General features: G+C 45.9%; 48 protein-coding genes, 1 tRNA gene and 1 riboswitch (1 of these 50 running past the window's edge). Of the genes, 4 read left to right on the forward strand and 45 right to left on the reverse strand.

Going from position 1 to position 57,671, the window contains the following annotated elements:
* Nucleotides 1–190 precede the first annotated feature (190 nt).
* A complete protein-coding gene (locus ACHAL6_RS09000) occupies nt 191–844 on the reverse strand; it encodes a DUF6977 family protein (protein ID WP_395270204.1) in 654 nt (217 codons plus the stop codon).
* 158 nt (nt 845–1,002) lie between these two features.
* Between ACHAL6_RS09000 and ACHAL6_RS09005 the strand changes: the two genes are divergently transcribed.
* Complete coding sequence (locus ACHAL6_RS09005; protein WP_395270206.1) at nt 1,003–1,950, forward strand: NADP-dependent oxidoreductase; 948 nt, start codon at nt 1,003–1,005, stop codon at nt 1,948–1,950.
* A 193-nt stretch (nt 1,951–2,143) separates the two neighbouring features.
* Here the strand turns inward: ACHAL6_RS09005 and ACHAL6_RS09010 are convergent, their stop codons facing one another.
* From ACHAL6_RS09010 to ACHAL6_RS09080, 15 genes are all read right to left on the reverse strand, one after another.
* A complete protein-coding gene (locus ACHAL6_RS09010; protein ID WP_395270208.1) occupies nt 2,144–3,166 on the reverse strand; it encodes an ATP-grasp domain-containing protein in 1,023 nt (340 codons plus the stop codon).
* A 169-nt stretch (nt 3,167–3,335) separates the two neighbouring features.
* Nucleotides 3,336–4,076 (reverse strand): amino acid ABC transporter ATP-binding protein, encoded by a 741-nt coding sequence (locus ACHAL6_RS09015; protein WP_395270210.1) that lies wholly within the window; start codon nt 4,074–4,076, stop codon nt 3,336–3,338.
* Nucleotides 4,077–4,079: 3 nt separating this feature from the next.
* Complete coding sequence (locus ACHAL6_RS09020) at nt 4,080–4,853, reverse strand: amino acid ABC transporter permease (protein ID WP_395270212.1); 774 nt, start codon at nt 4,851–4,853, stop codon at nt 4,080–4,082.
* A gap of 55 nt (nt 4,854–4,908) precedes the next feature.
* The gene (locus ACHAL6_RS09025) at nt 4,909–5,736 is read right to left on the reverse strand and encodes a transporter substrate-binding domain-containing protein (protein ID WP_395270317.1); all 828 of its coding nucleotides are present in this window, start codon (nt 5,734–5,736) and stop codon (nt 4,909–4,911) included.
* 157 nt (nt 5,737–5,893) lie between these two features.
* Nucleotides 5,894–6,074: riboswitch (Lysine riboswitch) on the reverse strand.
* A gap of 162 nt (nt 6,075–6,236) precedes the next feature.
* Nucleotides 6,237–7,577 carry a metallophosphoesterase gene (locus tag ACHAL6_RS09030; protein WP_395270214.1) on the reverse strand — a complete coding sequence of 447 codons (1,341 nt, stop codon included), beginning with the start codon at nt 7,575–7,577 and terminating at the stop codon, nt 6,237–6,239.
* Between the two features lie 53 nt (nt 7,578–7,630).
* Entirely contained in the window at nt 7,631–8,299 is a 669-nt protein-coding gene (locus ACHAL6_RS09035; RefSeq protein ID WP_395270216.1) for a SatD family protein, read from the reverse strand.
* A 159-nt stretch (nt 8,300–8,458) separates the two neighbouring features.
* Nucleotides 8,459–9,604 carry an AI-2E family transporter gene (locus ACHAL6_RS09040; RefSeq protein WP_395270218.1) on the reverse strand — a complete coding sequence of 382 codons (1,146 nt, stop codon included), beginning with the start codon at nt 9,602–9,604 and terminating at the stop codon, nt 8,459–8,461.
* A gap of 173 nt (nt 9,605–9,777) precedes the next feature.
* Nucleotides 9,778–10,218, reverse strand: a complete 441-nt coding sequence (locus ACHAL6_RS09045; RefSeq protein WP_395270220.1) for a VOC family protein — start codon at nt 10,216–10,218, stop codon at nt 9,778–9,780.
* 178 nt (nt 10,219–10,396) lie between these two features.
* Nucleotides 10,397–10,972, reverse strand: a complete 576-nt coding sequence (gene thpR / locus ACHAL6_RS09050) for an RNA 2',3'-cyclic phosphodiesterase (protein WP_395270222.1) — start codon at nt 10,970–10,972, stop codon at nt 10,397–10,399.
* Nucleotides 10,959–11,537 (reverse strand): indolepyruvate oxidoreductase subunit beta, encoded by a 579-nt coding sequence (locus ACHAL6_RS09055; RefSeq protein ID WP_395270223.1) that lies wholly within the window; start codon nt 11,535–11,537, stop codon nt 10,959–10,961. Before ACHAL6_RS09055 ends, thpR begins: the two co-directional genes overlap by 14 nt.
* Entirely contained in the window at nt 11,528–13,333 is a 1,806-nt protein-coding gene (locus tag ACHAL6_RS09060; protein ID WP_395270224.1) for a thiamine pyrophosphate-dependent enzyme, read from the reverse strand. The genes ACHAL6_RS09055 and ACHAL6_RS09060 overlap by 10 nt, the downstream gene beginning before the upstream one ends.
* A gap of 186 nt (nt 13,334–13,519) precedes the next feature.
* Complete coding sequence (locus ACHAL6_RS09065; protein ID WP_395270226.1) at nt 13,520–14,179, reverse strand: VWA domain-containing protein; 660 nt, start codon at nt 14,177–14,179, stop codon at nt 13,520–13,522.
* A gap of 80 nt (nt 14,180–14,259) precedes the next feature.
* Nucleotides 14,260–15,261 carry a macro domain-containing protein gene (locus ACHAL6_RS09070; RefSeq protein ID WP_395270228.1) on the reverse strand — a complete coding sequence of 334 codons (1,002 nt, stop codon included), beginning with the start codon at nt 15,259–15,261 and terminating at the stop codon, nt 14,260–14,262.
* A gap of 60 nt (nt 15,262–15,321) precedes the next feature.
* Nucleotides 15,322–16,419, reverse strand: a complete 1,098-nt coding sequence (gene mutY, locus ACHAL6_RS09075) for an A/G-specific adenine glycosylase (RefSeq protein ID WP_395270230.1) — start codon at nt 16,417–16,419, stop codon at nt 15,322–15,324.
* A gap of 60 nt (nt 16,420–16,479) precedes the next feature.
* Complete coding sequence (locus ACHAL6_RS09080; protein WP_395270232.1) at nt 16,480–16,959, reverse strand: HD domain-containing protein; 480 nt, start codon at nt 16,957–16,959, stop codon at nt 16,480–16,482.
* A 127-nt stretch (nt 16,960–17,086) separates the two neighbouring features.
* Here ACHAL6_RS09080 and ACHAL6_RS09085 point away from each other — a divergent pair, with 127 nt between their 5' ends.
* Nucleotides 17,087–18,244 carry a cation diffusion facilitator family transporter gene (locus ACHAL6_RS09085; RefSeq protein WP_395270233.1) on the forward strand — a complete coding sequence of 386 codons (1,158 nt, stop codon included), beginning with the start codon at nt 17,087–17,089 and terminating at the stop codon, nt 18,242–18,244.
* Nucleotides 18,245–18,300: 56 nt separating this feature from the next.
* On the opposite strand, the gene ACHAL6_RS09090 is transcribed toward ACHAL6_RS09085, so the two are convergent.
* Nucleotides 18,301–18,783, reverse strand: coding sequence for a hypothetical protein (locus tag ACHAL6_RS09090; protein WP_395270234.1), 483 nt, complete (start codon nt 18,781–18,783; stop codon nt 18,301–18,303).
* Nucleotides 18,784–18,824: 41 nt separating this feature from the next.
* Nucleotides 18,825–19,730, reverse strand: coding sequence for a radical SAM protein (locus tag ACHAL6_RS09095; RefSeq protein WP_395270235.1), 906 nt, complete (start codon nt 19,728–19,730; stop codon nt 18,825–18,827).
* Between the two features lie 171 nt (nt 19,731–19,901).
* Here ACHAL6_RS09095 and ACHAL6_RS09100 point away from each other — a divergent pair, with 171 nt between their 5' ends.
* A complete protein-coding gene (locus ACHAL6_RS09100) occupies nt 19,902–20,270 on the forward strand; it encodes a hypothetical protein (protein WP_395270237.1) in 369 nt (122 codons plus the stop codon).
* A gap of 125 nt (nt 20,271–20,395) precedes the next feature.
* On the opposite strand, the gene ACHAL6_RS09105 is transcribed toward ACHAL6_RS09100, so the two are convergent.
* The 9 genes from ACHAL6_RS09105 to ACHAL6_RS09145 form a co-directional block, all read right to left on the reverse strand.
* A complete protein-coding gene (locus ACHAL6_RS09105) occupies nt 20,396–21,574 on the reverse strand; it encodes a sugar ABC transporter permease (protein WP_395270238.1) in 1,179 nt (392 codons plus the stop codon).
* Nucleotides 21,575–21,597: 23 nt separating this feature from the next.
* On the reverse strand, nt 21,598–23,133 hold the full coding sequence (locus tag ACHAL6_RS09110; protein ID WP_395270240.1) for an ATP-binding cassette domain-containing protein: 1,536 nt from the start codon (nt 23,131–23,133) through the stop codon (nt 21,598–21,600).
* A 154-nt stretch (nt 23,134–23,287) separates the two neighbouring features.
* Nucleotides 23,288–24,409, reverse strand: coding sequence for a sugar ABC transporter substrate-binding protein (locus ACHAL6_RS09115; RefSeq protein ID WP_395270242.1), 1,122 nt, complete (start codon nt 24,407–24,409; stop codon nt 23,288–23,290).
* A 507-nt stretch (nt 24,410–24,916) separates the two neighbouring features.
* Nucleotides 24,917–25,807: a hypothetical protein gene (locus tag ACHAL6_RS09120; RefSeq protein WP_395270243.1), complete on the reverse strand. Its 891-nt coding sequence runs from the start codon at nt 25,805–25,807 to the stop codon at nt 24,917–24,919.
* Nucleotides 25,808–25,838: 31 nt separating this feature from the next.
* Nucleotides 25,839–27,152: a PGN_0703 family putative restriction endonuclease gene (locus tag ACHAL6_RS09125; RefSeq protein WP_395270244.1), complete on the reverse strand. Its 1,314-nt coding sequence runs from the start codon at nt 27,150–27,152 to the stop codon at nt 25,839–25,841.
* Nucleotides 27,153–27,463: 311 nt separating this feature from the next.
* A complete protein-coding gene (locus ACHAL6_RS09130; protein WP_395270246.1) occupies nt 27,464–28,054 on the reverse strand; it encodes a general stress protein in 591 nt (196 codons plus the stop codon).
* 141 nt (nt 28,055–28,195) lie between these two features.
* A complete protein-coding gene (locus tag ACHAL6_RS09135) occupies nt 28,196–28,660 on the reverse strand; it encodes a methylated-DNA--[protein]-cysteine S-methyltransferase (RefSeq protein ID WP_395270248.1) in 465 nt (154 codons plus the stop codon).
* A 122-nt stretch (nt 28,661–28,782) separates the two neighbouring features.
* Nucleotides 28,783–28,858, reverse strand: a tRNA-Val gene (locus ACHAL6_RS09140).
* Nucleotides 28,859–29,010: 152 nt separating this feature from the next.
* Nucleotides 29,011–29,898: an NYN domain-containing protein gene (locus ACHAL6_RS09145; RefSeq protein ID WP_395270249.1), complete on the reverse strand. Its 888-nt coding sequence runs from the start codon at nt 29,896–29,898 to the stop codon at nt 29,011–29,013.
* A gap of 312 nt (nt 29,899–30,210) precedes the next feature.
* On the opposite strand from ACHAL6_RS09145, the gene ACHAL6_RS09150 reads away from it, so the two are divergent.
* Entirely contained in the window at nt 30,211–30,792 is a 582-nt protein-coding gene (locus ACHAL6_RS09150) for a hypothetical protein (protein ID WP_395270250.1), read from the forward strand.
* 140 nt (nt 30,793–30,932) lie between these two features.
* Here the strand turns inward: ACHAL6_RS09150 and ACHAL6_RS09155 are convergent, their stop codons facing one another.
* The 18 genes from ACHAL6_RS09155 to ACHAL6_RS09240 form a co-directional block, all read right to left on the reverse strand.
* Nucleotides 30,933–32,000, reverse strand: coding sequence for a branched-chain amino acid aminotransferase (locus ACHAL6_RS09155; protein ID WP_395270318.1), 1,068 nt, complete (start codon nt 31,998–32,000; stop codon nt 30,933–30,935).
* 403 nt (nt 32,001–32,403) lie between these two features.
* Nucleotides 32,404–33,201, reverse strand: coding sequence for a tryptophan-rich sensory protein (locus ACHAL6_RS09160; protein WP_395270251.1), 798 nt, complete (start codon nt 33,199–33,201; stop codon nt 32,404–32,406).
* 112 nt (nt 33,202–33,313) lie between these two features.
* Complete coding sequence (locus tag ACHAL6_RS09165) at nt 33,314–33,913, reverse strand: PilW family protein (protein WP_395270252.1); 600 nt, start codon at nt 33,911–33,913, stop codon at nt 33,314–33,316.
* Between the two features lie 28 nt (nt 33,914–33,941).
* Complete coding sequence (locus ACHAL6_RS09170; protein WP_395270253.1) at nt 33,942–37,010, reverse strand: PAS domain S-box protein; 3,069 nt, start codon at nt 37,008–37,010, stop codon at nt 33,942–33,944.
* A 300-nt stretch (nt 37,011–37,310) separates the two neighbouring features.
* The gene (locus ACHAL6_RS09175) at nt 37,311–38,063 is read right to left on the reverse strand and encodes a hypothetical protein (protein ID WP_395270254.1); all 753 of its coding nucleotides are present in this window, start codon (nt 38,061–38,063) and stop codon (nt 37,311–37,313) included.
* A 38-nt stretch (nt 38,064–38,101) separates the two neighbouring features.
* The gene (locus ACHAL6_RS09180) at nt 38,102–39,541 is read right to left on the reverse strand and encodes a hypothetical protein (RefSeq protein ID WP_395270256.1); all 1,440 of its coding nucleotides are present in this window, start codon (nt 39,539–39,541) and stop codon (nt 38,102–38,104) included.
* 13 nt (nt 39,542–39,554) lie between these two features.
* A complete protein-coding gene (locus ACHAL6_RS09185; protein WP_395270258.1) occupies nt 39,555–40,751 on the reverse strand; it encodes a type II secretion system F family protein in 1,197 nt (398 codons plus the stop codon).
* Between the two features lie 11 nt (nt 40,752–40,762).
* Complete coding sequence (locus ACHAL6_RS09190; protein WP_395270260.1) at nt 40,763–42,427, reverse strand: GspE/PulE family protein; 1,665 nt, start codon at nt 42,425–42,427, stop codon at nt 40,763–40,765.
* 20 nt (nt 42,428–42,447) lie between these two features.
* The gene (locus ACHAL6_RS09195; protein ID WP_395270262.1) at nt 42,448–42,768 is read right to left on the reverse strand and encodes a type II secretion system protein; all 321 of its coding nucleotides are present in this window, start codon (nt 42,766–42,768) and stop codon (nt 42,448–42,450) included.
* Nucleotides 42,769–42,776: 8 nt separating this feature from the next.
* On the reverse strand, nt 42,777–43,976 hold the full coding sequence (locus ACHAL6_RS09200) for a hypothetical protein (protein ID WP_395270264.1): 1,200 nt from the start codon (nt 43,974–43,976) through the stop codon (nt 42,777–42,779).
* Nucleotides 43,977–44,062: 86 nt separating this feature from the next.
* Entirely contained in the window at nt 44,063–44,512 is a 450-nt protein-coding gene (locus ACHAL6_RS09205) for a type II secretion system protein (RefSeq protein WP_395270266.1), read from the reverse strand.
* Nucleotides 44,513–44,944: 432 nt separating this feature from the next.
* Nucleotides 44,945–45,697: a prepilin peptidase gene (locus ACHAL6_RS09210; protein WP_395270267.1), complete on the reverse strand. Its 753-nt coding sequence runs from the start codon at nt 45,695–45,697 to the stop codon at nt 44,945–44,947.
* Nucleotides 45,698–45,715: 18 nt separating this feature from the next.
* A complete protein-coding gene (locus ACHAL6_RS09215) occupies nt 45,716–46,777 on the reverse strand; it encodes a type IV pilus twitching motility protein PilT (RefSeq protein ID WP_395270268.1) in 1,062 nt (353 codons plus the stop codon).
* Nucleotides 46,778–46,859: 82 nt separating this feature from the next.
* Nucleotides 46,860–49,199 carry an EAL domain-containing protein gene (locus ACHAL6_RS09220; protein ID WP_395270269.1) on the reverse strand — a complete coding sequence of 780 codons (2,340 nt, stop codon included), beginning with the start codon at nt 49,197–49,199 and terminating at the stop codon, nt 46,860–46,862.
* 317 nt (nt 49,200–49,516) lie between these two features.
* A complete protein-coding gene (locus ACHAL6_RS09225; RefSeq protein ID WP_395270270.1) occupies nt 49,517–51,928 on the reverse strand; it encodes a diguanylate cyclase domain-containing protein in 2,412 nt (803 codons plus the stop codon).
* Between the two features lie 62 nt (nt 51,929–51,990).
* Complete coding sequence (locus ACHAL6_RS09230) at nt 51,991–54,267, reverse strand: putative bifunctional diguanylate cyclase/phosphodiesterase (RefSeq protein WP_395270271.1); 2,277 nt, start codon at nt 54,265–54,267, stop codon at nt 51,991–51,993.
* A gap of 21 nt (nt 54,268–54,288) precedes the next feature.
* Entirely contained in the window at nt 54,289–55,488 is a 1,200-nt protein-coding gene (locus ACHAL6_RS09235; RefSeq protein ID WP_395270272.1) for a diguanylate cyclase, read from the reverse strand.
* Between the two features lie 368 nt (nt 55,489–55,856).
* On the reverse strand, nt 55,857–57,671 hold the 3' portion of the coding sequence (locus tag ACHAL6_RS09240) for a putative bifunctional diguanylate cyclase/phosphodiesterase (RefSeq protein WP_395270274.1). Its footprint extends 474 nt past the window's final position; only the last 1,815 of its 2,289 coding nucleotides appear in the window; its start codon lies off the right edge, out of view — the gene reads right to left on this strand; the stop codon is at nt 55,857–55,859.

The raw sequence follows: 57,671 nt of genomic DNA on the forward strand, positions 1-57,671 counted from the left end.
AGCGTGACCGAAATCAGTTCTTCTTTTTCCGGTCTCTCTTCAATCATCCCCATGGATCCGCTTTTCTTCACTGCAGCTTTTTTCAAAAGATCTCCCTCCTTTTCTCTTTCCTGTCCGCTTCTATTTTCAGTATACGCTAAAAAGCCATGGTTTTTAAGAGAACCATAGCTTGGAACTGTAAACCGGTGTTTCAGAATACCATCGTATAGATCTTCCGGAATGAATCCAGGTCTTTCATGACTTCATCCAGAAGCCCTGCATGATAGAGACTGATGAAATAGGCGCAGGCTCTGGCAGAGCTTGCGAACATAGTACTCATATTGTATCCGATGTCCGTGACCATATCATAGCCGGCGAGCTCTTCATGAAGCTCCTTCCGGTCATATAAGGTCTTCAGGTAGATCCAGTCAAAGAACAGATGTCTTGGCGTCAGGCTGTAGGGAACATCTTCAAAATGAAAACCCAGAAGTCTTCCTGAGCTCTTCAGTCTTTGATCCTTCGAGACATCAGCAGGATCCGCTTCCAGAAGATCTCTGTATGGGCCTCCTTTTTCAAATACTTTAGCGCTTTCGAAAATATTCATGACAGGGACCCTGTTCCCGTCCCGGGTTTCCGCCAGAAGAGCATCCCCTGTAAGTTTTCTGCCCAAGGGATCAGGAGAGTCTGAAGATACTTCCAGTATCTTTCCTCCGCTTTCATAGGCTCTGATGGCATGATGCATAGATTCGATGGATTTATGTTTCTGATTCAAGCTTTGACCACGAAAATTCTCAAAATGTATGGTCTTCTCCACGATAAGGCCCTGATAAGAGGGTTTCGCGATGAAATAAAGTCGTTTGGCCATTTGTCCTTCACCTCACTAATACTCTTATTATATCAATCTATAGGAATCATTTATTATGATTTTAGAAACCTTCTGTTAACAATGCGCTCCAGAGCTCAAAGTCCAGGTTTTTTTGTCGTATATTGAGGTAAGAAGCAGAAAAAAGGAGGAATTTTCACATGGATAAAATGCGTGCGATGACCATAGAGAAGTTCGGGGACCCTTCGGTTTTCAAATCATCCCTCTTGGACATTCCGGTTCCGAAAGAAGATGAGCTGCTGGTGAAAGTACATGCGGCTTCCTTCAATCCGGCTGATGCCGCCGCAAGAAGCGGCGAGTTCGGAAAGCTCATCGATGTCAGCAGACCCAGAATTCTCGGAGTGGACCTGGCAGGCGAAGTGGTGGCTTCAGGAGACAAAGCAAGGAAATTCAGACAAGGAGACCGGGTCTACAGCTATCTCAGCATCAAGGAGAACGGCTCCTATGCGGAGTATACGGTTCTGAAGGAAAAGGATGCGGATCTCATACCAGAGCGCCTGTCCTATGCGGAAGCGGCCAGCCTCCCGCTGAGCGCCCTCACGGCCTACCAGGGCCTCTATGACCTGGGTGAGCTCAGAGAAAACCAGCGCATCCTCATCAATGGAGCCACTGGTGGAGTAGGTGTCATGGCCGTTCAGCTGGCGAAACTGAAGAATGCACAGATCATCGGTACCGGCAGCACGGAGACCCTTTCCGTCCTCGAGGAGATGGACATCCTTCAGAGCATAGATTACAGAAAAGAGAACCTCACGGATGTCATCACGGAAAAGCTCGATCTCATCTACAACCTTGCCCCGCTGAAAGAAGACGAAATGAAGAAACTGTTCCCTCTTCTGAAAGACGGCGGACGATTCGTCAGCACCACCGGTATTCCAAAGGACGCCGGAGACAAGGACAGAATCACGCTGCTCAGCGAACAGGCTAAAAGAGGCGGAGAAAGACTTCATGAAATCTCGGAACTGGTCGAGGAAGGAAAACTGAAGCCAAGAGTTTCTTCCACCTGGAAACTGGAAGATGTACCAGAAGTCCATAGACTCCATGAAGCCGGCAAGCTTCACGGGAAAGCGGTGTTTCTCATCAGCAGCTAGAAGATGAGCATGGTTTCGAAGTAGGCGCTGCAGGAAAAGCAGAAAAACATTCCTCATGAATGAAAATGGAAGAAGACGCAGCAAGAGAACAGGTCCGTATAAATGGATCTGTTCTCTTGCTGCGTCGGAAGGTGTCTTATAGAGCGGAAACCCCTTACAGAGGTTTCCGCTTTCTTTTCAGAAAATCTCTCATCTATACTGCGGGACTGGTCTGGATCTTGTAGTCTGCGCCGGACAGATGCTCATATCTTCTTCTTGCCGAATCCATGATATGAAGAATCAGATCCTCATAGCCTATGCCGATGACCTTCGCCATCTTCACCAGATCGCTTATTTCCTGATGAAGCCCCGGCAAGGAGTTCACCTCGATGACATAAGGCTTCCCATCCATGACCCGCATATCGATGCGCGCATAGTCTCTTAAGCCCAGCGCCTTGAAGGCAGCTTCCGCTGTGGCTCTGATCTTCTCCTCCACATGATGCTCCACCTGGGCGGGAATCTGAAAACGCACATAATCATCATAATGATGCTTCACTTCAAAACTGTAGAATTTCCTGAACTTCAGAGGCAGATTCGAAAAATCGATGCCCATGACCGGAAGCGTCAACAGCTCTTGTCCGTTTCCAAGAACCCCAACGGTGAACTCCTTTCCGTCTATATATTCATTGATCAGCGCCGGCGGATCGTAGTGCTCTAGAAGATGCTTCACCTTCTTCGTCAGCTCCTCGAAATTGTGCACCAGGGAGTCATCTCTTATGCCACGGCTGGATCCTTCGTTCTTGGGTTTCACCAGAAGTGGATAAGTCAGGTCCATGGCGGAGAGCTCTTCCACCTTCATGCAGGTAAAGAATCCGGGTGTGGGTATGGAGGCTGCCTGAAGCGCTTTCCCCGAGAAGATCTTGTTGTATGCGATGTTATGGGGAAGGGGTCCCGATCCCGTATAGGGAATCCCGTATTTCTCCAGAAGGGAGGGAAGCTGGGATAATCTGGATTCTCCCTGAATACCGTTGCAGAGATTGAAAACAAAATCCACTTTCTCCTTCCTGATTCTCTCAATGAGATTCTCCTCAAAAGGAATTCGAATCACATCATATCTGCTTTTCAGCGCTTTCACCACTGCTTTTCCTACTGATTCCTTGAAGCTGTCTTCAAGAAGCCCTTCTTCGTTATGAAGAATCTCTGCTCTTGATTTGTCTGTCACTACTGCAATTTTCATTTTTACATTCGCCTCATTCTTTCAACCCGATACCGACAACATGTCAGCCAGTCTACCGTTACCATAACACCAAGTAATGAACTGCCGGTAAAGTATCCATTGAGCCCAATGAAAAAGAAGCGGTCAAGTCCTCTTTCTCCTGTCTCAGAAAGGGCTTGCCGCTTCTATATTAATTCTCTTTCAGTGTTCTCTGAAGGAAGGTTCTCGTACGCTCTTCCTTCGGTGCATTGAAGATGTCCTTCGGGTGTCCTTCTTCCACAATGACGCCATCGTTCATGAAGATGACTCGGTCTGATACATCTCTGGCAAAGGCCATTTCGTGGGTCACCACAATCATGGTAAGGCCCGCTTCCGCCAGATCCTTCATGACCTTCAGCACTTCTCCCACCATTTCAGGGTCCAGTGCAGAGGTGGGTTCATCGAAAAGAAGCACGTCCGGCTCCATGGAAAGAGCTCTTGCAATGGCCACTCTCTGCTTCTGTCCACCGGAAAGCTGCTTGGGCTTCGCATTGACATACTGGTCCATGCCCACCACCTTCAGATATTTCAGCGCAGTCTCTTCCGCTTCCTTTCTGCTTTTCTTCAGGACCTTCATCTGGCCCACCACGCAGTTTGAAAGCACATTGTGGTTCTCGAAGAGATTGAACTGCTGGAACACCATGCCGAGCTTGGTTCTATAGGCATTGATGCTCATTTCTTCCCCTAGAATGTTCTTGCCTTTGTAGAGGATCTCTCCGCCTGAGGGTGTCTCCAGCAGATTGATGCATCGAAGCAGCGTGGATTTTCCGGAACCGGAAGCGCCTATGATACAGACCACTTCACCCGCATCCACTCTGAAGTCGATGTCCTTCAGAATCTCGCGATCGCCGAAGGATTTTCGAAGATGACTGATTTCTATGATATGTTCCATTTTCTAATTCCCCCTCGCTTCGCTTTTGTGTGCCAGATCTTCCGGTTTCAGCACCTGCATCTGGTTTCCTGTGAGATTGTAGTTTTCCGGGCCGTCCATTTTCCTCTCGATGAATCTCAGGATTCTGGTTACACTGAAGGTCATCACGAGGTAGATCATGGCAGCTACAATGAATGTTTCCATATACATGTAGTTTACACCGGCAACGGATTTTGTGGCAAAGAACAGTTCTGTAACGGAAATCACGTTCAGAACGGAAGTATCCTTGATGTTGATGACGAATTCGTTTCCTGTGGCTGGAAGGATATTTCTGACAACCTGCGGCAGGACCACATTCATCATGGTCTGAAAGTGAGTCATTCCGATGGACTGAGCCGCTTCGTACTGTCCCTTGTCGATGGAGAGAATTCCTCCTCTTACGATCTCAGACATGTATGCACCGGTGTTGATGGTTACAATGAGAATCGCGGCGAAGGTTCTGTCCATATCTATGCCGTAGGTATTGGCTACCCCGTAGTAGATGATCATGGCCTGTACAATCATAGGTGTCCCTCTGAACACTTCAATGTAGACAGACATGAGACCATTGACGATCTTAAGGAAGATTTTCTTCATGCCTCTCTCCGGCTGCGGTATGGTTCTTATGATGCCGATGACAAGTCCCAGAATCGTACCCAGAATGGTACTGATGATGGAAATCTGTAAAGTGGACAAAGCCCCTCTCAGAAACATCGGCCAGTTGCTTACGGCTATATCAAAAATAGTCTCCAGTGTCATTTTATCCTCCTCGTGGAAAACCGGCTTCAGCACCGCTGAAGCCAGGTATCACATTTTACTCTGCGGAAGGCTGATTCAGAATCGCCTGATCCATTATGCTCTGCTGCTCTTCTACGGAGAGTTCTCCTAGAATGGCGTTGATTTCTTCAACCAGTGTCTCATTTCCCTTCTTGATTCCGACCGCGATGGCTGTATCGTCAGGGGAAGTCTCAAACCCGTCTGTCAGTTCAATGAAAGTGAACTTGTCGTTGGCTGCGGAAGCACTAACCGCTTCCGGTCTTTCTGTCACGTAGGCATCAATGACACCGGACTCCAGGGCCACTCTGATGGCGGAGAAGTTGTCCATGGCTGTCTGCTTCTGTACGCCTTCGATCTGATCGATGACATCGTAGTGGAAGGTGTTCAGCTGCGCTGTGATCTTCGCTCCGCTGAAATCGGAAAGACTCTGTGCACCTGCATAGGCACCGTCTTTTGCCACAACAATGACAAGATCGGACATGTAGTAGTTGTCTGTGAAATCAATGGATTCTTTTCTCTTTTCCGTAGGAGACATACCGGCGATGATGGCATCGATGGTGCCTGACTTCAGTGCAGGAACCAGTCCGTCCCATTCGACCTTGACGATGACAAGCTCTTCTCCAAGACCTTCTGCAATCCTCTTGGCAACCTCCACATCATATCCAGCCGCATATTCTTCCGTACCTTCAATCTTCACTGCGCCGCTTGCATCATCGCTCTGTGTCCAGTTGAACGGTGCATAGCCGGCTTCCATTCCTACCTTGAATACGCCATCCCCTTCGGCATCGATCTTTGTTCCGCATCCTGTTACTATCACCAACGCACTCATGATTACCATGATCATCATACTGATTCTTCTCATTATGTTTCTCTCCTTTTCGTCTGCATATTATACATATACAGCTTCCTATTATTTATAATTATTCATTCTAACGTTTTAATAGTGTTTTTCCGACAAATAAAAAAATACCCGAGACGAACTCAGGCATTAAAATGCAACCCTTGAACCCCTTTCTTTCCCTTGATAAGATAGCTCAACCTTATAACCTGGGTAAGCCATAAGGACAGTCCTGCAGCTCTTAACTGCAAGCCCAGCATAAAGCGGTGAGGCCACTTTACACTTCGGCGAAATTTCCTGTGCCATGGGATCTTTGCTTCCTCTGCTTCTCCATGGTTCTTAAATACCGCTCCTCTACCTCACCTTACAAAGATGAGGTCACTATTAAATTGTTGCCTCTATACTATCTCAATACGAAAAAAGTGTCAACCTGAATTCTGAATAAATATGAGATTGACACAAATCGTGGAACATTATCTGCGCTGTAAATCTTTACACGTACTTTGAAATTCAAAGATTCTCAAAGTTCATTCACCGATTCTGAGCATATTGTCATCCGGACCAGATTCATTCAGGATCCGCTGCATATAATACGCCGTCTTCTCGTCCCCCACTTCCCCCATAAGGCGGAAACCCTCATGAAGTCTCATTTCTTCCGTGAGCTGATCTTCATCACCCCCGAAATAGAGCACATTCAGCATGCCGATGGCTTCTGCCATGATACCTGCTTCCTCTTCTGTGGCGTTCGACTCTTCAAGGAGTCTATGATAGATCCGTGTCGCGGACTTCTCTTCAAAATAGGATTTCGAATAGGCATCCAGAGACCGGAAATCCTTCAGGGCACTGCCCAGCATGATTTCAGTGAGATCCAGTTTTCTGCTCCGGTACTCGATGCCGTACTCTTCAGACACCCGGATTCTGCCGTATTTATGAGGATAAACGGAAAGCGCATTGGTGGCGATTTCGTAGACAGGGTCCATTTCCTCATTGACCGTGATGTCCTGAATGTGGATATGACCTGTGAGATTGAGCTTCACACCGCTTCTTCTGATGATGCCGAGATACTCCTCATGGTTGTCGATCATATATCCTTCTCTGGCGATGCCGCTGTGCATCAGCGCGTTGTGATGGGTCACTGTGATGACTTCAGCCCCTGCCTCCTGCGCACTGTTTAGAACTTCCTTCATCCATGTGAAGGTACCCAGGCTCAGGATCCCTCCAGCTTCCGGATAGCCAAGCTCCATATTTCTCTGGTATCTGTTTGTGTCGATCATGAGAATCCAGGTTTTCTCATTCGCTTTCACGGCATAGCTCAAGGAATTTTCATCTTCGGAAAAAGCCTGCGAAAATCCGTTCTGCTTATAGATCTCCCTGAACGCTTCCGGTGAAACGGTATCTACTCTGGTCTGCTTTTCCCCCTGAAACCCTCTTGCATAGGGATTGTTCACATCATGATTTCCCGGGGTCACATAGACTTCTATGCCCGCATCCTCGATCTCTAGAAAGAGCGCAGCCAGATCCAGATGGCTTTCCCGTTCGCCGTTGTTTGTCAGATCGCCGCTGACAATCAGGCCATCGGGCTTCGCAGCTATGATCTCATCTTTGAAGGCATCTGTAATCCGATGGATCTCATTCAGATTCTTTCCGTCCCCCACTTCCATATACCGCTGAAAGGAAGGGCCTTGATCATTGATGGAAGGGGAAAGGAAGTGAAGGTCCGAGATGACCCAGAGATCAAGCCCTTCCTGCGCCAGAAAAGCCTTTTCCTGGTCACTGTTTTCATTCCTGCCGCTCTTTTCATAGCCGACGAGAAAGAAGGCTGAAAGAATCAGAAAAAGTATGATGACGATGCTCTGTGTTTTCTTCAAAAGTGAACCTCCGATTTCCATGATTTCTGAAGCTGCCCTGTATAGGGCAATCTTTACTGTCTTTTCTCTTTTCCCCACTCCGCTTCAAGAAGCAGAGATATTTCTTTCCTTGCACGGATGTAGTTATAGTAGCCGCTGCTTTGTATTCTCTGATTCAGCGCCTGGGTGGAAAGTCCCAGTTCCCCGGCCAGTTCGATCTGCTTCACTGAAAGGTCATGTCCATGAAGAAGCACCGATTTCTTTACCACTTCTTTCTGGGTGTCTCTCCATCGGCTTTCAATATACCCGCAGAGCCTTATGGTCTCGTTCATGATCCGCACAAGATTTCTGTTTTCGTCTGCTTCGATGCGGATCTTCGTACTGCCGTAATCATTGTCCTCATTTAGCGCCAGAAGAGCTTCCCTCGCGTTCCAGTAGGCGGGACCATCGATTCCGATGCTCAGCTTGCTGATCCTTGTCTCGATGTCACCTACGCCGATGCCGAAGAAAAGCTCCACCTCATCCATGCGGAATCGGATCTCATCGATGATTTCCATGACGGAATCCCCAGATGATAGAAGCCCCTGAAACTCATTTCCGATGGTCATCGAGAAATTCGATGCGATGACCTCCTTATAGTCTCCATTGACTTTCTTCAGTGTATCCGAAAGCATTTTTTCCACCTGAGATCTGGTCTGTGCGGGCTTGAGAAGTCTCAGCTCCCCTATGATCATAAAATACATGTTATCTCTCCTGAAGCTGTTTTTCTTTATTATATCATTGATTCCATCCATTTCCGACTTAAAACCTTTATGAATCCGGGAACAATCAGACTGCAGTGCACTTGACTTTTACTACCCAAGAAAGGAGTCCAGCTCAGTGCGGACTCCTTGTGATTTCAGCTATTTGTATTTTCGTTCGTCTACATCCTTGTCATCCAGTCTGTTACCCACATTTCTCTTGATGAGCACATAGAAGACGGATGCGATGGGTACTGCCAGAAGAATCCCAAGAATTCCGTAGAGTCCTCCCCCCACCATGACTGCCGCCAGCACCCAGAGGGCGGGAAGCCCGATGGAATTGCCTACAACCTTAGGATAGATGAAATCTCCCTCTATCTGCTGCAGTACAAAGAACAGCACCAGGAACCATAAGGCCTGTACAGGACTGTTCACGAAGATCAGGAAGAAGCCGATGGCCATGGCGATGAACGCACCCACAATGGGGATGATCGCTGTCAGGGTCACAAGTACCCCTACAACCACCGCGTAAGGGAATCCGAAGATCAGCATGGAGACCACGAACATCATGCCCAGAATCACCGCTTCCGTAAGCTGCCCTGTGACAAACTTCTGGAAGATGTCGCTGACAAGGATGGTGATGCCCAGAAACTGGTCCACCCTTTTTTCTGGCAGGTACGCATAAAGAATTCTTCTCACCTGCCTGCCCAGATTCTCCTTGTCAAATAGAATGTAGATGGCGAAGATGAGACCCAGGAGAATGTTCATGGCACCTGAGAACAGTCTGGTCAGAACGCTCACCGTGAAGTCCGCCAGGTTGTTTCCACCCACCATGATGACATCCATAAGGGTTTCTCCGATGTTTTCAAGGGAGAGGTCCACATTGTTCAGATAATCTTCAAACATAGGGAAACTGCCCATGATACCTTCCAGCCATACTTTTGCATCTTCGAAGAAATCAGGAAGCATTTTCCCGATATTGTCGAAGGTTCTGGCCATTTCCGGAATGACGATGAGAAGCACCAGTGCCAGGATCAGAATCAGTGTCAGGAGTGCCACAACGATGCTCACTGCTCTTTTCACTTTCTTCTTTCCGATCCCGGAGAAAAGTCTTTCCAGCTGCTTCACATAGATGTTCAGCACAAAGGCCAGGGCACCACCGATAAACAGCGGTACCATCGGTTTCAGAACGGTGCCGAAGACGTCCATGATAAACGGAATGTGTTTTAAAGCCCACGCAAACAGAATTGCGGAAAAAATGATGGTTATCAGGCTTTTTACGGTTTTCTTGTCTAAAATAATGCTCACCTCTTCCTGCAGGGTTTCCTTGCAATATGATTATTTCATTTCTTTCAACTGCTTTTATATTGCTTATTATAGCGTAGTTCCAGAAAGAATGACATGAAGAAAAGCTTAATTCTTTCCATACTTCCATATATTTCCCATAGAGAAAGCGGATAGGCGTGCTATCCGCTTTCTGATCAGGACTCTATGCTGAATTCTCCCACTTCCGGTGAAGCGTTGAACTGCCAGTGGATTCCATACTGGTCGGTGATGCTTCCGTAGATGGGGCTCCACTCCGTTTCCTGAAGTTCCATTTCCACCGTTCCATTTTCCTTCATCCGATAGAAATACTTCGTGACAGTTTCCACATCCTTGCAGATGACCGTGAGATTCATATTGTTTCCCACCTTGTATTCCATGCCCGGGAAGATATCCGACATCATGATGCGGTCTCCTTCAATCTCCAGTTCCGTATACATGATGAGATTCATGGCTTCCAGCGGAACACTGTGATCCTCTTCTCTTATGCCTTCCCCGAAGGTCATGAATACCGGAGGTTTCGTTTCGAAGACCTCACTGTAGTATTCTGCAGCTTCTCTGCAGTCTCCGTTGTAATTGATGAATATCTGAACGCCCATAAAGTACTCTCCTTTCCTGTTTCTCTTCTCTTTATTTTCCCATACCTCAGCCGTGGAGCTGTGTATACTCTGTGTACTTTCAGAAAACTCTTTCTGAAAATGTGAAGTCCCGGCAGAAGATTTCATCCATCTCAGCCAGGACCTCTCATAGTTCTTACTCCGTTATCCTAGGAGAACCCTACACTCTCTTCACATTGAGAGGAGTCTCGTAGATATTGATGTACTTCTGCTCCTCTCCTTCTTTCACACTTTCAAACAGAACCAGTTTGTCCATGAGAATCGGAAGCTTCGGAAGCTTCATCTTATGGTTCAGCTCCTCGATGCCTTCCACGTTTTCCAGATATTCCCCGTTTCTCACCAGTGTGATATGAGGAACATAAGTCGAAGGGTCTTTCTTGTAGAACAGCTTCTCCAGCTCTTCATCCAGCAGCTCACGGATCTCCGCCAGCTTTTCCCTGCTCTTCACCCCCATCCAGATGGTGGACCGGTCTCCTTTTCTGAATTCATCAAGCTCTGCCATATAGGTGAGAAAGAGCTGAGATTTCATGGCCACTTCCTGCATGATCTCCTCTATGACCGGAATTCTGTTCTCCCTGGTTTCACCCAGGAACCTCAGCGTGATATGATAATTGTCTCTTGGTGTAGGATGTCCCTCTTTCAGATGCATCATGATTCTCTTGTTGGTCTCTGACAGATTTTCCTTGTGGATCTGATTCAGTTCGATTCCTATGAAAAGTCTTTTACTCTCTGACATACGCTTTACCCCTCCTGAAGGCGACCAGGTTTTCCTCTACTGCCTTTTTCGGAACATTCTCCTTGAGCACTTCATGCCATACTTCATCCTCGATTTCAAGAAAGTTCGAAAGCACACCGAGGATGATGGTATTTGCCGCTCTGATGTTGCCTGAGGCTTTGGCTTCCGCCTGAGCATCAATTTCAATGACCTTGAATTTCTCTTTCAGTTTTTCGATTTCCTCTTCAGGGTACTTCTCCTTCTCCAGAAGCACCGGCGTAGGATAGACTCTGTTGGTGTTGAGAATCACAAGCCCTCCCTCTTTCAGTCCATGGCTCCATCTCAAAGCTTCCAGAGGTTCCATGCCCAGCACGATGTCCGCTTCGCCTGGCAGGATGTTCGGGGAATGCACGGTTTCAGCCATCTTCACCGTACCCCAGACTGTGCCGCCTCTCTGCGAGAGCCCGACCACATCATTGGTTTTCACATCCAGACCTGCTTTGAATGCGGCTTCTGAAATGATTCTTGTGGCAAGGACCAGTCCCTGTCCACCTACTCCTGCGATGATGATACTTCTTAAATCCATTCTTTCTGTTCCCCCTTCAGTGATTTCTTGATGGCGCCTACAGGACAGACCTGCGCGCACACACTACATCCCACACACATGTTGGGATCGATGGAAGATTTCAGTTTATCGATGCCCGGATACTGCTTCATCCTGATGGGCGGACAGTTGGTCTTGACGCAGGATCTGCAGCCGATGCAGATCTTCGGATCCACATAGTAATTCGGCTCCTTGATCTTGAATTTCAGTGCACAAGGTCTTGTGGCGATGATCACCGAAATGCCCTTCTTCTTCACTTCTTCCTTCAGTGTGTCTCGGAACAGGTTGTAGTCAAACTGATCCACGTACTGCACGTTCTCGATGCCCATGGTGTTCAGCATGGATTGGATGTCGATGTGCATATCGTCATTGACATCATATTTTCCTGAACTTCCGTTGCCCTGACCACCGGTCATGGCAGTGGTTCCGTTCTGAAGGATGATGAATGTCATATTATCATTTTCCTCCATCTGATGCATGAGATTGGCGAACCCCGTCATACCGGAATGGAAGAAGGTTCCATCACCGATGACAGATACCAGAGGCTTGTCGTTTCCTTTCATGCGCATGACCTTGTTCATGCCTTTGGTGATGCCTACCGTGGCACCCATGCTGATCATGGTGTGGGATGCCTCAAACGCCGGCAGCACCGACATGGAGTAGCATCCGATGTCGCCCATGACAAGAACCTTCATCTTCTTCAGAATATCAAAGACCGGTCTGTGAGGACATCCTGAACAGAACATGGGCGGTCTTGATACCATCTCTTTTCTTTCCAGCAGTTCCAGCCTTCTTTCTGTGATGAGACCCGCCTTGAACAGGCCCTCTTCGATATTTTCCGTATTGAGCTCTCCCGTGAAGGAGAACCACTCTTTCCCTTCGCAGGGGATGCCCATGAGCTTCAGCTCATTCTCCATAAAAGGCATCAGTTCCTCAATGACGATGATCCGATCATATTTTTCACTGAGCTCCTTCAGTCTTTCTCCACTCAGCGGATAGATCATACCCGGTCTGTAGATGCTGTAGGGAACATTAAGCTCCATGAGATTGTGATAGACGAGCCCTGATGCGATGAGAAGCACCCTGGATCCTTCCACTTCTTTCAGAAGATTCACCGGTGCATCATACGCATATTTTGAAAATGCTTCTATTCTCTCCTTCATGGCAAACTGCCTGGCATGGGTGATGGGTGGAAGCATGGTGTATTTCGAGTTGTCCGGTGTGAAGCCCTTAGGCTCATATTCCACCCGAGGCTCTTCCGTGACGATTCCTCTGGCATGACAGACTCTGGAGGTGATATCCAGCATCATGGGTGTTTCATATTCTTCGGACAGATCAAAGGCAAGCTTGGCATAATCCTTCGCTTCCTGAGAACTACCAGGAAAAAAGATCGGCATATTGGCGAACTTACCGATGATCCGGTTGTCCTGTTCATTCTGGGAACTGGCCATACCGGGATCATCTCCTGTGACAAGCAGAAATCCTCCATTCATGGGTGTCTGGGTGAAGGTCATGAGCGGGTCCATGGCCACGTTGACGCCTACATGCTTCATGGACACCATGGAACGCGCTCCATAAAAGGAGCTTCCGATAGCCACTTCCAGTGCCACTTTTTCATTCACGCTGAATTCCGCATAGACACCTTCATACTTCTTCACAGATTCCAGAAGCTCCACAGTGGGAGACCCCGGATAACTGGAAGCCAGAAGCCCTCCCGCCTCATAAAAACCCCTTGCGACGGCTTCATTCCCTGTAAGTACCTTTTTAACTGTTGTCATATTGATTAACCCCCAACTTTATTCCATATTACTCTTCTATCTTACCATTTATTGACAAAATATTGAATTAATTTAACCGGAATCGTTAAATATATATTGAACCGATCTTTTCCATTTTCTGTCTGCACAGAAAAAGAGAGAGCGCTACGCTCTCTTTCTCTGATGCCATGTGCATCTGTATCCAGTCTATCTGTGCGGATCCTTTCTCTTTCTTTCCTTATGGTCCTTCTCAATGTTCTTTTTCCAGTCATCAGGAATGGCACTGCTTCTTCTCATGTTCTCCACCGCACAGCTGATGGTTTCAAAGTTCAGTTTCGTCCCTTCCACATCCGCATGATACGTCACGGCGCGGTCTCTCTGAATGCCGAAATCCTCCGCCACATACTCCGCATCCATGTTGGCACCCAGAAAAATGAATTCGAAACCATAACGCTCCTTCAGCCTTTGGATTCTGCTTTTTATGGCTGCCAGATGATACTCCGTGCTGGCGTTCTCCATCCCGTCAGTGGTGATGACCACCATGACGCGGTCATCCCTGTTGCCCCTCTCCTTGTAGTGATTCTCCATATGGTCCAGTGTGATGCCGATGGCATCATAGAGTGCTGTGGTGCCTGATACATGGTAATCTCTATGATTCAGAGGTCTCACAAAACGGATGTCTTCCCTGTCATGGAGAATCCGTACGTTGTGGTTGAAGAGCACCGTGGTGACGTATGCTTTTCCAGGCAGTCTTTTCTGATCCTCCAGCATGGCATTGTAGCCGCCGATGGTGTCTCTTTCCAGTCCTGACATGGAACCGCTTCTGTCCAGAATCATGACCAGGTCTGTTCGTTTTTCTTTTCTCATTTTCGTTCCCTCCATCGCTTTGATGCTGTAATCATAGCAGAGGCGGAAATGAAAAAGGTCGCCTCCCGGGCGACATTTCTCTAGGTCAGTGTCTGTTGCATATAGGCAAAGAGACTTTCATTGATTTCAAAGATATCATAGTTCTTCGTGACGAGGAAATACTCGATGATGGTATCGAACTGGCTGGAATGGGAAAGGGTGAATCCTGCACGCCCCAGAAGGTCCAGCGTCTCGTCCAGATTCAGCTCCAGAGCGATGGCAAAGGAGATGGCTGTAGTCTTGCTGGGCTTGTAATCTTTATCCACTCTGATTTTGGAGAAGTGCTGTCTTGATATGTTCGCTTTCTTGTAGGCCTGTGCATCGGTATACCCTTTTTCGTCGATGAGTTTCAAGAGTCTTTCCGAAAAGGTCTCCTCCAGTTTTTCGAAATAGTCCTCCAGCGAGATGCTCTCCATGGAAGCTTCACTGGCCATGGAAGGCACTTCCAGAGTACTGTTCGCATAGTACTCAGGAAGCTCCCTCTTTCTTTTGAGAAGACCTCTCCTCTGTTCATGCTCGTAGTATTCCAGTAGATACTTCTCGATGGATGATCTTCTCTCCGCGCTGATCTTCAGAGATTTCTGATCATAGATCACCAGATACACCAGAAGATCGGCGTCTTCCAGAAAGTCCGTGATGGCTTCTCTGGCCACTCTCAGTGCTTCCTCCTTGGGATAGCCATAGATGCCCGAGGAGATGAGCGGAAAGGCCACAGACTCCAGATCATGGCTTTGAGCGAGATTCAGCGCGCTTTCATAAGCGCTTCGAAGCTTTGCTTCCTCCTGATGATGTCCACCCTGCCAGATGGGACCCACCGCGTGGATGATGTGCTTCGCTTTCAGTCTGTATCCCTTCGTTATCACTGCACTTCCCTCAGGACACATATGGATCTCATCGCATTCCTTCTGAAGCTCTTCTGGACCTGCCTTCAGAAAAATGGCGCCGCAGACGCCTCCCCCCATTTTCAGGGTGGTGTTGGCGGCATTGACGATGGCATCCACTTTCATTTCTGTGATATCGCCCTTTACAATCTTAAACGGCATCTTTCCACTCCTCCTTCCCATTCCTTCTCGGAAAATCTGACATTGCATACTGATTCCAATCTAGAGAAAAGTCTGCTGATTTTCCTCATCCAGCTTCTCCAGATATTCTCTGAAGGCGGTTGCCAGCGTATATTTCTCCCGGATGGTTTCCCTGGGTTCAAAAAGCATCATTTCTCCTGGTTTTTCCACTTTGATGTGATAAGCCTTCAGTTTCCATTCTATATGCGTGAACAGAAATTTCTTGTCCTTCAGAGGTTCTATAGACAGCGGCACAAGATCCATTTCTTTCACAAGCTCCTCCACTTCCTCCTTCACATAAAAACCTTCTTCGTGAGGAAACTCATAGAGTCCTCCAAGAAGTTTCCCATCGGGTCTCTTCCGGATGGCATAGGTCCCTTCATGTTCCAGAAGAAGCACAGTGCGTTCTTCCACTTTTTTCTCTTTGGCTTTCTTCTTTCTGGGTATCTCATCCTGGATCTCTTCTTCGAAGGCGATGCAGTATTTCTTCACAGGGCAGAGACCACATCTGGGGCTTCCGTTGGGGATGCAGATCAGTGCGCCCACTTCGATGAGTCCCTGATTGAAATCCCCCACCTGCTGATCCGGAAGAAGATCCCTCACGGCTTCCTTCAGAAGTTTCTGGGTCTTTCTCTCCTTGATGTCCTCTTTGACCCCCAGAAGCCTCGCCATGACACGGTAGACATTCCCGTCCACTGCAGGCACCTTTTCCCCGAAGGCTTCTGAGGCGATGGCTCCTGCCGTGTATTCTCCGATGCCTTTGAGTCTGATCAGCTCCTCATAGGTCTCCGGAAGTCTTCCCTCATGGTTTTCCACCAGATGGATGGCTGTGCTTCTCAGATTCCTGACACGGTTATAATAACCAAGCCCTTCCCAGTATTTCATAAGCTCCTCTGTATCGGACTCCGCCAGTGCTCTGATGTCTGGATACTTCCCGATGAAACGATGAAAATAGGGAATCACCGTATCCACCCTTGTCTGCTGCAGCATGATCTCCGACAGCCAGATGTAGTATGGGAGAGGCTCCTCTCTCCAAGGCATGGTTCTTCTCTCCCACTGATACCAGGAAAGAATTCTGTCCCTGAAATCCTCTTTATGATTCAGAACATATATTTTCGCATTGCTGAATTCTATGGTCATTTATCCTCCTTGAAGCATTTTTTCTTTTTCTTCCTGCTTCATTTCTTCTGATGTATTCTTTTAGGGTTCTCTGTTTTCACTGTTTTCAAATCCGAGGGTATCTTTTATGCTGCAGATCTTGTCAGCCATCATGACAACGAAGCTCTCCCTATACTTTGGAAACTTCAGAGTCAGTGGCCACATATGCTTCAGAATGATATCCTCTTCGATCTCATTGACGCTGAAATGTCTTTTCGCATTGCGAAGCGCTGTCCTGGGATGATGGAAACCATGGAATCTCTTCCTGTTTTCGTCTCTCACATGCCAGTCATAGAGATAGAAATCATGAAGGAGAGCGCCCCGAAGAAGACTTCTGTCATCCACCTTCAACCCCAGCTTCTTAGAAAGCCTGTAGCTGGTCCATGCCACGTTCACAGCATGGTCATAGGTGGAAAGGTCTCCGTGCTGGATGAAGCCTTTCATCTTTAGCACCTCTTCATGATGAAGAAGATCCTTCAGCATATATTCAAATATTTCCCGATCCTTCTTCGAACTACCCATGGTGATTCTCTCCTAATCTTCTTTTATTTATCATACAACATCCGGATTGAATAGCAAAAGAACTTTCAGCTGTGATAAGATAATTCTAATGAAAGTGCTAAAATAAACCACTGAAGGAGTAATTTCCATGAGAGTATATAAACTGCAGAGTCTCCACTGCAGAGACTGCGGAGACAGACTGGAACAGAGGCTGAAAAAACTTCCCCACGGGGAAGAGGTGCGCGTGGACTATGAAAAACGGGAAATCACCGTTCCTGAAAACATGAAAGATGAGGAAGTCAGGCTCATCTTCGCTCAGGAGAAAGTCATCGCCTATCCGAAAGACAAGGAAAAACTCATGGCTCAGGAAGCCCATACGCATCAGAAAGGTCATGGTCATGATCACGGTCACAGCCATGATGTGGATTTCAGAAATCCCGACAGGTCCGTGAAGAACATCAAGATCGTATTCTTCCTGAATCTCTTCTTCTCGATTTTTGAAGTGGTCTTCGGTCTTCTCTTCAACTCCATGGCCATCTTATCCGATGCCATACATGATTTCGGAGATTCCGTTTCCGTTGGACTTTCCTGGATTTTCCAGCGATATTCAAGAAAAGAGCCCAGCAACCGCTTCAGTTTCGGTCATCAGAGATTTTCTCTCATGGGTGCACTGATCACTGCCGTGGTCCTTCTTGTAGGTTCCCTCTTCATCTTCGCCAGAAGCATTCCAAGACTGCTGGCACCTGAAGAAGTCAATGCAGAGGGCATGCTCTTCATCTCTGTTCTTGCCATCGCCATGAACGGGTATGCGGCCTGGCTCTTAAGCAGAGGCACCAGTCAGAACGAGAAAGTGCTGAATGTCCATATGCTGGAGGATGTTCTGGGCTGGGTGGGCGTACTTGCAGTAAGCATCGTGGTCCGTTACACCAGCTGGTATATACTTGATCCGATTCTATCTCTACTCATTGCCGCCTTCATCTTTGTGAAGACACTGCCGCTCTTCATCAGCACCATGCACATCTTCCTGGAAGGCGTCCCCTCTCATGTGGATCTGGACAGACTGGAAGAAGACATCTTGAAGGTCCATGATGTTCATGCAGTGACCCATCTGCACATCTGGTCCATCGACGGGGAGGAGAACGCCATGAATGCCACCCTTTTCGTCACCACAGACAGTCAGAGAAAGATCGAAGACATCAAAGAGGAAGTGCGGTTTCTCACCACAGAGCTTCGCGTCAGTCACTCCACCATTGAAATCATCAGCGACCCTGGAAGGATTGTGAAGCAGGAGAAAAATAAGTCGTGAGGGGCTCATAGGAAATGAAAGAGGAGGTGCATTTCAGCTGCATCTCCTCTTTCTCTTTACCTGCCGTCCAGTTCCTTTTCTTTCTTCTCCGCACTTATTCTCTTTCTTCCTTCTTCCGACAGAATCATCTTCTCGTTTCTTCTGAAGCTTCTGATGTCTTTCAGTGGCCGGAAGCGCAGCGCCGAGTAGTCTTCACTGATGGATATCTGGCTCACCGGTTCATAGCCGTATTCACCGAACACTTCCCAGCCCTTGTCTCTTGTGATGTCCGAAGTAACCTTTCTGGATGATTTCTTCGGGTAGGATACCCAGAGCAGCGTGTCATCATGAACCTTTTCCATTATGAGAGGCAGCCTCTCTTTTATTTCCTCCTGAGTATGGAAAAAAGCCAGTATGAAATCCGCTTCTTCCTCTTTCAGGGTATCTTCCACCGGCAGCACGCTTTGAAACTCTTCTCTCAGATGTTCCAGTATCTCAGGCAGATTCAGCAGATACAGCTTTTCCTCTTTCTTTCTTTTCAGCTTTTTCAGAAGTTCCATATGATCTCCCTCTTTCCTATGATTCTGATGTTGATGCAGGTTTATACGCCTTCTCCATCAAAGACAGGGATAAAGCTCTCATCCTGAGTCTCTTCTTCCTGAATGAATGCATTTCTGATTCTGATGAGCTTTGCAAACATCACTAGCTCATCATACTCTTCCTTTGTCACTTTTCTTTTCAGTTCGGGGTAGTTATCCAGCGTCAGCATGGGCGTGTACAGATTCATGATGCTGATGAAGATCTTTTCCCCATAGGTATCCTGAAGATACGTCAGAATATCCTTGGAGTCATCAAGATAACCCGGCAGGCTCAGATGGCGCACGATGGTTCCCTTCATCATGATGCCTTCCTCACTGAAAACCGGTTCTCCGGTCTGTCTTACCATCTCTTCTATGGCAGGCCTGGCATACGCTTCATAATCTCCACACCTGGAGTATCTCGAAGCGATTCCAGTATCCATGTACTTGAAATCCGGCAGATAGATGTCGATGAGCCCATCGAGGAGTTTCAGCGTCTCCACTTTCTCATATCCGCTGCTGTTGTAGACCACAGGAAGAAACAGACCATTTTTCTTTGCCTCTTTTATGGCCATAACGATCTGAGGAACATAATGGCTCGGGGTCACAAGATTGATGTTGTTTGCCCCTTTCTCCTGCAGCTCCAGAAAGATTTCAGCCAGCCTCGAAACGGAAATATACTTTCCTTTTCTGCCTGAGGCGATCTCATGGTTCTGACAGAAGACGCAGCCCATGGCGCATCCGGAAAAGAATACGGTACCTGAGCCATTTTCACCCGACAGACAGGGCTCCTCCCACATATGGAGAGCTGCCCGCGCCACAAGAAGCTCACTTGAGACTCCACAGGATCCGATTTCCCCCTGATTGCGATTGACGCTGCAGCTTCTGGGACAGAGGGTGCAGCTGTCTAATAATTTCATGTATTCCATTTCGATCTCCTACTCTTCACTTAATCTATACTTCATTATAGCGAAAAGACGACTCATTTAGAATAGCGCAGGTTCTCCACTTTCCATCAACACGTGGAATGTAATGGTTTTGTTCCAGTTTTCTCAGACACCGCTGTTATAATGAACCTATCGGTCATGGAGGTGATGTGCATGAAAAAAAGAACCCTGCTCTTCTCTCTGCTGCTTCTTATGGCGGTATTTCTTCTGATAGGAGCAAAGCCACTGCTGACGCAGGAAGATCACACAGTTTCTGTATTATCAGGAGCTCTGAGACTCGCGTTCAGTGACGAGGATTTTCTGCAGTATGATGAGGACGCTCAGCAGCTCTACTATATTTCTGAAACGGGTGCGGATGAGGCACTCCTTTCATCCCTTCCGGTTCTCAAAGGATATGCATTCACTGAACAGATGGGTTCCGGGTATATTTTCACGGAAGAGAACAACCAGGAACATAAAGTCGTCGTCTCAGCAACACAGTTTTCCCGTTTCTTCAGAATCTGGAAGATTCCCAGAAGATGACAGGATGTTTCTGAATCATGAACCTGAACTAATCATAGAAAGAATAAAACAGAGACCTGAAAATCCGTATGGATTTCCGGTCTCTGTTTATTCATCTACACTCTTTTATTCTCTTTCTTCCATCCTTATTTGCTCTTGTTTCTTGTCTGTACATCAAAGATGACTGCAAGGATGAGAATGGCACCTCTTATGATGTACTGATAGGATGCCCCAACATTAAGAAGGTTCATACCACTGGTCAGTGAAGCCATGACAAGGGCTCCGATAATGGACCCTGTGACTCTGCCCACACCACCCGCTGCGGAAACGCCTCCGACATAAGCGGATGCGATGGCATCCAGTTCAAATCCGGTACCGGCTGTTACGGTGGCGGACTGAAGTCTTGCAGTGAAAAGAATTCCGGATAAGGCTGCCAGCATACTCATGGATGCGAAAACGAAAAGCGTGACTTTCTTCACATCGATTCCACTGAGCTTCGCTGCTTCATCATTTCCACCCACCGCATAGATATGTCTTCCCAGAACCGTTTTTGTGGTCACGAAATGATAGATCGCCACCACGACGAGTACGATGACCACGGTCCAGGAAAGCCCGTTGTAATCGGAAAGGATGTATGTGACGTATCCTATGAGAAAGGACACGAAAACCATCTTGATATAGAAGATCTTGATGGGCACCACTTCAAAATTGTACTTGAGCTTATTCCTTCGGTTTTTAAACTGGGACCAGATATAATACACGATGAAAAGCGCACCGAGAACCAGCGTCAGGGTATGAAAACCTGGAATCAGCTTGAAAGGATCCGGTATATATCCGACACCGATGTTGTTGAAGAACTGATTCGGAACAATGATGGTTCCGGTTCTTGAAGTAACCTGGAGCAACGCTCCTCTGAATATGAGCATTCCCGCCAGTGTTACAACGAAAGCAGGAATCTGCAGCTTCGCAACCAGAAAGCCGTTGAAGAGTCCTATGAGGACACCCAGCAGCAGTACGACTGGAATCACGACAAGTACCGGCAGATTGTATGACACAAGCAGTGTAGCTGCCACAGCACCTAGAAATCCTGCCACAAATCCTACGGAAAGGTCGATGTGCTTGATGACCAGAATCAGCGTCATACCTACAGCAAGCACTGCAATGTATCCCATGGAGTTGATCAGATTACTGATGTTTCTGGGAGACATGAATACTCCATCACTCAGAATGGAAAACACAAGCATGATGGCAAACAGCGCAATGAACATGCCGTATTCTCTGATGTTCTTTTTCAGCATGGTTTTAAGATCATTTAAAAGTTCCATATATTTTTTCCTCCTCCACTTATTCAGACTGTCGCAAGTTCCATGATCTTATCCTGAGTGGCTTCTTCCACACCAAGTTCACCAGTGATCTTTCCTTCTGCCACCACATAGATGCGATCACTCATGCCCAGTATTTCGGGAAGCTCCGAGGAAATCATAATGATGCTCATGCCTTCTGCAATCAGACTGTTGATGATGGTGTAGATTTCAAACTTCGCACCTACATCGATTCCTCTAGTCGGTTCGTCTAGAATAAGTACCTGAGGTCTCGTGTTAAGCCATTTTCCAATGGATACCTTCTGCTGATTTCCACCACTGAGATTTCTTGTGAGCTGTTCTACAGAAGGAGTCTTGATGTTCAGTGATTTTCTGTAATATTCTCCCACGTTGATTTCTTCATTCTCATTGACAACCCCTCTGCTGGAAATGGCTTTGAGGTTTGCCATGGAAATGTTGTGTTTGATGTCCTGAAGAAGAATGAGCCCTTCCGCTTTACGATCTTCAGTGACGTAGGCGATGCCTGCTTTGATGGCATCCTTGGGATGATGAAAGTTCATGACTTCACCATTGAGAACTATTTCCCCATCCATCCTGAATCCTTTGGGATTGCCGAAGATGCTGGTGGCCAGTTCTGTTCGACCTGCGCCTATGAGCCCTGCTATACCCACAACTTCTCCCTTTTTCGTATGAATGCTGACGTTCTTCAGCACCTGTTTCCCGTTCTTGGGATTCACTGCATTAAGATTTCTTACTTCAAGCGTGACTTCGCCGATATTTTTCACCAGTCTCTTCGGGAAAATATCATCAATGGCTCTACCGACCATGTTTCGAATGAGAACAGGTTCCGAGATCTCACCTTTCTCTTTGGAAAGGGAACAGATTGTTTTTCCGTCTCGTAATACGGTTACCGTATCCGCGATCTGTATCACTTCCTTCAGCTTGTGGGAAATCATGATGGACGTCACACCCTCTTCCTTCAGTTCCTGAAGAAGCTTCAGAAGATTTTCCGAGTCATCGTCATTCAGCGCTGCTGTAGGCTCGTCCAGAATAATGAGACTTACATTCTTGCTGAAGGCCTTGGCGATTTCGATGAGCTGCTGTTTACCAACGCCAAGCTCCTTGATCTTCGTTTCGGGATTGACGTTCAGTCTTACTTTTTTCAGCATCTCCCCGGACATCTTGATGGTTTCATTCCAGTCGATGACTCTGCCTTTTCTGATCTCATGTCCCAGATAGATATTTTCGTACACGGAAAGTTCCGGTATAAGTGCCAGTTCCTGATATATGATTGCAACTCCAGCTTTTTCACTATCCTGTATCCCCTGGAATTTCTGTATTTCATCGTTAAGTATAATGTCTCCTTCATAGGAACCATAAGGCCATACGCCTGATAAAACCTTCATCAGTGTGGATTTGCCGGCTCCGTTCTCGCCTACCAGACAGTGAATTTCACCTCGTTTGACTTTGAAATTCACATTGTCCAGCGCTTTCACGCCTGGAAACTCCTTGGTGATGTTTTTCATTTCCAGAATGTAGTCTGTCTTAAGGGCTTTCTCCATAATATATCCCTCTCCTCTGTTTCGCGTAAATCATCTTACTGTGCAGAAAACATCAGGATAATTCAACCCTGTTTCCCCACAATATCATAAATAGTGAAAGCCTTTGGGGGCTTTCACTATCATGATCATTTAAGATTTGAATTCAGACTGTCTGTTATTCCAGTCCGGTAAATTCAGAAGCTTCGTAGTATCCTGAGTCGATCAGCGCTGCTTTAACGTTATCCTGGTCTACAGTAATAACTTCTGTCTGCTTTGCAGGAACTTCCTTGGACTTATTGTCATAAGCTCCAGTAGTTCCAGGTGTTTCACCCTTCAGGATGGAAACTGCCATATCAATGGAGTCTTTCACAAGTGTTCTTACATCCTTGAAAACCGTCATGGACTGTTTGCCGTCGATGATGTACTGTACAGAAGCCATTTCAGCATCCTGCCCTGTAACCACAAAACTTGAAACGTCGCTGTCTGTTGCAAATGTGTCAGCAATGGATCTTGCTGTACCATCATTTGGTGCCAGTATAAATACATCACCCTTGTCAGCTGCTGTAGCTGCTGTCAGATGTGATTCCGCTTTGTTCTTTGCTTCATTGAAATCCCAGTTTGTTGTGATCTGACCGATGATCTTGGACATTTCGTCTCTTGTCAGTTCCGCTTTATCCTGAAGATTTACTGCTTCTGGTGAATTCTTGATTACAAATGTTCCATCTGCAATCTTAGGCTGAAGTACACTCCATGCTCCTTCAAAGAACAGGAATGCGTTGTTGTCAGAAGCTGCGCCAGCATACAGATACAGCGGATTGTCTGTTCCGGATGCTTTGTCAATGAGATACTGACCCTGCGCTGCACCTACAGCGATGGAGTCAAATGTCACATAATAGTCCACTGCGTCTGTTCCTGTGATCAGTCTGTCATAGGAAATGACTTTCACGCCTTCTGCGGCGGCGGCATCGGCAGCTGCTGCTGCGGCATCTCCGTCATGTGGACAGATGATGAGCACATCGATTCCTTTTGTGAGCAGTGACTCTACATTTTCTTTTTCCTTTGCTGAAGATCCCTGGCTGAATAGAATCTCTACAGAGTATTCGGTTTCATCTAGAGCTTCCATGAATCTGGTTTCATCCTGGACCCATCTTGGCTCGTCTTTTGTGGGAAGAACAATACCGATATCTACGGTACCATCGTTGTCACCATCGTCTGTTCCTGAAGAACAGCCTATTGAGAGTAACATCATGCTGGAAAGCAGTGCAGATAGGATGACAAGTTTACGATTCTTTTTCATTCTTTTTTCCCCTCTCTTGATCTGACAAATAAACGCATAAAAAGAATCATTTAAAGAATTTTCAGTCATTTCCAGCTCAGCCCGGTCAGATATGACTTTCATTTCAGTAAATGGCTATTCTTCGCCTTATTTGTCTTTTTTTGAACAATCTATGAATTTATTGTTCGTCTTTATTTTAACCAAAGGTGAAACCGTTGTCAATCCTGTTCGTACATGTTTAAGAAATAAGAAAATTTTCCTGATAATAAGGCTTGTAAAAAGACTAATGTTTATTAATTGCATACATAATTCTCTTATTTCACATTTGAAATATATATCATATTCATGACTGATCAAAAGCAGTACAGTTTCTATGGAAAGTCTATGGAAACAGATCACACAAGGAGATCTGAGTTCTGATCTCACGCAATAAGATATGCATCGAAGTGATTTCATGAAGGATGAATGAGGACATGAAATTCTTACCGCTCAGAAATTCATGTCCTCATTCCGTTTTCTCTTATATGACTACAGGTCCTCCAGCCTGCCAAAGGCTTTCAGAAGAAGAAGATTCCTGATGGTCACATCTGCTCTCCACCAGTTTCTGGCAACAGCGAAGGCTTCAGGGTAACTTCCCCAGGACCAGTTGATTTCCCAGTACCCGTCTGAATGAAGGGATCGTTCCAGCGCATCAAGCTCCATCCTGAGAAGCTCCTTGATCTCCTTCTGCTTCAGAAGAGGATGACTGCCATCCCGTATGAAGGCAGAAGGTCTGCAGGTATACTCCTTCCAGTTGTCCGGGTCTTTTTCTATGATCTTCGCCTCCAGCTTATTCAGTCTCTCCTCATCCAGATAGGCTCGAATGCTTTCAAGACAGATCAGATCATGCATGGATGGGTCTTTCGCGTTTACGAATTCCTCTTTCATGGATTCCATCTCATTCAAAGCCAGCATATAGAGGTCTGACTTGTAATCCCCGAAATCCAGAATGAACCTCAGAATCGATGCAGTGGGATTAAACGGGGTGATCGTCCCTTCCCCTGCTGTTTCCCACCAGTGTGCATGGGGATAACTGCTGTTTTCAGGCACTGAAAACAGCCACTTATGGCCTTTCTTCCCCTGTCCGGATTCCAGATACTTCAGCATTTCAACAATCATGGGATGCTTCCTGTTGCTGTGTCCGATTTCTCTCAGAATCTCCGCAGCCCGATTTGTGGTGATGGGTGTTGAACCTGGATTCCATGAATCCGGTTCAAGCCCATGACCGAAACCGCCGTCCTCATTCTGATAAAAGGAAAGCATCTTCAGCACTTCTTCACTGTCCCTGTGCTCAAAATGAAATTCCCATCTGGCCAGATCCAGCGGTCTGGCATTGCGATAGATCCAGTTTCTTATATTCTGATAACCATTGTAATCCATCTGTTGTCCTCCTCTCAGACAGAACTTCCTGCTAATATCTGAAATACTTGTCTTTGAACCAGGATTCGTAAAAACGCGCCACATCATTGTTTTTCATTTTTTCAATGAGAAGCTCCAGCAGATCTTCCCAAACCACCGGAAGATAATGCCCCTTGAAATCATCCTTCAGAATCTTCTCTTCTGCCGTGAGGGCTTTGCTTCTTACCTTCCAGTTTTCTCTTGGATAGATCACAAGGAGGTAACTATCCCTGGAAAGGTGCACAAGATTTCTCATGCAGCTGTAGTTTTCCAGAAACACCTTCTGATTCTTGTGTTCTTCTTTTATGATCTCAGACTGCTCCAGAAGCGGTCTGTAGGTTTCCTCATACTTTCTGAGATAATCCTCATCCAGAGCTCTTTCATAGCATCCTTCGGTGTATTTGGCCACGACATAGACGTCCTTTCCGGATTTCAGCTTGAAATAGAAATCGAAGCAGGTTTTCCTTCCCTGGGTATTTTCGATTTCTGAAATCTTGGAGAAGGAAATATGCGAAGGATCGTAGATGATCTCATCCTCCATCCCCATGAGACCGAGCAGTGTGTCCAGTTCCCTGTAGCGCAGTAGAGGATAGAAGAAATTCACCGCCATGACCTGAGAAGAGTTCAGATGATGAGAATATCTGTGCCAGTGGATGGAAGAAAGATATTTGGAGCCCACAAGCTTCTCTTTGACTTCACGGGAAAAATTCATCTCGTAATATTTTTCAGGCAGAATATGACTATAGGTTCTACCGTTATGGCTTACCTCTTCCTTCACTCTTAAAGACTTCTCCTTGTAGGATTTCATGTGATCCATGACTTTGCTTCTGAAATCCCTGCAGTCCAGAAATGCCGTCTCATATGCCCAGGTAAGACTCACTGTGGCCAGTTCATGACTCGGAAATTCTTCTTCGGCAAGAAAAACAAAGGAACTGTCTGGATGAAGTCCGAACTCTTCATTACCGGTATCCGCCATATTGATGATCGCTCTGTAGACCGCCGCCTCTTCGGTGGTTCCCAGATTTCTGGCGCTGCTCAGTTCATTGATGCCGATGAGTATCGGCTGATCTTTTTTCCTTGTCAGGTCTCTTATATTCTCAGGGGTAATCTCTTTTCCGCTGAGAAGTATGAGCTCTCTTTTCGTATCTTCGCTGAAAGAGAGCAGCTCTTCCATCACCTCATCCTTGTAAGCCGAAGTACGAATGACCAGAAGATTCTTTTTCCCGGCATGACGTGCCAGAAACTCCTGCATCATCTTCTTTTCCTCCATCATCTTACCGCGATCATCCAAAAGACCTTTTTCCTTCAGCATCAGTGTCCTCTGCATCCTTTATCCCCCCATTTGCACATTGATTCATCGTTTCTCCAATATGCTTCTATTTTATCTCAATTTCAATGATAAATGTTAATTTCAAGATAAAAATTTGGAAAATACGAATAATTGCAATCGATTACCAGAAGGAGAAGAAAAGAGAGGATTTCTCCTCTCTTCGGGTTATTCAGTCTTTAATGAAGGTGGAATCCTGGGTCCAGCGGATCCTCTTCCTCCTCCGGAACATTCCTGTTCACTTTATCCAGGTCCGCATAGTCTTCCAGTTCTCGTTCATCCAGAGAAATGGAACGCTCTACGGATTCCTCTCAGTCTTCATCCACTTTTTCCATATGGTGTGGCGGATGGATCACATCGTCTTCTGTAATGGATCCTGGTGTCAGGATTTCATCGCGAACCGAAGGATCTTCGTAGGTTCCAGGTGTGGTTTTTCTGTAGCCGTAATCCAGTGCCACATAGGTGCCAGGGTTATCCGGATCTTCCTTGAACCGCTTCGTGATGGAATAGGTGCCGGGTGTTCTAATGTCGTTTATGAACAGATCTGGCGCTCGGTAGGTGCCTGGATTTTCGATATGGTTTCTGATTTCATCATTCACACCGATGAATACAAGGATGTTACCGTCATTTAGTCTGTCTCTGTAGACCACAGCATTCTCTTCCGGAATACCGTAATGGGTCAGAGAACCGACGAATTCGTGGACTCCTCTACCATGATATAAATCTCCGACTACAATCGTCTCTTTTCCTTCTGCATCCATGGACCCTTTAATCGTCTTGTACGCATAAGGTTCATTGGTGACCACGGATATCTCTCTGGGATCCAGGCCCATCTCTTTCAGATCATTGATGGCCAGAATCGCTTCTTCTTCTGTTCTAAATGTTCCAACTAGTCTTTTCAAAAGATAACACTCCTTTATTAATAATTGTTCTGTTGTCACCTATTACTGTATCGTTAATATAAGACCATTCTTTAACGTTTCAGTGAAATGATAGTGAAACCTCTGTTATCTTCTGTTCATATTTTACTACAGCGCCAATCCTTATCTGCTTTTTTTCTCCATCTCCAGCAGTTTTTCCTTCACATCGAGTCCACCTGCAAACCCTACCAGCTTCCCGTTCTTTCCGATGACTCGATGGCATGGTATGATCACCGGAATGCGATTTCTGTTGTTGGCCATACCCACGGCTCGAGAAGCCTTGGGACTTCCCACTGCCATGGCGATGTCTTCATAGGTTCTGGTCTCCCCTTTGGGGATTTCTCGTAAGGCTTCCCATACTTTTTTCTGGAAGGGTGTGCCTTCAATGCGAAGAGGGATATCGAATTCTTCTCTACTGCCCTGATAATATTCATTGATCTGTTTTTCCACTTCTGCAATGAGTTCTGTCTTTTTCTCTACCATACCCAGTATGGAAACTTTACCGAAATGAAGATCCGTAATCCTGCCGTCATTCTCCAGAACCGTCAGTTCACCTATGAGTGTTTCAATTGTATATTTGCATTTCATTCCTGATTGCCCCCCAATTCATTTCATGGTCTCATCATACCTTATCTTTCGAAACTATTAAATATCAGGATTCATAGTAAATGAAAGAAAAAAAGATCTGAACGATAATCGTTCAGATCCTATGGTGGGAAGAACAGGACTCGAACCTGCGACTTCCACCTTGTCGAGGTGGCACTCTCCCAGCTGAGTTATCCTCCCATAGGCAGTTTTGCTGCCCTTTAATTATAACAAATTACTTCAGTCAGGTATAGCATTTTTTTACTGTTTATGAAAAATTGTTACGATTGTTCCTTCTTTTCTCTCAAATCAGAAAAAGATGCCAGAAACAGGTCTCCGGCACCTTCCTATATTTACTTCATCTTCTTCGGTTTTCTTCTGTAGGTTCTTCGTTTCGGCTGCTGTGGAGCTGTTTCTTCCTCTGGAGCATCTTTTCCTTCCCCTTTCAGAGAAACCCACATGGAAGTGCCGTCTTTGCCTTTGGTGTTGAATTCCAGGAAGTCGAATTTCTTCAGGAACTTGGATAGCTTGGTGTCCCCGTAGTTTCTGACATCGAAATCAGGATATCGCTTCACAAGTCTGTTTCCGATCTCACCCATATTCATGCTTTGGGCTTCCACTTCATTCATCATTTTCAGCACGGTGGCTTTGATGACTTCAATATCCGTCATGCTCTTCTGGTCATCCACTTTATCCGTTTTGGCAGGCTTCTTCCCGTTGGTGCCTGGCTGAGCCTGAATTTCCTTCTTCTCTTTTTCAAGCTGAGAAGCTTTTTCCTCTTCTTCTCGCTTGCTCTTTTCATCGGAAGCCAGCAGAACGTCAAGATACTTGAACTGGTTACAGGCGGCGATGAATGGCTTTGGCGTTTTCTTTTCGCCCATACCCACTACAAGCATGCCGGATTCTCGTAATCTCGAGGCAAGTTTCGTGAAATCACTGTCACTGGATACAATACAGAATCCTTCCACATATCCTGTGTAGAGAATATCCATGGCATCGATGATCATGGCTGAGTCCGTCGCATTCTTCCCTACCGTATAGCTGTACTGCTGCACAGGGGTAACGGAATTGGCGAGAAGGATATCCTTCCATGATGCTGTGCCTGGTGACGTCCAGTCTCCATAGATTCTTTTGTATGTAGATACTCCGTAATTGGATACTTCGTCGAATATGTACTTGATGTACTTTGCTGAAACATTATCTGCATCGATGAGGACTGCAAACCGTTTTTCTTCTACCATCTATTGGCCTCCAAATTTTCTAACTTTTCTATTATCATACCACGAATTGTAATCAAAAACGGCAACTTTCCTGTGATTTTCTCTCATTATTTCTGATTTCATGCAGATGCAGGGCAATAATCAGGAAGAATTATTCCACATGAACTTCCAAAGATGGAATGAGAAAATATGTGTTCCCAATTCAGAGAAAGCAGACTATAATAAGATGTGCTTCCTTAATCAAATAAATATATCAGGAAATACTCATAAAGTAATAAGATTTACGAATTAGAATAGGAAAGTACAAGGACATAATGAGAGGAAGAGACTGAAATGGAATCATATTATATTTATCTTGTTTTCACGAAAACCGGTACATGGCTGTCACGTGTCATCGCAACATTTTCCGATATGAAATACGTTCATGCATCCATCAGCTTTGATGACACCTTCACCAGAATGTATTCCTTCGGCAGAAGGAACCCGGACAACCCTTTTTCAGGCGGTTTTGTCGAAGAAAACCTCAAAGGTGGTGTCTATGAGAAGTTCACTGAATCAAGGTGCCTCATCTACAAGGTGAAAGTCACGGAGCTTCAGTACTATTCTCTGATGAAGGAACTGGCTAAGTTCCAGAATGAAGCCGACAAGTATCACTACAACCTCATCGGTCTTGTAGGGGCAAAGCTGGGTATTCCACTGAAGAGAAAACACCATTACTTCTGTTCCCAGTTCATATCAGAAATACTGATCAACAGTAAAATCTATGATATCGACAAGGAACCGGAACTGATCTCACCAGATGATCTCTACAGCGTAGAAAACATGGAACTCCTTTATGAAGGATATATCTCCATGTATGACGGACAGCTGGATCTGGTCATGAATCCCAGTCTGAAGGCAACAGCAATTATCTAGTATTATTATTTTCACATTCCAACTGCCATAGAAGAAGAGGATGAATGAAACACCAGACGTTTCAAACGCAAGAGAGCAAAAGAAAGCTTCATGTTTCTCCAATATGAGAACATGAAGCTTTCTTTGTAATCCTTGAATTTCTAGATTCTCACGGTCCAGTCACGAGTATCTTCGATCTTACCCCACTGAATGCCTGTCAGGCCGTCATAGAGCTTCTGCGTGACTTCTCCGATCTTCCCGCCTTCCACTTCGAAAGTTTCATCCTTATAGGTCAGCCAGCCTACCGGCGTCACCACTGCAGCTGTTCCTGTACCCCAGACTTCTTCCAGCTTTCCGGTTTTCGCAGCTTCCACAAGCTCATCGACACTCACAAGTTTTTCGATGACTTCGTATCCCCAGGACTTCAGAAGCTCGATGCTTGACTTTCTTGTTACACCAGGAAGAACGGATCCGTTCAGTTCCGGTGTGTATATTTTTCCGTCGATTTTGAACATGATGTTCATGGCACCGACTTCTTCCACGTATTTTCTTTCCACTCCATCAAGCCATAGAACCTGTGAGAAGCCTTTCTTTCCGGCTCTTACAGATGCTCGGATGGATGCCGCGTAATTTCCGCCGCATTTCGCGTAACCAGTACCCCCGCGTACTGCTCTTACATCCTGATCCTCTATGAGAATCTTGATCGGATTGATTCCTTCCGGATAGTAGCTTCCAACCGGACAGGTGAGAATGCAGAACAGGTAGCTGTCTGAAGCATGTACGCCAAGACCTACATCTGTAGCAATCATGAACGGTCTGATATAAAGAGAGGTACCTTCCTCACTTGGAACCCAGTCCTTGTCCACTTCCACAAGTTTCTTCAGCGCTTCCATGAACATATCCTCATCCACAGCAGGCATGCTGACTCTTTCCCCGGATCTTGCCATTCTTCTGATGTTTTCGAATGGTCTGAAGAACTGAATCGCTCCGCTTTCTGTTCTGTAGGCTTTCATACCTTCAAAAATCTCCTGAGCATAATGGAATACCATTGCGCCTGGGTCCATTGGAATAGGACCATGAGGAACGATTCTGGCATCATGCCATCCTTTCTGGCTGTCATAGTCCATAAGGAACATATGGTCAGAGAAAGTCTTGCCGAATTTCACTTTACTCATGTCCTGCGGTTTTTCTCTCTTGTCTTCTCTTAATTCGATTCTGATATCTTGTATCACACAAAGCACCCCTTTTTACTGTTTCTAATGAATTAATTATACCTTAATCACCGGGATGTTCAACGCCGTCATCCCTTAAAGCCACTGTATGTAAACAATATCATTGCAACGAAATCGGGTTTTTCTTGACTGATTCACAATGAACTTTCTGGTCAGGTGACGATTTTTCGTCCTGATGCGGATAAGAGTACCTAATTGCTATAAATCCTAAATCCTAAACAGATTTCGTTTACATTGTGATTATTTTATCCAAATGATAATATCAGCTCTGTATTTTATCGAAATGATATTTCATATGGGATCATTTCCAGTCTGACGCGAAAAGCCATCTGCATCATGGCCGTGATGCAGATGGCCTCTTCTATGCCCTTTCTGGATAAATACGATTCTTTCGGACAGGTCAGGATTTCTTCTTCTTTGAAAAGAACAGGTACCCTTCCGCCATGACAAAGAGGAATATGCAGATGGACACCGCGATGATGACGAAAATGTATTCTCTGTCAAATCCGTCAGGGCTGATATGTTTATAGAGAATCCCTGCATATGCCCAGATCAGCACCAGTCCATATGCCATGTCTCGGAAAGAGAACATGGTTGTGATTCCAATGACGGCTCCGACTGCAAGGATGAGAATGGTCCATATGGATTCTGAAATCCCGAATCCTCTCCATCCGATATCCACCAGAAGTGTTGTCACATTGGCTATGGTGGCTACGGTGATCCATCCGAAATACACGCTGAACGGCAATCGGATGAAGAGTCTTTCTCTTCCGCTTAATACGGCGTTTTTCGTCATGAAGTTGATGCCGATGAGGGAAGCGAGAATCGCAAGCATCAGGAAAGTGGATAACAGTATCTGATCATAATGCCATGTGAGAATCCACAACGCATTGGCTATGGAAGAAATGGAAAACACGATTCCGATTCGAGTCAGGAGATTTCTGTTTCCATCTCTTGTACCGCTTTTCAGTACGCCCATCTGATATAAGACATATAAGGCCAGCAGAAAATAAATCACACCCCAGATGCTGAAAGTGATTCCAGCCGGAGCAAAGAGATTGGGATAGGAATCGGATACCTCTCCAGTTCCCTTGCCGTTGATGGGCAGAATATTGGCCAGTGCATTCATTACGATCATGATGGCATAGGTTACGACTACTAGAATCTTAATCGGAGTGGATGGTGTTTTTTCGTTCATAATCACGTTCTCCTTTTTCTTGGTATTGAACCAGACCAGAATCAGAAATCTTACTATACTAAGCATACTACAAAAATAGAGCCAGATAATGAACATCGGGCTCTATTCACGATTATTTCAAATATTCGATTGTCAGCGACTGCTCGGGAAGCACTGCATCGTCCTGGTTTATACCGGTGCCCGATGAAGACATGTTAAGGAGATTGATGCTGGTGGTCAGGACAGATTCACTGCCGTTATACAGTCCGCTCAGATGAAGCTCCAGAAGAATCTTCCCGTTTTCCGTATCATTGTCAGCGATTCCGAAAAAAGAATCCTTGCTGTATTGTCCTGGTAAGACCACTTTATGAAAATCATCTCCGTTGTCTTTGAATATCACGATTTTACCGGCATCTTTTTCTGTTTCCTGAAAGGAGATATAGCTCAGATCATTTCCTTCTCCTGCTGTTTCCGGATCAAAGCCGTTTTCCAGCAGATTCAGTTTTCTGGCATAACGGATTTCGTTCTGAATCAGCTCCATACCGAGCCTTGTATCATTCTGAACAAATGCTTTCCTGGATCCTGTGCTGTAGGTGGATGCGCCACTGAAAAACAGTGTGCCTATGACGCCCATGATGATCGCTGTAATGGCGACTGTTATGAGCACCTCCACCAGTGTGAACCCCTTGCTGGAGGCTTTATGCTTTCTCTTTGAACCGAATTCCGTATTCATCTTCTACCTCCCGCTTCAATGGTCTTTCTCACCCTAACACCTGATCCACAAACAGGTCAACGATCACAGGATCAAACTGCGTACCTGCACAGGATTTCAGTTCCGCTACAGCTTCTTCCTTGGTGATGGAAGTTCTGTATCCTCTGATTCCTGTCATGGTCTCATAGGAATCTGCCACCGCAATGATTCTGGAGAGCAGAGGAATCTCTTCCCCTTTCAGTTTTCTGGGATATCCGTTTCCGTTGTACCATTCGTGATGACTGAGTACAATTTCAGCCAGATGCTTGTAGTCATCCACTTCTTTCAGCAGCTGGTATCCGATTTCAGAATGCTTTCTGATCTGGCTGATTTCTTTATCGGTAAGCTTTCCGGCTTTCTGAAGTATATCCTTGGACACCATGACTTTCCCGATGTCATGAAGTCTAGCCGCCAGTCTGAGGTCTTCAATCACATTCTCCTTGAGACCCATCGCCATGCCCAGCTTCTCAGCATATTCCGTCACTTCTCTGTTGTGCTGGAACATTTCATGATTCTTCCTGTTCAGTTTATTGAGCAGCTTGTCAATGGTCTTTCTCTTGATGGTCTGCCCGTATCTCAGCTTATTTCGATACATGTTGTTGTCCGCTTCCGTGAATACGTCATCAAAATCTTCCTCTGCTCTTCTCATGACGGAATATCCTATGGCAAGAGATACGGAAAGCGAGTCCACTTTTGTCTTGGACGCAAGAGATACGATTCTGTCCTTCAGCGCTTTGGCCTGTGCTCTGTCGCTGTTGGGAAGAAGGAGGATGAATTCATCTCCCCCAGTTCTGCAGACCACATCTTCCTGTCTTGTGACTTCCTTGATGATTGTCGCAACCTCTTTCAGAAGCTTGTCTCCTGTGGCATGACCAAATGCGTCATTGGTGAGCTTCAGCCCGTTGACATCCACCACCATCACCGTCAGGGGAAGGCTCAGGATATCGCTGATGCTTTTCACGGCTTCATTCAGATACCTTCTGTTGAAAAGCCCCGTCAGGGCATCGCGATAGCTGAGGTCTTCGATGTTCTTCATTTCCTCTCGCCTTCTTGTGATGTCCTTGAAGATGACCACTGCACCGATGATCTCATTCTCACTGCCAGTAATCGGTGCTGCACTGAGCTCGATGAACACTTCTTCATGTCCCTTTGTGAGGAGTCTGTAATCTTCCACCAGCTCCACCTTGTTTCTGCTTCTCATGCTTTCCCGGGCTATGTTTGTGAAATGATTTCCATGCTGGTCATGGATATGGAGTACCTCTTCCAGAGGTCTTCCTTTGGCTTCTTCCTGAGTCCAGCCCGTGAAGGTTTCAGCCATATTGTTCATGATGACGACATTGCCGTAGGAATCTGTCGATATCACAGCATCCGCAGCAGAATGGATCGTGTTTTTGAAAAGATCCTTTTCAATGAGGAAGTAACTTTCCAGCTGCTTTCTTTCTGTGATGTCTCTTATGAAATGGATGAGTTTTCTTTCTTTTCCTTCCAGTGTGGAAACGGAAACTTCCACATCGAAGATTGTTCCATCTTTTTTCCTGTGGCGCGATTCAAAGAGTTCAGAACCCCTTTCATAGATTCTCTGCGCTTTTTCTCTGGCGCTCTTGGCATCTTCCATGATGGTGTGTTTCATGATGCTCATCCCGATGAGTTCTTCTTTTGTGTACCCGCACATACCGCAGTAGGCTTCATTGACGTCGATGATCTTCAGCTCTTCATCCAGTGCATAGTAACCGTCTCTCGTGGTTTCAAGGACAGTTCGTAAATACAGCTCTCTCTCTTTCGTCTCTTTTTCAGAAAGAACCTCTTTCGTGATGTCTCTATGATTTCCGAAGATACCGATGAGGTGTTCCTGATCATCATACAGGCACATGTAGTCCCCGGCGATAGCAATCTCTTTTCCGTCCTTCCTTTCCTTCTCGAACACAACCCTCAGGTTGCTTTGATCAAGAAGAGCTTTCAGTTCTTCTATGCCTTCCTCAGGATCACACAGAATACTTGCCGGCACTTTCTCATTTCTGATCTCCTCTTCCGTAATGCCGTACAGGTCCAGAAGTGCGGGATTGATTCTGTTGATTTTCAGATTCCTGCAGATCTCTTTCAGCACCTGATCCCGATTGTTCTCCGGAACTTCTTTCCAGGATACCGGGTGATCAAGCATCAGAAAAAACTTCGCATTGTTGGACTGGGTGAAATAGATGTTGAGCCACATTTCATTTTCCGCCAGTTTATCTTCCGCAAGTTTTCTTTCTGTGATGTCTCGACTGATGCCCAGAAAACCGGTGAGTTCATTATTCGGTCCCCAGTAAGGGGTCTTCAGCGTTTCAAGAAAGCTCTTGGTTCCATCCGAAAGCGTAACCCATTCTTCGTTTTTACGTGGGGTCAGATCCTTGAGAATCAGTGCATCCTTTTCTCTGAATAAATCTGCTATGGCATCCGGATACAGATCATAATCTGTGTAGCCTATGATTTTTTCTTTCGGAAGATTCAGCAGTGCAGCGAAATTGTTGTTGCATCCCCTGTAGTAACCATCCACATCCTTGAAGAAGACCAGATCATAGATGGAGTCCAGAAACCGGTTGATGGGGCTTTCGAGGTCCTCCAGTCCCATGAGCATATCACTGCCATACTTGGTTTTCATGTCCTTTACTACGGAGTGTGCTCTCTGCTCTATGCCACGATCGGGAATCTTCATATCAAACGGCTCATCGATATAGGCCGACAGTTTGAGAAAACCCGTTGTACCGATAACTTCTCCTTCATGGTCTTTCATGAGAGAAATCATTCCGGAAAGCACGGTTTCCTTTCCACTCTTCATCAGATAGATCAGATCCTGATTACCAGGCTCTTTCCCGCTTCTGACCATGCTCATGATATTCTGGTAGGTCTTATGGGATTTACTGCTGAGAACAGAAAACAAGCTCCTGCGCTCAACCTGGGCAGGAGAATAACCCAGAGTATCTCTCCAGGCTTCGTTGGTATAGATGAGATTACACTCTAAATCAACGGATTGAATCATTGTACTTGAGTAATCCATTATATTCTTATACGTGAAACTGGTAGTAAGATCTGCTCTTTCCATTCTGTCCTCCCGATATATCCGGTCATGTTGTGAACACATGACACTGAATCAACCTCAGCTTGTTAAAATATTAATGATGCTTATTATATTATTATAATTTATTCATTCTATCCATTCAATCTTATATGGATAATATACTTCATAATTTTCATCAGCACCTTCTATAGTGTATCCGTCATGCATTAAGCTGGGATATGAATCCTTCTGATGACTATTTTCAAGAGGAGCCTTCTTTCTGCAAGAAGACTCCTCTTAACATCTGGTTTTTGAAAGCCGTTCTTTCAGTCATCACCACCGCCATTAAGGTGCAGCGGTTTCCTCAGTCGCTTCATTGTCTGCCGGATCCGGCTCCTCTTCTACCCTCTGCAGGCCTGTCCCGACTTCAAACAAGGATGCAAGGTCGGAAAATCCGACGCTGTCTACATAAAAACTGTACTCCTCATAAGGTATGTCTGATGATGCCAGTCCTCTTACATACTGCCTGAATGTGACATCAGCGCGAAGCGCTCCGTCTTCGCTGTTATAAAGGGATACATTATCCACCGTCAAGGCCAGAGGCGAAATGTCATCCAGATCCTCAAGAAATTTCATGATCTTTGCGCTGCTTCCCCTGGCGGTAAAATTCAGCGTCAGTGCAGAAAGGATATCTTTTTCCTCTTCTACCATGTTCTCATCTTCTTCGGTCTCACCAGTTTCTTCGATCAGAGCCGCATCACTGAAAGACAGATAAAGCGGTTCCACTTCCTGGTCCAGAGAATAGGTATAGAAATCATGAATGACCTGCGGATAGTCCACATGGTCTGGAACCATCTCCTCGAAGCCTTCCACTTCCGCTTTAAGAAGTTCGATTCTGGTTTCCTTCTCATCGATGGCTCTTTCATTGGCCAGCATGAGTTCCACTCTCAGGAGCTTCTCATCATGTTCCATGGCTACATCATCCACACTGCTGATTCTGGGTATGCCTACAAAAAATATGAGCGCAATGTTCAGAAGAAGGAAGAGCAGCACGATAAGAAGCTTAATCTGAAATGTCTCGTTTTTAAGCCTTTCCATAGCAGAAGCCTCCCTTTACTGGTATTAGTCGTCTCATTCTACAATCCATCTGCTTCACCGTCACTTCCACCGTCCGCTTCTTCGGGCAGCATGGGTTCCTCGGCCTTATAGACCACATTGAGCTGCAGGTACTCCTGCGTGTTGTCCATGCTGAGTCCGCTTACTTTCACCGGTTCGAAGAGTCCTGTACTGTTGAGTGCCAGCACGACCCTGGCTGCATCCAGCGTTCGACTGTCCTCATTACCGAAGTAGAAGCTCACATCGATGCCTGTCTTGTGTATGCTGATGGAATCAATCCTTGCTTCTCTGGGCAGACTTTCACTGAGCGCAGTAAGATATCCGATGTAGTCAGTGTTCTCTGCGTAAATGTTCCGAAGCATGTCCGCTTTCATCTGTAGTTCTTTTTCATTGGCTGTGACTTTTCTCAGAATCTCATTCACCTCAGCAATACGATCTTCAGGCACTTCTACCAGTTCGGTATGATAGAAGGATTTCATGTACTTCTCCAGAAGAACAAAACCTCCCTGAATCAGCATGGTTACAAGCAGCAATGCACTGACCAGTCTGATGGCACTGTTTCTTCGATTCGATCTGATATACTGACCACGTGGTGCCGCGTAATTGATTTCCTTGTTGTAGATCAGTCTGTTTGCCGGATAGACACCAAGAAGCCATGCTTCTTCAGGCTGAACACTGCCGGATAAGCTGTTGTCCTTTGCCGCATATACTGGAAGATCCAGAGAACCGACTTCGCCCTCATAGATGGACTTCATGGATTCCTTCAGTCCTTCTTCATAGCGTCTCTCCGCCTGCACAATGACTTTATCGATGGTCTCCCCGAAATACTGTCTGGAATAGAAATTCAGATAATAGCCCATGTTTTCAAGGGTGGCCTCCGTAGGTTTCCCTTCCGATTCCTCGTAATCGAATGCGGTATGAAGAAAAACATTCTTTTCTCTTTCAATATGAATCCAGGCTGAACTACCCACTACTCTAACTATGGCTATGCCTTTTCCGTCTTCTTTCTGCACGATATTCATAAGAAGCCCAGGCATGGCAGAGAGCGTTGTCAGCCTGATTCTGTTTCTCCTGAAGAGCGCTTTCACTTCCTCCAGCTGCTCCTTCTTTGATGCACTTAGCATCAGATGGAGCTCTTTCAGTTTTCTGTCGATGGATGTGATCCGGTAATCCACTTCAAAATCGTTGGGATCCAGCACAAAGTATTCATTGATGTTGTTTGATACAAAGCTTTCCACATCTTCACTGTATAGAAGAGGAGATGTGACGCTCTTGACTACAGTCTCACGGTCTTCGATGACTGCTCTTGCGTATCTGATCTTATGCTTATTCAGAAACTGCGTAAAAGTCTCATCATCCTTGTAACGGTGGTAGTCCAGTACAGACAGGCTTTTCCCTGATTTCTCCAGATAATAGGCATCTATTCTGTTTTGCGAAAAATATACGATAAGTTCTTTCATTCCTTGCTCCCCTTTATCCGATCCCTTGAGACATATTTAATATTGGAACAGCGATCGCGATGACGATGAATCCGACCACACCTCCTATGATGATGATCATCACAGGCTCGATTTTCGCCACAAGTTTATTCAGGGAATATTCCACTTCTCTGTCATAAATTGCAGCCAGTTTGTAGAGCATTTCATCCAGCTGCCCCGTCTCCTGTCCTACTCTCATGAGTCCATAGACCATCGGATCAAAAAGCTTCTCTTCCTGAAAAGCATCAGACATGGTCAGTCCGTTGATGATTCTTCTGATAGCCTGATCAAACCCCTTTTCGAGGTGACGGTTTCTCAGTATGTTTTTCGTGGAATCCAGTGCTTCAAGCACCGGTACACCGGATTTAAGAAACACACCTAGACTTCTTGCCATACGGGAAATGATCACCTGCTTGCTTAAGATTCCTATGACCGGAAGACTCAGTAGCAGACTGTCTTTGAAGATCACAAATCTCGGATTTCTCCAGAGAATCATCAGCATGATGACAAACAGAACCGCAATCCCGAAAATCAGAAGCGTGTTGTTCTGGAAGAATCCGGTCATGGCGAGCAGCATTCTGGTGGCCACAGGCAGGTTTTCCATATCCGAGAAGAGATCCGCAAAGGAAGGCACTACAAAATACACAAAGAAGAGTATCGTTGCGAGCGTAGCCCCTACCAGTATCTTAGGATATACCGTTGCAGTCTTCACCTTGTTCCTGATGGCGATATCTCTCTGGTAGTACTCTTCCATGTTGAGAAGAATGTTATCCAGTTCCCCTGTTGACTCCCCCACCTTCACCATATCCACGATAAGCTGAGGAAAATCTTCTGTGGCTTCCATGGATGTGGAAAGAGACTCTCCTTTTCTCACGTTTTCCAGAATCTTCCCGTAGACCTTTCTGATTTCCTTGTTAGTGGACTGCTGCTCCAGGATTTCAAGGCTCAGCATGATATTCACCCCTGATCTGATCATCAGCGCCATATGTCCGCAGAAGTTCACCAGTTCCTGATCACGGAATCTCTTTTTCGGGGTGAAGAGATCTCTTGGTTCTTCCTTCTCTTCTATACTGATTGGTGTCACATTCAGATTTCTGATTCTTTCATTTACAGTAACGGGGTCAGGTCCAAGCATGGTCCCTTTGACCATCTGACGATTGGTATCCCATCCTCTATATTTATAAATCGGCATACTCCATCCCCCTACAGTGTTGTTCTCATTAGTTCCTCTATGGTGGTATCTCCTGCAAGAACCTTGGATACGCAGGATTCCTTGAGGCTTTCCATTCCGGATTTCATGGCATATCTTTCAATTTCAAGATCGGACGCATCTTCCACAATGAGTCTCTTGATCTCATCATCCAGTTCCAGCACCTCAAAAACCGCAACTCTGCCCTTGTATCCCTTCATATTGCAGGAGGGACATCCCACGGATTTCTTCAGCATCACATCTTCTGTGATGCCCAGGATCTTCTTCTCGTGAGCAGATGCCGGCTCATTCTTCGCACAGACCGGACAAACCTTGCGGACCAGTCTCTGTGATATGACACCTGCAAGTGTGGAAGCCAGAAGATACGGCTGAATATCCATATCCTTCAGTCTGGAAATGGTGGAAACCGCATTGTTGGTATGGATGGTGGAAAACACCAGGTGACCTGTCAATGCCGCTCTTATGGAAATCTCTGCAGTCTCCTGGTCACGAATCTCCCCGACAAGAACTATGTCAGGGTCCTGACGAAGAATGCTTCTCAGACCATCGGCAAAAGTGAATCCGATCTTGTTGTTCACCTGCATCTGATTGACGCCTTCCAGATTGTATTCCACCGGGTCTTCTATGGTGACGATGTTCTTTCGGACATCATTGACTTCGTTGATGAAACTGTACAGCGTTGTCGTCTTTCCTGATCCGGTGGGACCACACATAAGAACGATGCCGTAAGGCTTTCTTATGGTCCTCTGGATGATTTCATTCTCACGTTCCTTGAACCCCAATCTGGACAGGTTCAGCAGGGCATCATCTTTGCTGAGCAGTCTGATTACGATCTTTTCTCCATAGATGGTCGGCACAATGGAGACACGCATATCCACGAACTTCCCGCTGGCTCGATAGAGAAACCTTCCATCCTGGGGTATTCTCTTTTCCGATATATTCATATTGGACATGATCTTCACGATGCTTACAACGGGCTCCAGGATCTGGATATCCGAACGGAGAATTTCTTCAAGGAATCCGTCCACACGATATCGAACCCTTATTTCCGCATCTTCAGGTTCAATGTGCACGTCAGAGGCTTTATAGATAATGGCATTTTCCAGCACTGTGTTGATGAACTGGATAATAGGTGCATCCTGATTGAGCTCTGTCTCCAGTTTTTCCACCTGGTTTCTAGACATGACAACGGATCTCTGGAAAACCTCTGCCGCTTTCTGGGCTTTTTCCTTGTCATAGTATTTTTCAATATTGCGCAGAACCTGATCCTGAGAAGAAATTGCGGGCTTAATGACGTATCCCGTCGCAAGACGGATGTCATCAATGGCAAAGTAGTTGGATGGGTCACTCATGGCCACCAGGAGTTCTCCGTTATCCAGTCTTACAGGTACTGCAATGTACTTTCTCGCCAGTTTCTCTGGAAGAACTCTTATGACTTCCTGCTTAATATGAATCTCATCCAGGTCAAGCATGGGGATATTCAGCTGCCTTTTGATGGCAGTGAGGATTTCGTCATAGGAGACCATTCCCTGATTGACAAGGATGTCCCCCAGCTTTTCTTCCGTCTTTTTCTGTATATCCAGTGCCAGCTTCAGCTGTTCATCGCTGATCAGCCCTTCCGAACTCAGTATTTCTCCTAGCCTTTTCTTAACTGCCATGGTTACCTCCGCTGTTTGTATTATTCAGAACTCTTGTCCTTATACTTAAAATAGTCAATAAACACATCCGGTTCTACCGTCCCAGATGCTCTGTATTTATCCATGTCGATTTCGATGATATCCTCTTCTATGCGGAATGTCATGCGTCCCACACCGCTGCGCTCCAATGAATCATTTTCGATTGCAGATTGCAGTTCAAATAGCTGTACCGAATCATCCTGTCCCGATTTCACATTATTCGAGCTGATCATGAACAGCGGTAGAGCAGAAACGGCGATTAATGCCACGATAGAGATTGCAATCAGAGCTTCCAGCAAGGAAAACCCCTTTAATTTTTTCATATACTCACCTATTCCCATGGATTTGAGTTAAACTCAATCACTAAATCGGATAGTTCATCATCAATCAGATCTGATGGGATTTCTGCACTGATCCCTTCTGATTGAACAATGCCATTGTTCAAGTATTGAATTGAATTGGCTGCCAGCACGCCGGTGAATACTGCGTTGTTATTGATCTTGAAGCTGTCAACAATGGCTACACCAGTGAAATCAGATTGGTTTTTCAGTGCAGCACCCGCATTGGGTGCATATAGAACACCAGTGAAATCAATGCTGTTATTCTCACTGATGATATGATCTGAACCGTTATACATCAGCACAAAATTATTGGAATCGTCATTGACAATCTCAGGCTTGCCATTTTCAGCCATCATCAGATGTTCCCGGACAAATAAATAGATTTTTTTATTGTGCGGATTATTGATTCTTATGGAACCGTCTACGATTAGAGTCCGGACCGCAATATACACGGAGTCATCTTTATTTATGAAGTTATTGATATTGATCGTCAGCGTATCCTTTTTATCGATGTCAATGGTGTCATAGAAAGCGTTCTGATCAATATTGACTGAGCCAGCCGTTAGATTTCCAGTCATTTCTCCTTCAGGAAAGTTCTCAACGACAGGATAATCCATTTTAGTTTTTTCGATAACATCCTCTTCAGATATATACTGATGCTGGCCACTTGGGGGATGCACTATACCTGTCGAATACTCATTGTCAATTAATATGACCGTGTTGTCCCCTGACACTTTAATGGAACCGCTTTTTCTGTAATGCAGGTTCACTGAGACCTCAGCTGCATGTTTTTCTCTGGTTGCCTTTGAAAGAATCGTAATGGTATCTGCACTGACTGAATCCACCCTGATCTCAAGCTTTCCATCATATTCAAAGTTCTCCAGCTCCATCTCAATGAAACCTTTGCCAATAATACCATCAATGAAGGACATCGTTTTTTCATTGTACGTGTCAGGATATACGTCTTTATACGTATCCGGAAGATCAACAAGATACTCCGCAAAAGTGTCTGCACCGGATTTCGCTACATAATAAAGTTTAGATCTTTCCACTTGACTTCTGCTTTGCGTGATCTGAAATCCACCAACTGACACAAAGGTGATCCCTAACAGCATCAATACCGAAAAAAAGATCAGCACAACAGGTAAGATTATTCCATTCTGTTTGCAGTGTGCATTTTTCTTCATCATAACCTCCCGGGTTGTATTGATAGAAGTAAGACCACTTCGCTAAGTTTCTCACTCATCGAAGTGGTCTTTTAGCCACAATAAAAGTATTATTCTATTATTGTACCATCAGCAACAAAATTCACTTTTAATCTGTCTGAAAAAACATACACTGTAGAATCAGTTGCTTCTGCTGTTGCACCAGCTTTTTTAGCAATTGTCGAAGGAGATGCTCCATTAAGGATTTCCACCTTTAGTACTCTTACAGACCCATCAGCATTTGATCCATCTAATTCAAAGGCAGCATTCTTTGTTTTATTTCCTGTAAGTCCAGCTAAGTCTAATTTAGTAATGTCTCCATCAGCATTGTTCTGTACGTAATAGGTAAGATCCGCAGTTTCAACCGACTTGATTTCAGCTAATACTGCTGTAGCCTTACTGTCATTGATGGCACTTAATGCAACTGGTGTAACCACCGCAGCAAGTACAGCAATAATCGCAATTACAATCAGCAGTTCAACCAGTGTAAAACCTTTTTGTTTTTTTCTTAGTTTAATCATTTTAATAACTCCTCTCTTTGTAAGCTAAATAAAAATAGAGTTTTGTTTTCAATGTCAACAATTCATTAAAGAATGATTCTAAATCATCATAAGATTCTTTAATTGAATCTACATTAACGCCAAAAATTTCACTCCAACTATTTATCCAATGTTTATATTCTAGCACTGAAATTTCTATATATCAAGCTGAAAATACACTATTCAACAATATTTTCACATCCACAAACCCTTGAGCCTCTATGTTTTAGGTAACCCCTACCCTAAGCCGGTTTCAGGTCTTCATTTATTATCGTCAGAATTTTTATATGCCTTGATTAAAAATCAAAAACATGATCCAAGGATGAAAATCTTGCTTCTTACATGTCGAAGAAAAGTTTAATATCTGCTATTTTTATTATGGAAATATGAACAAAATTGAAAACGGGATTTCATCTATAAATCAAACAGACTGAAATAGAGATCAAGAAGTTCCTGCCCGATGAACAAGGCCATAAAGAAACCCAGTATGAGAAGAGGACCGAAAGGGATTCCTTCCTTTGCGTGTTTCTTTTTTCCTGCGATGAGAACCGCCGCAACACCCCCTCCTACCATACTGGTAAGAAAGAATGAAACCACAGTCTGTACGGGACCAAGGACAATCCCTATAAGTCCCATGATCCAGATATCTCCCATGCCCATGCCTCCCTTAGTCAGGAAGATCACAAGAAGGATGAATATCATGGCAGAGAGCCCCGTTAGAAGAAACGGTAGGATCTCGATCTCTCTACTAGCTCTTTCCAGAATAATCAGCGCTGCCAGAACCGCTCCAGGCAGAAGGGTTGAAAAATAGACATCCATGGTATCATAGTCGATCATGGCGATGATGATCATCACAGAAGAAAAGAGGCTGATGAGCACCGCCTCTAGTCCTGATCCGAATTTGAGATAAGCCATAAGATAGATCATTCCATTCAACCCTTCAATCAGTGGATATCGGATCGAAATCTTCTCGCCGCAGGAAGCGCATCTGCCTCGTAAAAACAGATAGCTCCATACCGGCACCAGATGTTTCGCTCTGATTCTGCTTTGGCACTTTCCGCAGGTGCTCGGTGGGTAAGCGATGCTGATGCCCGCTGGCACACGATAAATCACGACATTGAGAAAAGAACCGATGATCAGACCGTAGATGAGAAATAAAAATAACAATTCACTTTCCTCCTGACTCTACTTCAGCAGTCCTGAAAGCTGCTTTTTCATGGCTTCAGGATCCTCTGCATAGCTCACTGCCGTATCTCTTGTGATGATTTTCTCTCTATAGAGCTTCAGAATCGAAGTATCCATGGAGATCATGCCGGATGAAGCCCCTGTCTGAATCGGCATCTGCAGCATATGCGCTTTCCCATCCCGGATGAGATTTCTCACTGCTGTGGTGCCGGTCATGATTTCAAAAGCAGCAGCCCTGGAGTTTCCATCCATCCCAGGCACTAGCTTCTGTGAAATCACCCCTTCCAATACCATGGAGAGCTGAACCCTGATCTGAGCCTGCTGATGAGGCGGAAACACATCAATGATACGATCCACCGTCTGAGCGGCACCGGATGTATGAAGGGTCGACAAGACAAGGTGTCCGGTCTCAGCAGCCGTGAGCGCCGTGCTGATGGTATCAAGGTCTCTCATCTCACCCACCAGGATCACATCGGGATCCTGCCTCAAGGAAGCGCGAAGGGCCTGCCCGAACCCCCGGGAATCCCTGGGAATTTCCCGCTGACTGATGAGTGATTTCTTATGAGGATGCAGATATTCCACCGGATCCTCCAGCGTGATGATATGAAGCTCCTGCTCTTCATTGATCCTGTCAATGATGGAAGCAAGTGTCGTGGATTTACCGCTGCCCGTGGGGCCGGTGACCAGAACAAGCCCTTTACGGAGTTTCGTGAAGGTCTCCATGACAGCTGGAAGCCCAAGCTCCTCGAAGGATGGAACTCCATCTCCTACCATCCGGAAAGCGGCTGCATAGCCCATCCTTTCCCTGAATACATTGACCCTGTATCTTCCGTTTTCATCTGCATAGGAGAAATCCGTTTCTCCTTGGGTCAACAGGATCTTTCTTTCCTCTTCAGATAAAAGCTCCTGCACCACCCTATCCATATCCTCCACCTGAAGCGCCTCTCCCTCCAGAGGAAGAAGTCTTCCATGCAGTCTCATGAGGGGATATGACCCCACCGCCAGATGCACATCAGACGCCTTTTTATTCGTTGCTGTAGCAAGGATTTCTCGAAGATTCATCTATTTCCTCCAGTTGCTTGTGTTTTCTGTCATCTTTGTGTCTCTTGCAATTCAGGCTATGCTTTCATCGCCTTCGCCCTATCTAGTAGACGGGCTCCCCGTCGACTTCGTCCGATCCGGAGTCCTCACTGGTTATGATGGGAAACTTCCTTCTCATGACACGGACCCAGCAGTTGTTCGGACTCGCGATGAGGGTAAGACTGGCTTCCTCGGGCTTTGCGGGTCTGCCGCAGATATAGCCTTGAACGCAGTCGCAGTCCGCATAGAAGAGATACTCCATCTGAGACTCCAGCTCCACACCTTCGGCCACCACATTCAGCCCCAGCCTGTGCGCCAGAGAGATAATGTCTCTTGTGATATACTCGCTGGTATCGCCAGGGGATATGGGGTCGATGAACGCCTTGTCGATCTTCAGAATATCCACATTCAGCTCCTTCAGGCTTCTCAGCGAGGAGTAGCTGGTTCCGAAGTTGTCCAGCGCTATCTTGAAGCCATGATCTCGTATTTCCTGAAGCTTTTTATTCATCTCCTTGAAATTATCAATCAGCACGGATTCCTCGATCTCCAGAATAATATGTTCTCCACTGATTCCTTCATGCTCGGAAATCTGAAGGATATCCTTCAGAAAATCCTCATGAAGGAGCTGAATGGCCGAGATATTCACCGAAACACGTACATGACTGTATCCTTTTTCAAACATCTTCTTCGCGTATCTTGATGCCTGGGCAAAAATCAGATTGCCAAGCGGTATCATGAGATTGTTTTTCTCTGCAATTTCAATGAACTTCTCCGGCGGCACTTCCCCGTATTTTTTGGAAGTGAAACGGGCCAGAGCCTCAAAGGAAGATACGGATCCGTCTCTCATGGATATGATCGGCTGATAGAGAAGATGAACTCCCCCACTGCTTTCATCACTTATGATTTCCTTCAGTTCATTGACGATCATGTCTTCCATCTGAAGTTTTCTGCCTGTGTGATAGGAGAAGAAGGCGTAATTCACTTCATCTTTCTCGCCTATGCTGGAAAGAGAAACCGACGCTTCCTTCAGAAGCTGTTCCATGGATTTTCCGTTCTCATCCATTTCCGTGATGCCGAATTTTATGTTCATGTATTCTATGGTTCCATGGAGATTGAAATGCTCTCTGGAAAGATTTGTCACTTCTTCCACAAGAGAAATCAGCTCCAGCTTGCTCTTGTATTCTTCAGCCAGAAGGATGAATTTATCTTCTGACAGGTTGAAGACCTGTACAGGATAGTTCACAAGCCCTGGAATGGTTCTTCCGATTCTTCCGACTATCTGGGCCGTGCTTTCATAGGGATTCTCGAACTGACGGGTCTTGTAGTGTATGTGTCTCACCAGAATCAGAGCCTTTTTCGTGTGATCTCCCAGATTCTTCTCCTCTGTCAGAATGGTTCTCAGATACTCCTCATTGGGCAGTTTAGTCGACTGGTCAAAATAGGCCAGATTCATGAGATTTCTGAAACGTCTGTAGGAAGAATTGAAAAGAAACAGAAGCGCGCCGTACACGAAGAACAGGATGACAAGACTTACACCGGTGAGTCTATTCAAAAGAGTTTCCGTTTCCTTCACGCTCTGCGCCACAGCCAGCGTCCCTTGACGTCCGTTTTCATGATAGACCGGCACAAAAACCTGATACACCTCTTCTTCTCCGATGGTTGCATAGGCACCACTCTCTTTTCCCGCTTCGACGCTTTCAATTACCGCCGGATCCTGAACGATTTCACCAATGCGGTCAGATTCCGTACTGGCAAGCACATGGTAGTCATTGTCTATGAACGTCAGATGCAGAAGACTGTTTCCATTCCGTATCATGTTGAAATTATTGATCATTTCAAAATTGTCCACAAAGGATTTGATGTGGTCTGCGGAAACCCCGATCTGAACAAATCCGCCGTTGTCCATGCGATAGTATCCGTATTTATATTCCAGATTGGAAATGGTGTTGGTTCTCACAGGACCTATAAAGCTCGTCAGGTCACTGACGTAGAAATCATATACCGGATGGCCCTCATAAACGCGCCATCCCACATTCTCCGGATAGGCGGAACTGACTACAACACCTGCCCGGTTGTAGACATCGATACTGTCCACATTCAGCTTTTCCGCCACCACGGCAAGATTCAGCCTCTCCGGGTACTGTGCATTGATGACGCCGTTTCCTGCTGCCTCGATCTTGTCTTCCATAAGTTCCGTCACCGCTTCGTAGGCCTGGATATTCTTTTCCAGCGTATGGGAATAGCTCTTGGCGGTATAGGTGGCATTTCTCACCATTTCATCCCGTACATAATCACTGAACGTATGAATCATGACAAAACCAACCAGCATGAAAACAATGGTTACTCCAACAAACGCCAATATATAGAGACTTAAATAAGTCTTGCTCACTTTCTTCTGACTCATCACGCTCACCTTTCCTTTCCCTTTCCCCTGAAAATCCTGACCCGTTTCGATGACTGTACGGAAGCTTCAGCTTCTGTGAAGCTCCCGTTGAGAGCCTCTTCGCCCGACGGATGAAAGCATCTGACAATCATGTCAGCAATCGCACCTCACATGCTCCTTTTACCATTTTAGCATACAGGAGCTGAAAAACCGTTATACTTCAGGTAAAAATTCATCCTCTTCTATATGTTTGTATATACCCGCTTGCAGCAGGCAGGAAAAACGGATGAAGCATCACGGCTTCTCCCCCTGCGCTTCACTAAACAGAGCGATACCCCTCAGATTCCGCTGACCTTTTTCTCTCTGATTTCCATCAGTATATCCACAAGGCTGCTGTCGAGAACTCTACCTGACTCCATTTTCATGACGGCAAAGGCTTCCTCCTCCGTGAGGGAGTCTGCACTGTATCCGGATGTGAGTCTGTCAAATCTTTCCGCCACCGCGATGATTCTTGAAAGCAGCGGAATCTCTTTTCCTTTCAGGCCCTTTGGATATCCCGACCCGTCCCATTTTTCATGATGAGACAGAATGATCCGGGCAAGCTCCATGGTTTCTTCGAAGGAATTGAGAATGCGATATCCGATGACGGCATGATCCCTCCTTGTGGGGAGAACGTATTTTTCCTCCCCTTCACTCATGAATCCGGTGATTTTACCGATGTCATGGATGTAAGCGGCATCCTTCAGTTTGGTCATCTCTTCTTCCGGAAGAGACAGCGCCTTGCCTATGACCTCTGCAATATGCACGGTGTTTTCAGCATGGACCCTTTCCTCTTCTCTTTGCATGATGATCTCCACAAAGGATTTCAGCTGCCTTGTGCTCTCTTCACTCTTTGTGATCGTTTTTTCCCTGTACATTTTCTGCTCCGCATCGTTCATGACACTCTCCAGTGAAGTCTCCGTGTTTTCCATCACTGAAAGACCCAGAGCTATGCCGCCCCGTACACCATGAAAGTCTTCTTCCCGGATGGAATTCGCTATGCGTCCCATGATGTCTTTCGCTTCCTCTTCACGGGTACTTCTGAGAAACAGATAGAACTCATCTCCACCCACTCTGAAAAGAAGATCTTCTTCCCTTGTGTGAGAGCGTATGATCTCGGCGATTCTTTTCAGGAATTCATCCCCTTTTCTATGACCGAAGATGTCATTGGATAATTTCAGTCCGTTGACATCCCCTACCACCACACTCATGGGCATAAACTTCTCTTCTTCTAGATCCGCACAGATTTTATCGAGATAGGTTCTGTTGTAGAGCCCGGTGAGTGCGTCATGATAGCTGAGATAAAGCACTTCCTCCTCCTGTCTTTTTCTCTGGGTGATATCGGAAAATGTCACAACAGATCCGATGATTTCTCCATTGTGAATCTGCGGATGTGCAGAATAACGAACAGAAAAGAAGCTTCCGTCTTTTCTGTAGAACACTTCATTCTCTTCCGTCAGAACATCTCCTTTCCCGATGGCTTCGTAGATCTGACAGTTTTCCCTTGCCACCGCAATGCCTTCTTTCGTGCTGTGATGAATCCGCTCATGGCAGTTTGTACCGATGACTTCACCTGCATCCTCATAACCCAGAAGATCCAGTGCGCTCTGATTGATGAACGTGAAATTTCCCTCCACATCCATACCGTAGATTCCTTCCGCGGAAGAGTTCAGAATCAGGCTCAGCTTGTCTTTATTGGAAGCCAGCCTGTGATTGGCCTGCTTCAGCTGCAGTGTGGTCTCTCTTCTTTCTTTCGCGTTCCATACCCCATTCATCAGAAGAGAAAGCTCTTCCGCATCATCGCTGCTGTACCCATTAGGTTTATTGGCTACCCCGATGACTGCCGTAACCTGACTTTCCATGATCACCGGTATCGTCATCATGTTGAATGGCGCCGCATCTTTTATGGGTTCTGCATCAGAAGACATCGTGCCGTTATAGATCATAGGCTTTCCGGTTTTCACGGATTCGCTCCACAGCCCCATTCTGTCGAGGCTGTAGATCATCTGAGCGGACTTTCTTCTGGATAGGACCACACCGTCTTTGGCGAAATTCTCAAGTGTGAAGAGGCGGTCCTCCTCATTGTAGAGATAAATATACCCATAGGTCGATTCCGTGAGCGCAAGCGCTTTTCTCAGCACATAGTCCAGCTGCTCATGGGAAGACTGGAAGTCCTTCGCCGAGACATCGATGAGTATCTCATTTCTTTTTATGATTCTTTCGCGTTCTTCCCGTCGCCTCACCGCTTCGGTGATGTCTTCAGTGTAGGCGCCGATTCCATTCCCGCCGTCAGGAAGGACCAGCGGGAATTTGTGCATTCTGTATGTTCTTCCCTTCCAGACTATATCCTGCTGAATTTTCTCACCGCTCTTTAGCACCTTCCTGTCCACTTCATGGAGTTTCTGCGCCATCTCATGATCAAAAATGTCCTCGTCCCTTTTGCCGAGAAAATCCGCCTTCTTCTTGCCTAAAAGAGCCGTATAGGCTTCATTCACAAGAAAATACCTGAGCGCTCCATTCTTTATGGACAGGAAACGCTCATCCTGATCATAAAAACGAAGCCCCATCTGCACATATCGCTCAGCTGTCACAAGCTTCCTTTTTCTCTTCTGATCCTTCAGCAGGAAATAAAGTGCAGGGACCGCAAGTAACGCCACACCAGGCAGCAGTTTCTCCCCATATTCAGTTATGATGCCTGTTATTGCCCACATATTCTCTCCCTTGCCACACTAGGCTCCCCTAACATGTCTTCCTCTGCCGGCGTCTGCTTCCCTTAGTCATTCTGATCTCTGATGTAAGTAAGCGTATCTTCTTCCAGCATGGGTCTGCTGTAATAGTACCCCTGAAGAACATCACATCCTTCACGGATGAGATAATCTCTTTCCTCTCTTGTCTCCACGCCTTCCGCCACGGTGGAAAGTCCGAACTTGTGCACCATCCTTATGATGTCTCCGGTGATGAGATCCGCCGGAACTAGCTGTGTGATCTTCCTGATGAAATACTGGTCGATCTTCACGGAGTCCACATGCAGTTCCTTCAGTCTCGCGAAGGAAGAGTATCCGGTTCCGAAATCATCTATGGATACAAGAAAGCCCATTTTTCTCAGGACTTTCAGTTTTCTGTTCACCAGCTCATAGTTGCTGAGAAAGACCGACTCAGTGATTTCCAGCTCTATGAAGGAAGGATCAATGGCCGCATTTTCAATGATATCCTTCACCATGGAAACAAAATCGTCCTGAATCACCTGAACAGGAGAAATGTTCACCGCCACCCGGATGCCATATCCTTCTTCCAGAAGCTTCTTCTCGAAGAGAACGGCTTTTTCCAGAATCAGCCGTCCTAGATCCGCCATAAGTCCGTTCTTTTCGGCTATCTGGATAAACTCCAGAGGCGATATCATTCCGTATTTTTCAGACTTCATTCTAGCCAGCGCTTCCAGACCGATGATGGTTTCCGTCTTTCCATCCATGAGGGGCTGATAGGCCAGCAGGATGATGTCTTCCACCTTGTTTTCTATGGCTAGTTTCAGCTCGTTTTCAAGGGCGGTTTCTCTTATGATATTTCTTTCCATGACTTCATCAAAGAATACGTACGGCTTCGGTGCATCCTCATCTGCATTGCTTAGTGCGATGAGCACATCTTTCAGCGCCTCTACTTCATCCCCGTACTTTTCTCCTATTTCAAGAGCCCCGAAGGCCAGCGTGTTGTATCTTTTTTCCGCAGCCCTTTCTCCCTGAAGCGGAATCACCTGACTCAGCTTCTCCATGATGTCTACCAGGGTCTCCTTGCATGCATAGTTTCTCACAAGCAGCATGAACTTCTCTTCCGAATACCTGAAAAGTCTTGCTCCTTCGATATCCTGGGCACTGATGTTCTTCGCGATATCCTGCAGGATGGATTCACTCTGCTTATGCCCCTTTGACATGGTGATTCTGCTGAATCTGGGCACATGAACCATGATGAGGGCCAGCCTGTCTCTGGAAGACTGCTTCAGCTCATATTTGAGCATTCTTCTCAGGTATTTGGCGTTGGGCAGCCTTGTGATGTCATCCTCATAGGCAAGGTCAAAGAGCTTTCTGGTTTTGTCGTTCAGGAGATAGATCATCAGAACCGCTGCCAGATAGATCATGAGCAGGGCCACCGTCATGCTGAGATTCAGATCTCTGATGGCGTTTCTCGTCGACTCCAGAGAAATGCCGATGAGAAGCGTTCCCGCCTCGGAACCGGAAAGATAGACCGGTTCATGAAAATCATGAAACTCCTCTTTGGGAACCAGCTGAAATTCACCGATGTCCAGTGTATTCAGAAGCGGCTTGCTTTCCTCGGTTTCCATGACCTGTCCGATGTCCTCTCCACTGCTGCTTCCAAGAACGATTCCTTCGGAGGAGATATACTTCACGTAGGCCACATCATCATGCGTCAGCATTTCCTCCAGGAGACTGTTCAGATGAAAGCCGCCGACCAAAGTGTTGATCTTCTGCGCATCAATCCCCACCTGAACGGTTCTTCCGTCTTCCATTCTTTCATATCCGTAGAGATAGAAATCTCCTGTGATGGTATTGGCTCGAATGGGCTCAATATAGAATCTCATGTCCGAGTCCATGAAGTCCCGCACAGGATGATCTTCTGGCGGTATCCACCCGACGAACGCCTCGATGTTCGACAGTTTCAGTACACCTTCCTGATCATAGATGTCTATTTCTTCCACATCCATCTGTGAGGACAGCGCAATGAGATCCTCATTCTGAAGATCCCGCTCAGTATTTGTGATGATGCTGGAAATCCCTTTCAGCTTATCATGGATCAGCTGCTCCACCACGGAGCTCGCTTCCACACTTTGACTCAGACTGTGCGAATATCCTTTGGCCAGATTCCTCGCATTGATTTCCAGTTCGCTCACATAATGATATTTTATTCCTTGAGAAAGAATAATCAGTCCCAGACACAGAAACACTGTGATCAGAAACATGGATACTTTTGACAGAAATCCCGCATCGCGGGGTTTCTGCATCATTTCATTGGCTTGTATGAGTATGTTCTTCTGGCTCAATGCTCTTCCTCCACAACTTCTCTAGCAGTATTCCTGAATCACCTGCACCTGGTTCCTTCCTGATTCCTTGGCTTTATACATGGCCTGATCCGCTGTCTTCGTGAGAACAGAGGAATCCATGGATTCTTCCCATTTTGCAACACCGATGCTGACACTGACCTTAAGTTCATCCTGCCTCTCTTCCAGCTCCGAGAGAATCCTGGCAGCCACTTTCCTTGTATCTTCCAGAGAGGTTCCCGGTAGAATGATGTTGAACTCATCTCCCCCGATTCTGGAACTGATGTCCGTCTTTCGCAGGTTCTTTCTGATGACGCCTGCCACATATTTCAGCATCCTGTCTCCAGCCTCATGTCCGTAGTAATCATTGATCTTTTTGAAGTCATCCACATCGATCATCATGACGGACAGTTCTCCGCCCCTTCTTCTCACTTTCCGGATGTGCACTTCCAGCTGCCTGTCGTGATGTCTTCGTGAATAGAGCTTTGTGAGATAGTCTTCATTATATGCATTGGAACGGTCTTCTATGATCTTGTAGGTATAGACCGTCACCAGCAGAATGATGAAAAACGCAACGGCCGTGATGACCTTGTCGACTCTGCGCATCAGATTCCAGACGGTCATGGTACCGATGTCCACACCCACAAACCCGATGACTTTCTCGTTTTGGTCCTTTATGGGTGCATGACCGGTGATGTACTTTCCCCAGCCCTCCCAGAGCAGCATTTCAGTACTGACAGTTCCTTTCCCTGAGAACACTTCTTTCTGATAGGCATCTATTTCTTCTGTAGTGCCCAAGGGCGAAAAAAGATCGCTTTCAGGGTCTTCTCCATCCAGCAGATACTGAACCGTATCCTCCGAAACTCTTTTCATGGTGTAAATGAAGGCTACATTCGTTTCTTTTCTGATTTCTCTGAATATACGCTGCATATTCTCATGGTAATGAGCATCATAGGCTCCTTCTTCATAGCCATCCGCTTCCGTGAGCGCCACGTAAGGCTCGATATCGGCTTCGATGAAGGATGCTGCGGTTACAGCGGTATTGACAGCTGTATATCTTAATTCTTCCACCAGGAGCCCCTGGACGCTTCGATGAATAACCAGTCCGATGCCCGAAAAGATCATCATCATCAAGAGAAGAATCGATAAGAATATTGTATATTTTCTAGAAGAGAGTAATGAGAATAACGGTTCCATCCAGGATGACTTTCTTTTCTGCTCCATGGTCGCTCCTACGCAAATTATTTCAAAAGTGATACGGAAAAAAGAGCTCAGTTCATTCCGCATGTGACCATGCGCAATCTCCTTTTCCATTTGGCCTTATTGATGTCTCGTTCCATTAAAAAATGCGAATTTTCAGTTAGCATCACTGTATTTTCTCCGATTCCTTGAAAAATACAATCACTTAATAAATATATCACAGTTATGCCAAATAATATCATGAATTCTGTCTGTGAAACGTGAATTTTTTGTAATATCCAGGTGTTATTCATGTATGACAATGGTCTATGACAGTTTATCTCTTCTTTTCAGCATGAAAACAGGTCTGAATGCCAGAAAAATTCTATCCGACTTGCAAAAATGCAGCCGCTTCAAAGCAGCTGCATTTTCTGAAGTTTAGTGGTTTCCGTTTCCAGCATGGTTACCGCCTTTTCGCGAGGCACCGAAGGACTGAAAAGGAATCCCTGAAGGGCATCGCACTGATGTTCCAGGAGAAATTCTCTCTGCATTTCATGTTCGATTCCTTCCGCCACCACTTTCAGACCGAATCGGTGAGCCATCTTGATGATGTCTCCGATGATCAGATCTCTTCTGGAATTCTCCAGTTTCTGGATGAACTGTCTGTCGATCTTCAAAGTATCAATGTGCAGTTCATGCAGCCTGACAAAGGAAGAGTATCCGGTACCGAAATCATCCAGGGCGATCCGTACCCCGAGATTTCTCAGCTCTCTGAACTTCGAGTTGACCATCTCCAGATTATCGATGAGCATGGATTCCGTGATTTCGATTTCCAGCTGTTCCGGACGAATTTCAAATCGCGCTATCTTTTCTCTGATCCTATCAGTAAAGCTGCTCTGAAGAAGCTGTATTCCTGAAACATTTACAGCAACGCAGATGTCTGCGTTTCCGTTCTTTTCCAGTTCCTTCATGAATCTCATGGCCATGTCCATGAAATAGCTGCCCAGTTCCACCATGATGAAATTCTTCTCAGCCGCTTCGATGAACTCCACAGGAGACACCCGCCCGAAAAGACCTGCGTTCATTCTGCCAAGGGCTTCAAAAGCGATGATTTTTTTCGTTTTTGTGTCGATGATGGGCTGATACTCCAGATACAGGACATGCTCATCCTTCTCTTCGATGGCTCTTCTCATTTCCTTCACCAGCAGATCTTCCCTCTGAATCGACTGATACATCTTTTCATCATAGAGAATGGAAGACTTCCCCTCTTTGAAGGTCTGCTCCAGAGCCACGGAAGCATCCTTCAGAATGCTGTTCACATCATCATAGGATTCATCCACGATGACCATCCCGATTTTCAGTGAAAGGTAGATGTCTATTCCATCTATGGTCAGCGGCTTTTCAAAAGAAGCCGTAAGCGCTTCTGCGGAGGATTGAAGTTCCTCCTGCCTTTGGAGGTCTTCCTTGCAGAACAGGAACTGATCCGCTGTGAAGTGGAAGAGTCTGCCTCCCCCGACGACAGATTCCTTCAGTTTTAGAGGAACTGCCCTCAGCACCTGATCTCCGAAATGGTAACCGTAGGTCATGTTGATGCTGTTCAGGTTGCTGATTCTGATGAGCATCAGCGCTCTTCTCCTGTGCTTTCTTTTTTCCAGATCGTTTTCCATGTACTGCTCCAGATACAGCTTATTCGGCAGTCCGGTCAGCTCACTGTAGTACGCTGCACTTCTCAGCGTTTCATTCTTTTTATAGGTGGATCTCATGCTGTAGAGAATGGATCCGTAAATGATCATAAGCGCCGCAAGTCCGAAGAAAGAAACATCTCTGATCTGCTGTGAGGTCTCTTCCAGGGAATAGGAAATGGAAAGGGCGTACATGTCCTCTTCCGTCTCATTCTCAAGATGTATGGGCACAACCACTTCAAAATCACGGTCTTCACTCTCATCGTTTATGAAGCTGTATTCCCGGTTCCTGTCCAGCGCTTCTTTCGCTTCCTTCAGACTAGGTAGAGACTCCGACAGATGATTGCCCGTGGACCCTATGATTGCAAGATTCTGATCCAGAAGATCGATATGCAGAGCAGATTCGCTGTTCTTCAGCTCCAGAAGCAGATTGTTCACACTGAACCGTTCCAGGAAGGCGTATACCGTATTGGCTCTCAACCCGACCTGTACGAGTCCGCCTCCATCCATTCTGTAGTATCCGTACTTGTAGTAGTCTCCTGTGAT

It is taken from the genome of Proteiniclasticum sp. C24MP (genome assembly GCF_043951855.1).
Lineage (GTDB): Bacteria > Bacillota > Clostridia > Clostridiales > Clostridiaceae > Proteiniclasticum.

Bases quoted from the DNA above. Each gene is read 5' to 3' on its own strand.
- ACHAL6_RS09185 (WP_395270258.1), bottom strand. From the start codon at position 40,751: ATGCCGATTTATAAATATAGAGGATGGGATACCAATCGTCAGATGGTC.
- mutY (WP_395270230.1), bottom strand. From the start codon at position 16,419: ATGACCATAGAATTCAGCAATGCGAAAATATATGTTCTGAATCATAAA.
- ACHAL6_RS09045 (WP_395270220.1), bottom strand. From the start codon at position 10,218: ATGGGCGTTCAGATATTCATCAATTACAACGGAGACTGCAGAGAAGCT.
- ACHAL6_RS09085 (WP_395270233.1), top strand. From the start codon at position 17,087: ATGAGAGTATATAAACTGCAGAGTCTCCACTGCAGAGACTGCGGAGAC.
- ACHAL6_RS09115 (WP_395270242.1), bottom strand. From the start codon at position 24,409: ATGAAAAAGAATCGTAAACTTGTCATCCTATCTGCACTGCTTTCCAGC.
- ACHAL6_RS09065 (WP_395270226.1), bottom strand. From the start codon at position 14,179: ATGAGAAAAGAAAAACGAACAGACCTGGTCATGATTCTGGACAGAAGC.
- ACHAL6_RS09205 (WP_395270266.1), bottom strand. From the start codon at position 44,512: ATGATTAAACTAAGAAAAAAACAAAAAGGTTTTACACTGGTTGAACTG.
- ACHAL6_RS09020 (WP_395270212.1), bottom strand. From the start codon at position 4,853: ATGACACTGGAGACTATTTTTGATATAGCCGTAAGCAACTGGCCGATG.
- ACHAL6_RS09215 (WP_395270268.1), bottom strand. From the start codon at position 46,777: ATGAATCTTCGAGAAATCCTTGCTACAGCAACGAATAAAAAGGCGTCT.
- ACHAL6_RS09090 (WP_395270234.1), bottom strand. From the start codon at position 18,783: ATGGAACTTCTGAAAAAGCTGAAAAGAAAGAAAGAGGAAAAGCTGTAT.
- ACHAL6_RS09160 (WP_395270251.1), bottom strand. From the start codon at position 33,201: ATGAACGAAAAAACACCATCCACTCCGATTAAGATTCTAGTAGTCGTA.
- thpR (WP_395270222.1), bottom strand. From the start codon at position 10,972: ATGTCAGAGAGTAAAAGACTTTTCATAGGAATCGAACTGAATCAGATC.
- ACHAL6_RS09145 (WP_395270249.1), bottom strand. From the start codon at position 29,898: ATGGTAGAAGAAAAACGGTTTGCAGTCCTCATCGATGCAGATAATGTT.
- ACHAL6_RS09125 (WP_395270244.1), bottom strand. From the start codon at position 27,152: ATGCAGAGGACACTGATGCTGAAGGAAAAAGGTCTTTTGGATGATCGC.
- ACHAL6_RS09095 (WP_395270235.1), bottom strand. From the start codon at position 19,730: ATGGAATACATGAAATTATTAGACAGCTGCACCCTCTGTCCCAGAAGC.
- ACHAL6_RS09035 (WP_395270216.1), bottom strand. From the start codon at position 8,299: ATGTATTTTATGATCATAGGGGAGCTGAGACTTCTCAAGCCCGCACAG.
- ACHAL6_RS09175 (WP_395270254.1), bottom strand. From the start codon at position 38,063: ATGGAAAGGCTTAAAAACGAGACATTTCAGATTAAGCTTCTTATCGTG.
- ACHAL6_RS09150 (WP_395270250.1), top strand. From the start codon at position 30,211: ATGGAATCATATTATATTTATCTTGTTTTCACGAAAACCGGTACATGG.
- ACHAL6_RS09005 (WP_395270206.1), top strand. From the start codon at position 1,003: ATGGATAAAATGCGTGCGATGACCATAGAGAAGTTCGGGGACCCTTCG.
- ACHAL6_RS09190 (WP_395270260.1), bottom strand. From the start codon at position 42,427: ATGGCAGTTAAGAAAAGGCTAGGAGAAATACTGAGTTCGGAAGGGCTG.
- ACHAL6_RS09195 (WP_395270262.1), bottom strand. From the start codon at position 42,768: ATGAAAAAATTAAAGGGGTTTTCCTTGCTGGAAGCTCTGATTGCAATC.
- ACHAL6_RS09060 (WP_395270224.1), bottom strand. From the start codon at position 13,333: ATGACAACAGTTAAAAAGGTACTTACAGGGAATGAAGCCGTCGCAAGG.
- ACHAL6_RS09015 (WP_395270210.1), bottom strand. From the start codon at position 4,076: ATGGAACATATCATAGAAATCAGTCATCTTCGAAAATCCTTCGGCGAT.
- ACHAL6_RS09070 (WP_395270228.1), bottom strand. From the start codon at position 15,261: ATGCCGTTTAAGATTGTAAAGGGCGATATCACAGAAATGAAAGTGGAT.
- ACHAL6_RS09135 (WP_395270248.1), bottom strand. From the start codon at position 28,660: ATGAAATGCAAATATACAATTGAAACACTCATAGGTGAACTGACGGTT.
- ACHAL6_RS09000 (WP_395270204.1), bottom strand. From the start codon at position 844: ATGGCCAAACGACTTTATTTCATCGCGAAACCCTCTTATCAGGGCCTT.
- ACHAL6_RS09200 (WP_395270264.1), bottom strand. From the start codon at position 43,976: ATGATGAAGAAAAATGCACACTGCAAACAGAATGGAATAATCTTACCT.
- ACHAL6_RS09120 (WP_395270243.1), bottom strand. From the start codon at position 25,807: ATGGATTACAATGGTTATCAGAATATAAGAAACTGGATCTATCGCAAT.
- ACHAL6_RS09170 (WP_395270253.1), bottom strand. From the start codon at position 37,010: ATGGAAAGAGCAGATCTTACTACCAGTTTCACGTATAAGAATATAATG.
- ACHAL6_RS09100 (WP_395270237.1), top strand. From the start codon at position 19,902: ATGAAAAAAAGAACCCTGCTCTTCTCTCTGCTGCTTCTTATGGCGGTA.
- ACHAL6_RS09235 (WP_395270272.1), bottom strand. From the start codon at position 55,488: ATGGAGCAGAAAAGAAAGTCATCCTGGATGGAACCGTTATTCTCATTA.
- ACHAL6_RS09110 (WP_395270240.1), bottom strand. From the start codon at position 23,133: ATGGAGAAAGCCCTTAAGACAGACTACATTCTGGAAATGAAAAACATC.
- ACHAL6_RS09080 (WP_395270232.1), bottom strand. From the start codon at position 16,959: ATGGGTAGTTCGAAGAAGGATCGGGAAATATTTGAATATATGCTGAAG.
- ACHAL6_RS09220 (WP_395270269.1), bottom strand. From the start codon at position 49,199: ATGAGTCAGAAGAAAGTGAGCAAGACTTATTTAAGTCTCTATATATTG.
- ACHAL6_RS09180 (WP_395270256.1), bottom strand. From the start codon at position 39,541: ATGAAAGAACTTATCGTATATTTTTCGCAAAACAGAATAGATGCCTAT.
- ACHAL6_RS09225 (WP_395270270.1), bottom strand. From the start codon at position 51,928: ATGTGGGCAATAACAGGCATCATAACTGAATATGGGGAGAAACTGCTG.
- ACHAL6_RS09010 (WP_395270208.1), bottom strand. From the start codon at position 3,166: ATGAAAATTGCAGTAGTGACAGACAAATCAAGAGCAGAGATTCTTCAT.
- ACHAL6_RS09105 (WP_395270238.1), bottom strand. From the start codon at position 21,574: ATGGAACTTTTAAATGATCTTAAAACCATGCTGAAAAAGAACATCAGA.
- ACHAL6_RS09165 (WP_395270252.1), bottom strand. From the start codon at position 33,913: ATGAATACGGAATTCGGTTCAAAGAGAAAGCATAAAGCCTCCAGCAAG.
- ACHAL6_RS09055 (WP_395270223.1), bottom strand. From the start codon at position 11,537: ATGGATTTAAGAAGTATCATCATCGCAGGAGTAGGTGGACAGGGACTG.